We start from the raw sequence: 57,671 nt of genomic DNA on the forward strand, positions 1-57,671 counted from the left end.
AGCGTCTTCCTCACAGGCTCCATGACCCACGATATTCTGTCCGCCGACTACCATTGCCACGCGTTGCCCGGCGCGGGGTTCTCCGTGATTTCCGGGGCCAATCTTGGCGATCCACTGCTCGGGGCCGACGAGCTCTGCCCGGGCGATGTCTACCGGCTGGATCATTCCGTACAGGCGTTGCAACTCGGCGTGAGCGACCGCGCCAGCAGTGGCGGGCGCGTGCTCTCGGCGGATGGCGACCGTCAGACGCTTTCCGGCGATACCGAACTCGGCCAACCCGGCGCCGCGTTGCATCTCGCGGCACGGCTGACCTTCCTTGCACCGGAAGGCCAGAAGGTCGAGCTGCTATTGCTGGAGCTGACCTCGGAGTCCGGCACCGACTATGCTGTCGTGCCAATGGAGCCCATGGAACCGGGTCGCGGGCACACCCTGATCGGCGTCGACACCGCGCCAGGCCCGGTGCGCCTCGCCGACATCACCTCGCTCGCCTTCGGACGCGGCACGCATATCACCCTGGCCGATGGTCGCCAGATCACGGTCGAGACGCTCACGCCCGGCGATCGCATCCTGACTCGCGATCACGGCCCGCAGGCACTGCGCCATGTGTTTCACCGAACGATCCGCACCGTCGGCCCCTACGCCCCCGTTATCATCCCGCGCGACACGCTCGGCAATGCGGGCGATCTTGTCCTGTCCCAACAACAGCGCCTCTTCATCTACCAGCGCGGTGTGGACCGGCTGACGGAGACCGCGGAGATGCTGGTGAAGGCCGGCTACCTGGTTGACAATGAACGCATCTTCCTGCGCCCCGGCGGTTACGCGGATTTCTACACGCTGGTCTTCGACCATCACGAAGTGATCTATGCCGAATGCATCCCGGTCGAGAGCCTGGAAGTCAATGCCGCCACCCTGCCCTCCCTGCCTGAAGAGATCGCCAGCGAGTTGCCCAATCTCGAGCACCGTCCGCATTTCGGTACCGAGGCCAATCGCAAGGCCGCGCGCGCCGCCCGCGAGAAACTCCTCAAGGATCGCAAGCCGCTCGGGTAGCCGCCGACGCGCCCGCACCGTCCGGACGATCCGCCTCCGCAGGTCGGCAGCCCTGTCACGATGGGCTTAGGCCCAAAGTCAAACCAATGTCTTGATGATCGGCGTCCACTGCTCTCGCATCGGCCGGAACAGCGCCTGCGGACGGTCGAAAATCGTCAGGCCCTCATCCGCCAGATCGCCATAGGCCGTGCGCTCGGAGATCCGCGCCGCAGGCGCCTGACCGATCTTGTCGAAAAACGTCTCCAACCGCTCACATGCCTTGCCGCGGGTCTTCACCCGGTTCGCCAGCAGCTCGATCCGGACCTTGCCCTTCCGGATGCGCTTGATCTCCTGCAGGTCCCTCAGGAACCGCTTGGTCGAATCCGCATCGAAGAAGGACGGCATGACCGGACAGATCACGGCCTTGGCCTCGGCCACGAGTTTCTGGGAATCGTTGTCATAGAGCGCGCCCGGCGCGTCGATGATCACCCAGTCGATGCCGTTGGGAGCCTCGCCCAGCGACTTGTGTGACGACCAGTCGAGATGCGCGATCCGGGTCACGGTTTTCGGGCGTCGCTTGAGCCAGCGCGTGGTGGATTTCTGCAGATCCGCATCAGCCAGCGCCACTTTCCAGCCGCCATCGGCCAGCGCCGCGGCAAGGGTGATCGCCGTTGTCGTCTTGCCGCAGCCGCCCTTGCGATTGGCGATCAAAACGGTCTTCATCTGCTCTCCTCCTCAGGTTTTTCTTGTTTTTCAATGAACTGCCGGATGAATCGCCGGATCTCCCGCGCCGCGCTCGTATCCATCTCCTCGCAAAGACGGATAAAGCGGTCCCGATCCTCTCACGCAATCCGGATCAACAGTTGCGCATCTTTTGTCTTTTTCCCGGCCATCCCGTTCCACGCATATCAACTGTATATCTCGTGTATATACTTCCTTGGACAGGTCGCAAGACGTCGCCGCGTTCTGCCATCCGAAAGGAAACATCCCGGCCCCGGTGATACCGATTGCGGTTCGCCCCCGATCGCCCGGCAGAATGTCCCAAGAGGCCAAAAGCAAAAGGCAGCCATGTCTGGCTGCCTTTCAGGTCGGATCGGATTGTCTGTCCGGCGCGCGCCTGGCGCCGTCTTGCTGCGGGCCCGGCATCAGGCGCCGTAAACGGCCTTGCGGGCGATGCTGGACGCGTTTTCGATATCCATATCGAGGTCCATCGCGGTTTCGAGCGGCATGGAACGCAGCTCGCGCAGAGTGCGGGCATAAGCGGCGCGTTTTTCTGCGGTCCGGCGGAGGGAAGCAATAAGTTTCATGATCTTGTCTCCTTTTCTTAACTTTGGATCTTCACTGTTTGCACCCCCTATATGGGATCAATGTTAGCGCTAAACCAGCGCAAGAACGGAACATCAGACATGCATTCCCTGCATTTCGGGCCGAACCGGAGAAAGCTCAGCACATTGCCCTTCGCGCCAACGTCCATATCCGCCCGGTCTTGGCGCGATTATGGAGCGGCGCCGGGATTTGTGCTTGAAGCCAGAACCGGCGAGCCATTAGGTGTCGCCCGGACCAACCGCGAAAGGCCGCCCCATGACCCTCTCCCCGCAATCGACCGATGAGACCCGGCTCTGGACCGAGACCCTGTCCGAGATGATTGCGTCAGGCGAAACGGAGCGCGGCCAGAAGGTCTCGCGGCTGGGGTTCTTCTGCGAGCCCTATCGCCCGCCTTCCGGGATATTTGCCGACACGGTGATCAAGGTCTACCGGACTGCGGCCGGGGCGGATCTGGAGCGCCTCGTCCGGGCGCATGACGCCTATATCGCCTTCCTGCTCGACAGTGGCGTGCAGGTCCCCGAGACCCGGATCCTGCTGGTCCCGGTGAAGGGACGCCAGATCCCGGTGATCGTGCAGGAAGCCCTGCCGGCCGAGACAATGATGCGCGCCAGCATGATTGGCACACCGCTTGCAGAGGCGATGTCCGCAATGCAGGCGGCCGGCGACGTGATCGCCCGTTTCTGGGACTATGCCGCGGGCCGCGAGGAGCGTGTCGGGTTTCACCCCTCGATCCGCAACCTCGCCATCATCGACGGGGTCGGTGTCTTCTTTGACAGTTTCCCGCCGCTGATCGACTATTCCCACGCGGAGATGGGTCAGGCGCTGGCCAGTTTTTCGTCCAATCGCTGGCTGCGCGCGGTAGCGCCCTTCATGCGCAAACGCATCGAGGGGATTCAGGACGAGTGGTATGATCCGATGGACAATCTCGTCGGCCTTGTCGGCAGCGCCTGCCGGCTGCGGCCGGATGACAGCGCGCAGTTCCTCGACTGGGGACGTAGCTTCGCGGCCGAGCGGATGGGAATGTCGCCGGAAATCATCGCCGCCGAGCTTGCCGAAGCGCCCAAGCTGCCGGGCTACTGGCGCGCCGTGCGCACCCTGATCGGCAAGACCGGCACACCCGATCAGCGCTGAGGCGGGACATCCCTCCGGACGCAGCGCCCCTGTGTGTCTCTCAGGCGAGTCAGACCGGGCCGCAAACCTTCTCGGCCGCGGTCCGGATCCGCTGACGCTGTTGGATCCAGCCCTTGCTGCTGCGGGCACTGTTGGTGGTGATGCCCTTGACCTCGGCAAGGGTCGATGTCGGAAGCTGCGCAATGCAGCTATCAGGCACACCGGCAGATCGTAGCCGAGGCGTCATGGACAAGCGGAGTTGCTCCGTGCCGGCATTCGTGCCCGGCGCAGCCGGGGTCGTCGGTTCGCATCCCGCGAGCGCGATCACGCTTGCAATGCCAAGTGCAAGGAGCTGTGCTGTCTTCATCGGGCTGTCCTTTCCTGCGACCAATCCACGAGCTTCAACCTAGGGCTGTCCCCTGCCCCTGTCGAGCCAACCGGAGGCCGGGCGCTCCGCAAAGCCGTGTCAGATCATCATTTCCTTGGTCGCACTCAGCTTCAGATCCGGGAAATCGCGCTCGACGCGGTCGATGTCCCATTGCAGCCGGGTGAGATAGACGAGGTCCCCGTCATTATCCTGCGCCATGTGGCCCTTGTTGGTATCGGCAAAACGCTCGACCTTGTCCTTCGGGCCGGTCAGCCAGCGGGCGGAGGTGAATTGCGTCGGCTCAAAGCGCACCGGCAGCCCGTATTCCAGCTCGATCCGGCTGGCCAGCACCTCGAACTGGAGCTGTCCGACCACCCCGACGATGAAACCAGAGCTGATGATCGGCTTGAAGACCTTGGCAGCCCCTTCTTCGGCGAATTGCATCAGTGCCTTTTCGAGATGCTTGGCCTTCATCGGATCGCCCGCGCGGCAGGTCTGCAGCAATTCCGGCGCAAAGCTCGGAATGCCGGTGACCTTCAGCGCCTCACCCTCGGTCAGGGTGTCGCCGATGCGCAGCTGGCCGTGGTTCGGGATGCCGATGATATCGCCGGCCCAGGCCTCTTCCGCCAACTCGCGGTCGGAGGCGAGGAACAAGACCGGGTTCGAGATCGCCATCGGCTTCTTCGTGCGGACATGGGTCAGCTTCATGCCGCGCTTGAAATGGCCCGACGCCATGCGCAGGAAGGCGACGCGGTCGCGGTGCTTGGGGTCCATATTGGCCTGGACCTTGAAGACGAAGCCCGAGACCTTCTTCTCTTCCGGCGCGATCTCGCGCGGGGACGCTTTCTGGATCTGCGGCTCGGGGCCGAAATCGCTGATTCCGTCCATCAACTCGCGCACGCCGAAGGAATTGATCGCGGAGCCGAACCAGATCGGCGTCATATGCCCTTCGAGCACCGCCTGCGGGTCCAGCTTCGGGAGCAGCTCCTTTGCCATCTCCACCTCTTCAAGAAAGGTCTCGAGCAGTTCGGCGGGCACATGTTCAGCCAGCTTGGGATCGTCCAGCCCCTCGATATGCACGCTCTCGGCGACCTTGTTGCGGTCGGCGCGGTCCATCAGCTCCAGCCGGTCGCGCAGGAGATCATAGCAGCCGATGAAATCGGCGCCCTTGCCGATGGGCCAGGCCGCCGGGGTCACGTCGATGGCCAGGTTTTCCTGGATCTCGTCGATGATCTCGAACGTGTCGCGGCTCTCGCGGTCCATCTTGTTGCAGAAGGTCAGGATCGGCAGGTCGCGCAGGCGGCAGACCTCGAACAGCTTCTGCGTCTGGCTCTCCACGCCCTTGGCCCCGTCGATCACCATCACCGCCGCATCCACCGCCGTCAGCGTCCGATAGGTGTCCTCGGAGAAATCCGAGTGGCCCGGCGTGTCCACGAGATTGAATCGGAAGTCGCCGAAGTCAAAGGACATGGCCGAGGCCGAGACCGAGATCCCGCGATCCTTCTCCATCTGCATGAAATCCGACCGCGTCCTCCGCGCCTCCCCCTTGGCGCGCACCTGTCCGGCCATCTGGATGGCGCCCCCGTAGAGGAGGAATTTCTCCGTCAGCGTGGTCTTGCCGGCATCCGGGTGCGAAATGATCGCGAAGGTCCGGCGACGGGCAATTTCGGGCGGGAGTGCGGGGCGGTTCGTGGCGGTGTCCAACATGGGCGCCGTATAGCGGCGGGCGGGAGCTTGCGCAATTGGCGCGGATGCACGGCGCTCAGAAACGCGGATCTTCCGGGATCGAAGGTTTTGACGCCGGGGGCGTCCCGGTGGACGGCGCGACCCTTCGCGGCGATTGCAACGCGAGATATGCCAGCGCCAGCTTGCATGGTCCGTCAAGCCCGCCCATCACCTTCCAGCTGGCCAAGGTCCCGGTCACCGGCCCGATGCTCAGGGCCAGTCGCGCCGCCAAACGCCGATTGCGAGCGCCACCGTCCTGCGGGTGACTCCGAAGCTGGCCAAACAGACCGAAAGCGGCAGCGCAGATCTGTCCAGCACACTGGAACCGGAGATACAGGCGCAAGGATGACCTGGTTGCGCGGTTTCCCCGCCCAACTCCGGGCGCTTGCGCGATCGCAGCAGTCAACCGGGGCGAGAATCGTGTGGCTTCAAGCTCCCTCAGGCTGATCATGCGACCAGACGCCAGAACAGTCGAGGAATGTCAGCTGAGACAGCTGAAATGCTTGGCTTTACTCACAATGCTTCAAGAAGTCAGAAATTGTTTCCGCCAGGCACACAATCGAACCACCTTCGCGCGATGATTGTGGCGTTAATATGTTTGGTGGATTGCCAAACAGCCTCAAACACTTCACGGATAAATGACAAATTAGAGTTAAGGGGAACATATGAGACACTTCATCTTCGTTTTGGCGGCCGTTTTCATGGCAGCCTTTACCACCACAGCGACGGCCACGGTCGTCAATCCTGGCGGTGATACCGGCGTCTTCTCTTGGGATGATGGTGTGGGCGACAGCGTCACGTTCGCCGGCCACGATACGCTGCAACTGACTGTTTCCGGGACATCGGCGGTCACGTTCAGCGTCCTTGATTGCTGCGTTATCGGCGATTCCTTCGATCTCGTGGTCGATGGTGCCAGCGTGGCGTGGGATAGCGTCACCAATCCCGGTGGCGTCGGCGGACTCTTTGCCGCGACCGCAGATCTGGTGTTGGCTGGTGGCGTGCACACGTTTGACCTGATATTGGCGACGGCGGCTGCCGGTTTTGACTCCGGTGGCGCTTATTGGACGACGAGCGCCGTGTCAGCCGTTCCCGTTCCCGCAGCGGGCCTCCTGCTGCTCGGCGGTCTTGGCGGTCTGGTCGCAATGCGCCGCCGCAAGACGTCGTAAGGTACACCTGACTGACCAGCTTTCTGATTGGCCCCGGTTCACGCCGGGGCCTTTCGTTTGAGCGACCCTCAAACCATTTCGATATCCCCGTCGACGCGCGCGGCATGAAAGCCCGCCTCCCACGCCGGAAAGGACGCGTGGGCGATCGCCCGCGCCTGCGCCATCACGTCGAGGAAATACCGCAAGGTGTGCCAGGTCAGGAACATGCCCGCGATCATTTGCCTGGCGCGATACACTTGGTGCACATAGCGCTATATCGACTTGCAAGGCGGTACGGACGGCGCCAGCCCCTCCCTCGGCCGTCACGACCTGCCGATCTTGCGGCACAGGAGACGGAGACCGCATGACCCGACAGAACCGCGTCCTGCCCACGGGCGAGTTCACCGCCCACCCCGCGCGGGGCCTGTTCATGGGCAATCGCGGCATCCTGCATGGCGCAACCGGCCAACTCGGCCCTGCCCGCTGGCGGCATCGGAACTGGATCTGCTGCCGGCTCGCCTTCAAGGGTCGCAAACGCACATTGATGCACCCCGGCCGCTATACGGAGCTTTTCTTTCTGGACGAGGCTGTTGCGCTTGCCGCCGGACACCGCCCCTGTGCGGAATGTCGGCGCGCCGACTACCTCTCCTTCCGCGCCGCCTGGCAGGCCAGCCTCGGCCCGCCCGGCTGCGCCGCAGACCTCGACCGCGCGCTGCACGCCGCCCGCGTGACCCGCAACCGACGACAAGTCCGCCACGAAGCCGCGGCACGGGCATTGCCGGATGGTGCGATTTTCCTCTGGAAGGAGCGGCCCATGCTCGCCCTCGGTGACGCAGCCCTCCCCTTCACACCCGATGGATATGAATCAGCGCGCGAACGCCCGGGCGGGTCCGTCACTGTCCTGACCCCGGCGCCCACCCTCGCCGTGCTCTGCGCCGGCTTCCGTCCGGTTCTTCACCCCAGTGCGGCGCCGTGACCCTCCCATGTCCGCGGCCATCGCGATAGCGTTCCCTCAGAAACCCCCTGCCCCGGAATCGCATGGACCGACCCGACACGGAACCACCCCTGGAAAGCATGTTGCAGGCGCTGGTCGAGACAATCGGCACGCGCCAGAAAGTGTTCCTTGGGGAGCTGACGGATTCGCTGGGCACCCGCGGATTCGGACCTGTCATCCTGCTTGCCTCAGCCATGACCATGTTGCCGACGGGAATCATTCCCGGCGTGCCGGCCTTCATGGGGCTGATCATGATCCTGGCGGGCGGGCAGATGCTGACCGGGCATCGCGAGCTCTGGCTGCCGCCGCGCATCTACGCCATCCAGCTTCCCGGCCCGGCGCTGCTGCGCGGCATCGCGCGCGCCGAGCCGATCGCCATCAAGCTGGAGCGGTATATCAAGGCCCGTTGGCAATTTCTCGTCACCTGGCAGGTCTTTCTCTGGCTGATCGCACTGGTGATGATCTTCTCGGCGCTGTTGATCATCACCATCGGCGCCATTCCCGGCCTGCCTTTCCTGCTGGCCATGCATATCCTCGCCTTCGGCCTCGGCCTGACCACCAGCGACGGACGCTTCATTCTGGCCGGATTCGTGATCTTCCTGCCCTCCGCCTGGCTCGCAGCCTGGCTTTCGGGGCTGCTCTGAGCTCTTTTCGGCCCGCTTCTGCGCGGTTTCGAGGGCTTGCGTTGACCCCGGAGCGGCTCTGCGTTAAACCGCCCCTGCCCGCGATGCGCGCGAGGCAATCCGCCGGGGCGTCAAGGTGTTACGTCCCAACCCCACTGCGGCAACAAAGGCGCCGCCAAGATTGGACGTCCATGACGAAATTCTCCGACCTGAGCCTGGACCCGAAAGTCCTCAAAGCCATCGAGGACACCGGCTACGAAACGCCGACGCCGATTCAGGCGGGCGCCATTCCGCCCGCGCTTGAAGGCAAGGACGTGCTCGGCATCGCCCAGACAGGCACCGGCAAGACCGCCTCCTTCGTGCTGCCCATGATCACCATGCTCGGTCGTGGACGTGCCCGCGCGCGCATGCCGAGATCTCTGGTGCTGGCGCCGACGCGCGAGCTCGCCGCCCAGGTGGCCGAGAATTTCGAGACCTATGCCAAGCATACCAGGCTCACCAAGGCGCTGCTGATCGGCGGCGTGTCCTTCGGCGAGCAGGACAAGCTGATCGACAAGGGTGTCGATGTTCTCATCGCCACGCCCGGCCGCCTGCTCGACCATTTCGAGCGCGGCAAGCTGCTGCTGACCGGTGTGCAGGTCATGGTCGTGGACGAGGCGGACCGGATGCTCGACATGGGCTTCATCCCCGATATCGAGCGCATCTTCCAGCTCACACCCTTCACCCGTCAGACGCTCTTCTTCTCGGCCACCATGCCGCCGGAGATCGAGCGCATCACCAACACCTTCCTCCACGCCCCGGCGAAGATCGAGGTGGCGCGCCAGTCGACCACCTCCGAGACGATCACCCAGGGTCTGGTCGAGTTCAAACCCTCCCGCCGCGACCGCGCGGCCAGCGAGAAGCGCACCATGCTGCGCGAAATCATCAAGAGCGAAGGCGAGGCCTGCCGCAACGCGATCATCTTCTGCAACCGCAAGGTTGATGTCGATATCGTTGCCAAGTCACTGAAAAAGCACGGGCTGAACGCCGAACCGATCCATGGCGATCTCGATCAGGCGCACCGGACGCGCACGCTGGACGGCTTCCGCGACGGCTCCATCGCCTTCCTCGTGGCCTCCGATGTGGCCGCGCGCGGGCTCGACATCCCGAATGTGTCCCATGTCTTTAACTATGACGTGCCAAACCATTCCGAGGATTACGTCCACCGCATCGGCCGCACCGGTCGCGCCGGCCGCAAAGGCACCGCGATCACCCTCGCCACGCCGGCGGATGACAAACAGCTCGCCGGGGTCGAAAACCTTCTGAAGCAGGAAATCCCGCGTCTCGACGCGCCCGACCTTCCCAAGCGCGAACGCCGGCCCCGCCGGGGCGAAGCGCCCGCTGAAGAAGCTCCCGCGCCGAAGGAAGAGCAGCAGCAGCCCCGGCGCACCGAGGAGCAGAGCTCCGGCAAACCGCGCCGCGGTCGTGGCGGGCGTCGCAACGAGCCGCGCGACAATGGCCCGGTTGTCGGCATGGGCGATCACGTTCCCGATTTCATCCTGCGCTCGTTCTCCTGATCCAATTGGCCGCCTGATCCGGTTGGGTCGCTTCGGCGACCCTCCGCCAACGCGTCCCTGCCACGACTGGCCATAGACAGGCAGTTATGGCAGGGTTTTCTAGCGAGGACGTGAACAGGAGCCAGGGAATGGAGTGGCTGATCTATGTCAGCAAGGCTGTTGTCTCCCCCGCGTCGCAGGACGCCGCCAGCATCTACCTGACAGCGCGACAGCGGAACAAGACACTCGGCCTGACCGGGTATCTGCACCGCGAAGACGGCGTATTCATGCAATATCTCGAGGGCCCGTCCGAGGGGATCGACACGCTGCTCCTGAGACTTCGCCGGGACTGGCGCCACCGCGACATGCGCATCCTGCATCGCGCGCCGCTCGAACAGCGACGGTTTCCCGGCTGGAACATGGAGTTCACCGAGAGCCCCAAGGGGAGCTTCGCCCATTGGGCCGCCGCGGCCGACGACCGCAAACCGCTTTCCGATGTGCAACTGGATCAGGTCGGTGCTGAAGACCTGTTGGCCTTTATCGAAAGCATCCGCGATGCGGCGCCGGATTAGACCGACCCGCAACGGACACGCGACAAGCCGGAGCTTTCAGTTTTCGACTGTTCAAAGCGGGCGAGAGCGGTTCCCGCTCTCGCGCGATGGGCTCTAACCGAGCCGGGAGATCACCACGACGACTTCCGGCTTCTTGCCGATTTCCTCGACGCAGACCTGCCGGACAACCCGCCGCAACGCCGTGTCGAGCTTGTCATCATCGACGAGCAACTTGTCATTCGCCCGCGCCAGGAACTGTCCGGACTCGTTCTCGATCAGGTCAACCAAAGGCGCGCGCGAACGCCCCTTCTCCGTCAGCCCCATCAGCTCGGCCCAGGGCTCGCCCATCGGCTCGTCATCCTCGTCGATGATCACGTTGAGCAATACCAGCCCGTTCAGCGCCATCCGGATCCGGTTCCGAACAACCCCGTCCAGCGCGCCGATCTTCTGCGTGCCGTCGAGATAGATCCGCCCCGTGTCGACATGTTCGCAAACCACCGGGCGCTCGCCCGTCAGGTCCAGCATCGTGCCATTGGTGGCGATGATCGACGGATAGCCCTTCCCGGCCGCCACTTCCGCGTGGCGCCGCAGCATCCGGTGCTCACCATGCATCGGAACGATCATCTGCGGGTGCATCAGCTCATGCACCGCTTCAAGATCCGGCCGGTTGGCATGGCCCGAGACGTGATAGAGTGTGGAGCTGTCATCGACCACATTCACGCCCTTCTCCGAGAAGGCATTCAGGATCCGCAACACGCCGCTCTCATTTCCGGGGATGGTCTTGGAGGAAAAGAGGAAAGTGTCGCCCTCCGCCAGCTCCATCCCGAGGTATTTCCCGCGTGCAAGCTGCGCACTGGCCGCGCGCCGCTCGCCTTGAGAGCCGGTGACGATCAGCATCAGGTTCTCGCGCGGGAGATCCTCGGCTTCCTCATGGCTGATGACGGGCGGAAAATCGGTCAGAACGCCGGTCTCGACCGCCGCCTGCACCATGCGCAACATCGCCCGCCCCATAAGGCAGACGGAGCGCCCGGCCTCGTGCCCCGCTTCCGCCAACGTCTTCACGCGGGCCACGTTGGAGGCAAAGGTCGTGGTCACGAACATGCCCGAACTTTGCAGCACGAGGTCGCGGATATTGTTCACCAGCGTCGATTCCGACCGCCCCGGCGTCTCGACATGCACATTCGTCGAGTCGCAGACCAGCGCCTTGACGCCGTCGGCAGCAATGTCATGCCAGAGCTGCGGATCGAAGGCTTCGCCCACGACCGGCGCCCCGTCGAGCTTGAAATCGCCGGTATGGACAACGCGGCCCGCAGGCGTGTCGAGGATCAGTGCCGAGCTTTCCGGGATCGAATGCGAGACCGGCAGGAAGGAGAGCTGGAACGGCCCCGCCTCGACTGTCTCCGGGAAGGGCTCGACAATATGGATCTGGCTTGCGTCGGCCCCGCGCTCCTCCATCTTGCGATGCAGGAGGTGGCCGGTGAAGCGGCGGCAATAGACCGGCGCGCGCAGTTCGGACCAGAAATGTCCGACGCCGCCGATATGGTCTTCATGGCCATGGGTGACGACAATCGCTTCCAGCCGGTCGGCCCGCTCGATGAGCCAGGACATGTCGGGGAAGATCAGGTCCACCCCCGGCGTGCCGTCCATGTCCGGGAAGGTCACGCCCAGGTCGACCAGTATGAACCGCTCCTTGCCGGGCGCTCCCCAGCCATAGACATAGGCGTTCATCCCGACTTCGCCCGCACCGCCCAGGGGCAGGTAGATCAACCGTTCCGCACCGCTCATTTACTGGTTTTCCTTGTTGTAGCGATGGATGACCGTCAGGCCGTGCATCGTCAGGTCGTCTTCAATCACGTCGAACAAAACTTCCCCCTGGCTGAAGAGCGGCGCAAGCCCTCCGGTGCCGATGATCTTCATGGGCCGCTCGCGCTCCGCGAGAATCCTGTCGCAAACGCCGCGCACCAGCCCGTGATAGCCCCAATAGACCCCCGACTGCATGCAGTCGACCGTATTCGTGCCGATCACCTGCCCGGGGCGGGTAATGTCGACATGCGGCAGCGCGGCGGCGGCAAGGTGCAGCGCCTCCAGCGAAAGATTGACGCCGGGCGCGATCACGCCGCCAATATAGGCGCCATCCTTGGAAACCACGTCGAAAGTTGTCGCCGTGCCGAAATCGACCACCACGAGATCGCCGCCATGGCGGTCGAAAGCGCCGGCTGTGTTGACCAGCCTGTCCGGGCCGACCTGCGCGCCGCGATCGACCCGCGGCGGGTGCGGAAGCAGGCAATCGGGCTTGCCGACAACCAGCGGGCGGCAATTGAAATAGCGATCCGCAAGCACGCGCAGGTTGAAGACCACGCGTGGCACGGTCGAAGAGATGATTACCTCGTCGATCTCCACGTCGAGCCCGTCATGCTCCATCAGCGTCGAGAACCAGACGAAATACTGGTCCGCCGTGCGCTGATGTTCGGTGGCCGTGCGCACTGTCGTGAGGAATTTCTCGCCATCCCAGACGGAAAAAACGGTGTTGGTATTGCCGGTGTCGATGCAGAGAAGCATGGCGGGCCTCGGGGGTCGGAGGGGGTGTTTGGGGCGTTTTGCGGCAGGCCCGTGTCTCAGGTCAAGCATTTCCAATGCGTTACGGGCGTCGATCCGGGAGGTGATCGGAGTTTCGACACGCTGTCCGGTCGCCGTTTTGGCATGAGGGCCCCGCTCAGAAGAAGATATCGGCTGCGGGGATGGTGCGCTGCCCCTTGGCGTCGCGCAAGACGATATTGCCGTGATCGTCGATCGTCTCGAAGGTGCCGCTGATCTCTTCGGTTGCGGTGCGCGCGGTCACGACCTCGCCGAGCCGGGCGGCGCGGGCGAGCCAGGCTTCGCGGATCGGGGCAAATCCGTAGGTGGAGAGCTGGATTTCGTAGCGGGCAAAAGCCGGGGCCAGGGCATCGAGAAAGGCCTCGGGCGGGATCGAGACGCCGGTCTCCGCGCGCAGCGAGACAGGGCGGAGCGCTTGTGCCTCGACCTCGGCGGGCTGTGGCGCGCTGGCGAGGTTCACGCCGATGCCGATGGACAGGAAAGACACATCGCCCCCCTGCCCGGCCGATTCCAGCAGGATGCCCGCCACCTTGCCGCCATTGAGCAGCACGTCATTGGGCCATTTCAGCGTGAAAGGCGCGCTGCGGCCGGTCGTGGCGACGAAGGCGTCGTAGAGGGCGAGCGAGGCCGTGAAGCTGCGCAAGGCGGCCAGGCCAGCGCCAAGCGCGGGGCGCATGACGAGCGTGGCGGCGAAATTGCCCTGCGGGTTGACCCATTCGCGGCCCCGACGCCCCCGGGCGGCGGTCTGGTTGAGGGCGAGGATCCAGGTCGGGCCGGAAATGCTGGCGACGCGGCGCTGCGCCTCGGCCATGGTGCTGTCGGTTTGCGGCAGCACCACGCGATCATAGGTGGCGGGCCAGTCGGTTGGGAGGGTCGCGGTCATGGCTGGGCTTTCCGTCAACGTCTGTTCACGGCGTTTTAGCTTCAAACTTGCGGCAACGGAAATGCGGCGAATGCGGTCGGGTACACGAGCTCAAGGAGCCGTTCCAGCGCCGGATCGTGGGCTGGCGCTGGAACGGTTGATGTCTGCACTTTATCCCTGCCACGTCCGCAAGACATATTGGCGTTGGTTGCGGGTAGCAAGGCGCCGGGCCGCCAGGACGGTCCGACGCTGGCACGGCGGCCTTCGGCCTTGAGACCGTGCCAGGGTGCGCACAGCACCACTCGCGCAATCAGGATCACTCCGGATCAGGCAGCGGTGGCAATTGCCGCAGGTAGAGCAGGATCGCGTCGAGATCCTCCGGCGTCATCCGCGCATAATAGGCATAGCCCATTGGCGGCAGCATCGGACTGCCATCGGGGCGCGTACCTGTCGTGATCATCGCCTTCACCTCCGCGTCACTATACTCGACCAACCCGTTCGCATGGGTCGTCAGGTTGGAGGAGACAGAGGTTCCCCAGGGGCCGTGGAATGGGAAGCCGCCAGCGCCGAGATGGGTGTCGAGCATCGGCCCCATCGGTCCCGGGGTCGAGTGACATTCCACGCAATGCGCCACCGGACCGGCGAGATATTCGCCATATTCCACCGTGACCCCGCGCTCCGGCGCGGTCACGCTGTCAATGGGCGGGCCATAGGCCGGCGGCAACGGGATGTTGTAGGTCGAGGCCGGCGTGGTCATATCGCTCGCAGCGACTGTCCGCATATAGAGCACGATGGAGGCAAGGTCGTCATCGGAGAGGCCGCGATAGAGCAGCATCGGCATGGGTGGGCCGATCACCGAGCCATCGGGGCGGATGCCCTCCCGGACCGCGCGGCCAAACTCGGCATCGCTCCACTCAGCCACCCGCCCCCCGGGCGTGATATTCGGCGCCCAGGCTTCGAACATCTCGTTTTTCTCGACCATGAATCCACCGAACTCGTTGGACATGTCCGGCCCGTTCGGCCCCTGCGGGGTATGACAATTGCCACAGGCCACGGGCCCCTGGACCAGATATTCCCCGCGCTCGACACTCGGCGCTGCAACCGCTGCAGCAGGGATGGAAAGGGTCGCAAAAAGAAGAAGATGTCTCATGAAAGGATGCTCCGCGCTAAAGATTGAAGTCAGGCGCGCTCGATAAAAAATGGCGAATGGAAAAAGCCTGATCGAAACAGTCTAGCAGAAAACCTTCCCAAAGGTCATCCGGAACTCTCCCGGCCTGTCCGACGGATGCAAAGGGACCAGCGCAACAGCGCTGGTCCCGGGTGTCGCGATGCCGGAGCCCGACGATTACTGGCGGTTTCTCCGCGTGCTCGCGGCGATGACGATGGCGATGATGATGGTCCCGGTCAGGACATTGCGCACGCCGGCGCCGGTGCCGTAGCTGTTGAGCATCGAGACGACGAGGAACATGAAAAGCGCCGCGCCCCAGACGCCGGGCACGTTGGAATCGCCCCCCGCCACCGAGCAACCGCCGATCACCACCACGGCAATGGACATCAGCAGGTATTCCGTGCCCATGTTGAGCGCGGCCCCGCCCGAGAAGCTCGCCAGGAGATACCCGGCCAGCGAGGCGAAGAGCGCGACGGTGACATAGGTCGCGGCGCGCACGGCCTCGACCGGCACCCCGGCAAGTCGCGCCGCGCGCTGGTTCTGGCCCGTGGCCAGCAGCCAACGCCCCCAGGTCAGCCGCTCCAGCAACACCCAGACGAGAATGGCCAGAAGCAGCCCGATCCAGGCGATGTTCGGCACGCCGAGGAAACGGCCCGTGGCGAACTCGGCCAGCCCCTCGGGCGGCTTGATCCGCAGCCCCCGGTTCGACCAGATGGCAATGGACTGGTAGATCAGCGAGGCCGCCAGCGTGGCGATGATCGGCGGCAGGCGCAGCAGGAAAATCAGCGCGAAATTGGCGATGCCGACGCAAAATCCGACTGCCAGCGCGATGGCCAGCCCATAGAAGGCGGTGCCCGGCTCCGAGCCCATAGCGCGCAGCGCCAATGTGGCGGCAAGGGTCATGGTGGCGGGCACGGAGAGATCGATATTGCCGGGACCAAGCGTGATGACGAGCATCTGTCCCATGCCAACAATGGCGGCGAAGGCACCAAAGCTGAGCGCGGCATAGGCCAGCTCGCCCCCGCCACGCCCGGAGGTCAGCCCCAGCGTGGCCGCAAAGGCCAGCGCAGCGGCAGCCCAGGACCAGATCCAGGGGCGGGAAATCAGCACCGCGAGGGGGCTGCGGGACGCGGAAGACGAGCTCATGCGGCGTCTCCTTTCCGACTGAAGACCAGGCGCGCGGTCAGCACGAGGATCAGGATCGCCCCTTGCGAGCCGATCTGCCAATCGGGCGAAAGGCGCAGGAAGCTGAGGAAGGAGGCGGCCAGCGTCAGCGTCAGCGCGCCGATCACGGCGCCCGTGGGCGAGACCTTGCCGCCTGTGAACTCGCCGCCGCCGAGGATGACACCGGCGATGGAAAGGAGCGTGTAGCGCAGCGCGATATTGGCATCCGCCGCGGTGGTCAGCCCGACCAGCGCCATCCCGGCCAACACCCCGAACAGCCCGGCCAGCCCATAGGCCCAGGCCTTGAGCCGCGTCACCGAGAGACCGGCGCGGGAGATGGCGCGCGCATTGCCGCCAACCCCGCGCAGCACGGTGCCGAAGCCGGAGCGGATGATCAGCATATGCGTGACGAAAGCGATCAGGATCGCGGCGACGACCGCCATAGGCATGAAGGGTGGCTTCACCGTCATCAGCGTGCGCAACCAGCCCGGCGCGGCCCCGCCCGGCGAAGGCAGGATAAAGAGTGCAAGCCCGCCCCAGACAAAGGACATGCCCAGCGTGACCACGATGGCCGGCAGATCCAGCGCGTCGATCACCGCCCCCATCGCCGCATAAGCGAGGATCAGCGCGGCAAGGATCAGAAGCCCGAGCAGCGGCGCGTCATTGAGGAAGGTCGCCGTGACACAGGCAACGAGGCTGACAAAAGCACCAATGGAGAGGTCGATATCGTTGACCATGAGGATCATCATCTGCGCGATCGTGGCCAGCGCGATCGGAACCGCGAGGTTGAAGAGCAGGTTCAGGCCGAAATAGCTCATCGCGCGCGGCTGCATGTAGAAGGTCGCGGCGAGCAGGACGGCCAGCGAGATCACCGGCAGAAGGATGCGATAGCGGGAAAAGAAGCTCATGACGCCTCCTGCATGTGGAAGGACGCCTCAAGAATGCGCTCCTCGGTGATGTTCGGTGGCGTCAGCTCCGCACTGATCTCGCCATTGCGGAAGACGAAGACCCTGTCGCATTGGCAGACCTCCTCGGTCTCGGTCGAATACCACAGGAAGGTGCGGCCCCGCGTGGCCTCGTCGCGGATCATCGCATAGACATCCTGCTTGGTGCCGACATCGACGCCGCGCATCGGGTCGTCCATGATCACCACCGGCGCGGTCGAGGCCAGGGCGCGGGCAAAGAGCACTTTCTGCTGGTTGCCGCCCGAAAGCGAGAGCACGGGGTTGGTCACATCATCGGTGCGAATGCCGATCCGCTTTTTCCATTCCTCGGTCATGGCGCGCTCGGCGGCACGGTCGACAACGCCCCAGCGTTCGATCTGGCGCAGGAAGGATATCGACATGTTCTTCAGGATCGACCAGAGCGGCAGGATACCGTCGCGCGGCCGGTCGCCGGCCACGAAGACGGATTTGGGATCATGCCCGGCGCGCCAGTTCGAGCTCTGCGAGAGAAAGAGCTTGGCCAGCGCCTGCGCCTGACCGTGCCCGGCCAGGCCGGAGAGACCGACAATCTCGCCGGCGCGGGCGGTCAGCCCTTGCTCGGTCCGGATCACGATCTCGCCGGTGTGGCGCACGGCCTCCGCCGCCTGCCCGGTGCCTTCGGCGGCGACATGGCCCATCGCCTCGACCAGCCCCTGACGGGAGAACTCCGCTGTCGGGCGCTCGGCGACGATCCGGCCATCCTTGAGAACGATGATGCGCGACGCGACCTGGAAAACCTCGCCCAGCATGTGGGAGATAAAGATCACCGCGCCGCCTGAGGCGCAGAAGCTCTTGATATGCGTGAGAAGTTGCTCGGCGATGCCGGCATCGAGCGAGGAGGTCGGCTCGTCGAGGATGACCAGACGCGCCTCTGTCCCGCGCGGGGCGAAGCCGATGGCGATCTCGACCATCTGCCTCTCGGCGATGGGCAGCGTGTCGACCTCGGCATCCGGGTCGATGCCGTGGCCGGGGAAGATCCGGTCAAGACTTTCGGTGATCACCTTGCGGGCCGGGCGGCGCCAGCCGATCCCGGTCAATCCGCGATTGGAGATCCGCAGGTTCTCCGCCACCGTGAGATTGGGACAGAGCGACAACTCCTGAAAGACAGAGCGCACCCCGGCCTCGGCGGCATTGGCCGCGCCGGGAAAGGCGATTTCGCCCGCGCTCGGAGCGAAGCCACCATTGACAAGATAGACCAGCGTCGATTTTCCGGCCCCGTTATGTCCGACAAGCCCGAGGCAATCCCCGGGCCGGACAGACAGGCTCACCCCGTCAAGCGCACGCACCGGGCCAAAATGTTTGGCAGCGTCGGTCAGTGTCACGATGGGGGCGCTTTCATGCTCGCTCATGCGCGCCTCGTCTTTCGTTGAAAGTGGCGCAGGCCGGTCGCCCGGCCCGCGCCTGGGGGAGAACTCATTTCGCCGAGGCGATGACCTCCTTGGCGTCTTCCATGCCATAGGCCACGTTGGCCACGGAGCCTTCAGGCGTTGTTGCCAGCGACTCTTCCAGAGTGTCCTGGGTGATGGTCAGGAAGGGCACAGTCAGGTCTTTCGGGACCTCTTCGCCCGAGAGGATCTGCTGCGCGACCCAGAAGGCCAGCGACGCAACGCCCGGCGCGATCGAGAGCGACATTGTCTCGTAGCCGGAGTCGGCATGGGATTCGGACCACCATTTCAACTCGTCCTGCCGGTTGCCCAGCACGATCAGCGGCATGTCGCGGCCAGCCGCCTTGAAGGCTTGCGCGGCACCATAGCCGTCGCCGCCTTGCGTCACGACACCGACGATCTCGGGCAACGACGGCAGGATACCGGCCACAGCTTTTTGCGAGACGTCCTGCGCCCAGTCGCCATGCACGGAGCCGGCGATTTCGAACTGGCCGTGCTTGGCCACGCCTTCATGGATCCCGGCGCTGATCTCGTCATCGACGAAAACCCCGGCCAGACCACGGATCTCCAGAAGCTTGCCGCCATCGGGGATACGGGTGGCCAGATAGTCGACCTGCTCGCGGCCCATCTGCTTGAAGTCCACCGCGATGCGCCAGGCGCAGGGCTCGGTGACGACGCCGTCGAAGCTGACCACGGTGATGCCCGCGTCGCAGGCTTCCTTGACCGCGCCGTTGAGGGCGGTCGGAGAGGCCGAGTTCATGACGATGGCGTCATAGCCCTGCAGGATCATGTTCTGGATCTGCGCGGCCTGCTCGGTGGCCTGGTTCTCCGAGGTGGTATAGGCATCCGCCGCGGCGACAACACCATCGGCCACCGCCTTGGTGGCGACACCCTCGAAGCTCTGCAGCATGGCCTGGCGCCAGGAATTCCCGGCATAGTTGTTCGACAGCGCGATGCGCTTGTCGGAGGTATCTTCGGCCTGAACGGCCCCGGCCATCAACGCAATCGCGGCGGCCCCAAGAAGAAACTTGGTCATCGGTTACTTCCTCCCTGCACGCCTTCGGCATGCAACTTTCCTTGGGCACGCCTCCCGCGCACCACTCTGACGTCCGGCGCTCCTCAACGCCGCCCCGCCGGCGGAAGCGCCGATCAGGTAGGCGCGATGGTAGATGGAGCAATGTGGGTGTAAAGGACGCGCCCCGCAGATCATTTGCGGGTTCCCGCAAGCGGACTGCGGCTTGAGGTATTCCTTTCGGAAGTTCCCCGTGCGATCTTGCGGTTACACGCAAGAGTGCACGGATCGAGTCCCGAAAGGAGAGGATGGGGAGAATGCAGAAAGCGCAAACAGCGCCGATCGCGGAAGACCCTTTCCTGAGGATTGCGGCCCATCTCGCCGAAGGCATCGACATCGCCTCCGCCCTCGATGCCGTGGCCGACGAGATCGCAGAGCTTGTCCCCTTCACCCATGCCGATATCTGCCTCTATGACCGCCCCGGCTGGGTTGCCAGCTACGAGGTGGGCATCCGCACCCGCTGGTCACGCGAGCATACGCGGGTCAATTACTCGCCGGTCCGGGACCTGCTCCTGAGCCAATGCGATTTCATGCTGACCGACGATGCGACGCAGGATCCGCGCTACATCTTTCCCGGCGCCACCGCCGCGCCGATCTTCAACCATACCTTGCGCAGCCGGGTGAATGTGCCGCTGAAGGTCATGGGGCAGCAGATCGGGGCGCTCAACATCTCCCATTCCACGGCCGGCCTCTATGACCACGACACCGTCGTCATTGCCCAGCACGCGGCCAATGTACTCGCACCCTCCTTTCACGCCATGCACAGCGCCGTCACGGCGCAGCGCGCGGCCCGGGCGGGCGAAGCGGCGCAGGCGCGGGAGGAAGGCCTGCGGCGCGACGCGTTGGAGCTGACCCGCGCGCTGGAGCAGGAACGGCAGCGCATCGGCATGGACCTGCACGACCAGGCGCTGGCCGACCTGACACGGCTTCTGCGCGAGATCGACGGCGGAAACCGCGCAACACCCCCGGGGGATGTGCTCGCGACGCGCATCGGCGAAATCATCGGCGACCTGCGCCGCGTCATCGACACCGCCGTGCCGACGCTTCTGGAGCTGTTCGGTTTCGCCCATGCCGTGCGGGTCCATCTTGAACGCGCCGTCGGCGCGGCGCCGGTGGAGCTTGCGGTCGAGGATCACACCGATGGCGCGGTGGACCGGCTCGACCACACGGTGCGCATTGCCCTGTTCCGCATCGCCCAGGAAGCGATCAACAACGCGGCGGCGCATTCCGGCGCGGGCAAGATCATCGTCAGCATCGAGCGCGAGCCCCCGGGGCAGCTGACCATCTCAATCCGCGACACTGGCTGCGGCATCCCCACCGATCCCGATCGCCAGTCCGGGCTGGTCCATATCCGCACGCGGGCGCGCCTCATCGCGGCCGAGCTCACCATCACGGGCGGCGCGGGCACAACGGTCCGGGTCTCGCTGGAGGAAACGGCATGAAGGTCTTGATCGTCGAGGATGACCAGTTCCACGCCTCCTATCTCGAGGATGCGCTGGTCGAAGCCGTGCCGGAAGTGACCCAGATCTTCCACGCGACCAATGGCGAGGAAGGTGAGAAGACGGCGCGCACCGCCCAGATCGGCGCGGTGGTGATGGACCTTCAAATGGAGAAGCGTAACGGCATCGAAGCGGCGCGGACGATCTGGTCCGAACGCCCGCAGACGCGCATCCTCTTCTGGTCGAACTACGCCGACGAAGCCTATCTGCGCGGCATCGCCTCGACGGTGCCGGCGGACAGCGCCTATGGCTACCTGCTCAAGACGGCCTCGCGCGACCGGCTCAAACTGGCGCTCCGGGCGGTGCTGTTCGAAGAACAGATCGTCGTGGACCGGGAAGTACGGCGGCTCCAGAACCGGGCCCAGGCGCCGCGCACAGCCCTTGATGACAGCGAATACGAGGTGCTGCTGGACCTCGCCATCGGCTTGCAGGACAAGCTGATCGCCGAGCGGCGCGGCATGTCGCTGCGCACGGTGCAGAATCGGCTTCTGTCGCTCTATGACAAGCTCGGGATCGAGGGTGAGGCCGAGGAAGTCCTGCCTCTGAACAAGCGCGTGCGGGCGCTGAACCGCGCGCTGGTGACCCGCACGCTCAATATCGAGACGCTCGAATCCGCGCAGCGGGACTTCGAACGTTGGCTCATACACCGCAGGTGAGCGTCTCCGAATTGCCGGGCGCGACGCCTCCCGGTGCCGGATTCCAAGACTCGGACATGCTCGGGCCTGCGGCTCAGGTCGGTGCGCGGGACACGCCTGCCGGTTCGGGATGTGGGGCCAGGACGAACCCTGCGAGCAGCGTCAGCATGGCGGCGACCGCAAGCGCGGATACTGCGTTCGCCCCGATATGCGGCCCGGCCATCAGGGCGAGTCGGGACATGGCGAGCGCGATCCCAAGGAGCAGGACCCCGCCCCGCCGCGCGCCCATCCGCGCGACAAGGTCCGGCGCGAAAGCCAGGGGCGCGATGTAATAATAGCACCAGGCCAAGGGCGACAGCATTGCAACAATGATCAGGGCAACCGGCCAGAGCGTGTCGCAGACGCGGGCCTCTGGCAGCCGCGCCGCGACAAGGGGAAGCGCCAGCACCACCAGCAGGATCCCCCCCCGTCCGGCCAGCAACCATCCGTCCGGCTTGGCCATCACGAACCAGTTGCTGCCAGCGCTCTGCGGAAACGAAACGGCTTGAACCGCCTGCATGCTGCCCGGCGGCAGGAGGCTGGTGACAAGGGCATCCACGCCGAAATTGGCCGGGATCCTGATCGCTGTTGCCGAAATCGCGGCCACGCCTTCGAGGAACTCCGCGTGCAGGGGCCAGCCGGCCAGCGCGACAGAGCCGAGCCCGAGCGCCCCTCCGATCAGCAGGAGGCTCACGACACCACGATATTGCCCGCGCGCCAGCAGGATCGGCACGAAGAGGAGCGGATAGAGCTTGATCGCCGCGGCAAGCGCCAGCACCGCTCCCGCCGTAATCTGCGCGCCGGAGCGCCCGCGTTCGACGGCGAGCACGGTGAGGCACGCAACGAGGATCTGCGGCTGGTTCTGCAGGATCGCGATCCCGCCGACAAGGGTCGCATAAAAGAGCCCCTGCCCGATGAGCAGAAAGACCACGCAAGGCAGCCGGCTGCGCGTGGCGCGCCATGCCAGCCAGCTCGTGGCCAGCAGAAGGAGCGGATTGATCAGGCTCGCCGCGATCTCCAGCGTGGCAAAGGAGACCATGCCCGTCAGCGGTGCGAACAAAGCGGCCCAGAGCGGCGGGTAGAGATAGGGGAAGATGTTCCCCTCGTGACCCAGCCCTTCCGCGAGCGGAATCCAGGCCTCCGGAGGCTGCATGGTGAAGGGCACCGCGCCGCTGGAATAAACGAGCTCGGGAGTCCCCTGAGACAGAGACATCGCGGCGAGCCAGAGCGCAAGAAGATCCTCGGACGCCTTCTCGGCCGTCAGGAACGGCACAACGAGAGCAAGGACGATCACCGCGAGCAGAAGAATATGATTGCGCCGCACCCGTACCTCCGCAGCCGTTCCGCGAAGCCTAGGGGAAATCGCGGCGGAGCTGAATCCCTTTCTTCCGGTGGACAGTGAAAACCCGGACAATTGCAATTGTTAAGAGAGTCCTTATCTCGACAAGGTATCGCAAGGCATGGACATGCATCATCCGCTCAACCTGACTTTGGACCTCTATCTCAAGCGCAAGGCCGAGGCAGGCGAGTTCGACCATCTCGAAGGAGAAGGCAAGCCGCTGGACTTGGATCCGGGGCGGCCCGGGATCATCGAGAAACTGTTGCAGGAAGCCGATGTGAAACCGCTCGTCGTGATGCTTCACCAGAAGTCAACGCTGCTGCAGGGACATCTCAAGGACGAGCGCGATCCGGACTGCCGGCGGCGGATCCAGCATCAGCTGGCCGATGTCCAGACCCGGATCGGAATCGAGATCGAAACCTGGCGTTCGCTCCGCTGACGGGGGGCGCAAACGGTCCGCGCGGGTCCATCCGCTATCCCAAATCCATGCGATGAACCGGGGTGTTCCCGGAGGCGGCTCACAGGTCCGCTCATCTGGTTCCTGGTCCTTCCGAGCGCGGCTCGAAAAAGACCGGCCTGGTCCCCGCGTTGGTCTTGTCTGCGACGGTCGTCGCTGCGCCCGCTGGACCGGCTGGGTCGCCTGGCTGGCATCATGAGGTGGCTTCATGGGAAGGTGGTTATTGCCGGTCTGACCGGTCCGTCGAACCGCCCCGAAACGAAGCGTTTCACACTCCGGCGGCGGGCGTTTACATCTCCGGCCAAGCCCCTATGCTGTCGCGATCCGAGCCCGGGCACCGGCCAGACAGGTCGCCCCGAATAACCCATCCCATCAAGACAGATTGGAAAGCTCCCATGAGCACCGTCAAGACGGGCGATACCGTCACCATTCACTATACCGGCACCCTGAAAGATGGCTCGGTTTTCGATTCCTCTCGTGAGCGCGATCCGCTGGAATTCACCGTTGGCTCCGGCCAGATCATCACCGGCCTCGACGCAGCCCTGCCCGGAATGGCCGTGGGCGACGAGAAAACCGTCCAGGTGCCTTGCGCCGACGCCTATGGCGCGGCCGATCCCGAACGCGTTCAGGACGTCCCGCGCGAAGAGATCCCCGCCCATATCGAGCTGCAGCCCGGTGGCCAGCTTCAGGCCCAGACGCCTGACGGACAGGTCTTGCAATTCACGGTTCGGGAGGTCTCCGAGGAGAGCGTCAAGCTCGACGCCAACCACCCGCTGGCCGACCAGGACCTGGTCTTCGATATCGAGCTGGTCTCGCTGCGTTCGGCTGATTGACCCGGCCTCTTTCCCGGGCTTTTCTGAAAGCCCGGGAAAGACAGCCCGACAGGACTCCGACGGGACGGAACACGCCATGAAGATCGCATCATTCAACATCAACGGCATCAAGGCCCGGCATCCTGCGCTCTGCGACTGGCTGGACGAGGCACAGCCCGATGTGGCGCTGCTGCAGGAGATCAAGTCGGTCGACGAGAACTTCCCGCGCGAGCTCTTCGAAGAGCGTGGCTACAATGTCGAGACCCATGGCCAGAAGAGCTTCAATGGCGTGGCGATCCTGTCCAAACTGCCGCTGGAGGATGTCACGCGCGGCCTGCCCGGCGACGACGCGGATGAACAGGCGCGCTGGATCGAGGCGACCGTGGTTGGCGAGACGGGCGCGATCCGGCTCTGCGGGCTCTACCTGCCCAATGGCAACCCCTGCCCCGGGCCGAAATACGACTACAAGCTCGCCTGGATGGAACGCCTGAAGGCGCGCGCGCAGTTGCTGTTGGAACAGGAAGAACCGGCGCTGATGGCCGGCGATTACAATGTCATCCCGCTCGACGAGGACGCCGCGCGGCCCGAGGTCTGGCAGGAAGATGCGCTGGCACGCCCCGAGAGCCGCCGCGCCTTTCGCGAGATCGTCAATCTTGGCTTTACCGAAGCCTTCCGCGCCCGCAGCCACGGTCCCGGACATTACACGTTCTGGGACTACCAGGCCGCCGCCTGGGACCGGAATGACGGCATACGGATCGACCATTTCCTGTTGACCCCGCAGGCCGCCGACCGGCTCGTCGACTGTCGGATCGACAAGGAGATCCGCAACCGGCCCAAGCCCTCCGATCACGTCCCGATCTGGGTCGAGCTCGACATCTGACACCGCGACACTGCCGCTCGCCCGCCCGGATCGCCCGGCATCGATATGGGTATTCTGACCCAGATACCCGCGAGTTGTCGCGAGAATGGCGGATGTCGTCCCGCCCGGCGCGGGCTCGCCAAGATGTTACCGGGCGCCCGCCAGCAACCGAAAGACGCGTCGCGCCACCGCAGAGCGCGAGCGGCCCCCGATCTGCGGCTCGACAGGCGGATAAACGCGGCAAAACCGGTCAATCCTGACGCGCGCAAGCGAGCGGCGGCATGAGACCGTCGCGCCACCCAGGCCATCACTTCCGCCTCCCTGCCGCTTGACCCGAGGGCGCGCGCGTGATGTGTGCGGACAAGATCAAACGGGATGAAGACCATTGATACGTCGACTTTATGACTGGACGATTTCTCTTGCCGCCGGAAAATACGCCCTCTGGGCGCTTGCGGCCGTTGCCTTCATCGAGAGCTCCTTCTTCCCCATCCCGCCGGATGTGCTGATGATCCCGATGATCCTGGCCACACCGCGCCGCGCTTTCCTGATCGCCGGAGTCGCGATGGTGGCCTCGGTTCTGGGCGGCATATTGGGGTACGCGATCGGCATGTTCGCCTTCGAACAGATCGGTCAGCCGATCCTCGAAAGCCTCGGCAAGGCCGACAAGATCGAAGCCTTCAACGAGCGCTTCAACGATTACGGGTTCTGGGCGGTGCTGGTCGCCGGTCTGACCCCCTTCCCCTACAAGGTCATCACCATCATGTCGGGCTGGACCGGCATGCCGTTCTGGACGTTCATGGTGACCTCGATCATCGCCCGTGGCGGCCGCTTCTTCCTCGTCGCGACATTGCTGTGGAAATATGGCGAACCGATCCGCTACTTTATCGAGAAGCGCCTCGGAACACTGACAATCATCTTTTGCGTGCTGCTCTTTGGCAGCTTCTATCTGGTGAAATTCCTATGAACCGTGTGTTCCTGATCCGGCTGGCCGTGGCGGCCTCCGCGCTGGCGCTCGCCGGTGCCTACCTGTCTCAGCATGTCTTCGGGATCGAGCCCTGCCACCTGTGCCTGCTGCAACGCTACCCGCATTGGGTGCTGATCGCGGTTGGGCTGCTGGCGCTTTATGTCCCGGGGCGCCTCCTGCCGGCGCTTGGCGGGCTGATCTCCTTTGGCGCCATGCTCCTCTCCGTCTATCACAGCGGTGTGGAGCGCAAGCTCTGGGATGGACCGTCCGATTGCACCGGCGGTGCCGGCGACCTCACGGGCCTGTCTGGCGCCGATCTGCTCAGCACCGATTTCGACGGCGGGCTGGTCCTGTGCGACGAGATCGCCTTTTCTTTCCTCGGCCTGACCTTCGCCAATATGAATGTGCTGCTCTGCGCCGGCCTTGTGATTGTCTGGGCTATGGCCGCGCGGCGGAGCTGACGAGACACGTTTCCATCGCGGAGAGCTTTTACTTTGAGCTTTGTGCAACACGCTGAAATATACGGGCTCATGGTGCCGGCGTGGCACGCGCGGCCAAAGGCCTCCCGACCCGAAGACAACACCAGGCAGTCCGGGCATCACCCGGGGCTGGCTCAGCTTCCCAGGATCTTCTTCACGTAATTCTTGGTTTCCCGATAGGGTGGCACCCCGCCATATTTCTCGACCGCGGCAGGACCCGCGTTATAGGCCGCAAGCGCAAGCCGCCAGTTGCCGAACTTGTTGTACATCTGCTTGAGATAACGCGCCCCGCCTTCGAGATTTTCGCTGGGCTTGTTGGGGTCCACCCCGAGAGTGGCCGCGGTGCCAGGCATGAGCTGCGCCAGTCCGATCGCCCCCTTGTGGGACTTCGCCTTGACCTTCCAGTTGCTCTCCTGCTGCACCAGCCGCAGGAACAGGTCTTCCGGCACGCCATGACGCCGCGCGGCATCCTTGGCGACCTTCAGATACGGCCCCCTGTAGCGCCCGCCATAAGACGGGATCGAGGCCGCCGACACAGCAGCCTTGGCCGAGGGCGGCTGCAGACGTGTGGAATGGGAATATTGCTTGGATGCGCGCTGGTCGAGCAGGCGTGTCTGGGAGGCGAAGAGCTTCGTGCGCGCCTTGGACGAGACGGAGGTCTCCGAAAGCGCCGCGCCCGAAGTGGCAACGCTCACCGCCAGAATGGCGGCAACCAGCCTTGTCCCGTCGCGCCCGCACATAAAAATCGCCCCAGCACCGTTTATCATTGCCGCGCAGTATAGGGAAATTCGCCGGCGAAGCCAGCCTCGAGCGCGGCCCTGCGGGAAATAGGCGGTTTTGCCCCGAGACAAGCTGGTGTAGCGTCTGGCTCCAACCGGAATCGGCGCCGCATCCGGGCGCCCGAAAGAAAAAGGAGAGCCGCATGGCGGGATCGGTGAACAAGGTGATCCTGGTGGGCAATCTGGGTCGAGACCCGGAAGTGCGCACCTTCCAGAATGGCGGCAAGGTCTGCAACCTTCGGATTGCAACCTCCGAGAACTGGAAGGACCGCAATACCGGCGAGCGCCGGGAAAAGACGGAATGGCACTCAGTGGCCATCTTCTCCGAGCCGCTGGCCCGCATTGCCGAGCAATATCTGCGCAAGGGCTCCAAGGTCTATCTTGAAGGCCAGCTCGAGACCCGCAAATGGCAGGACCAGTCCGGGCAGGATCGCTACTCGACCGAGGTCGTCCTGCGTCCCTACAAGGGCGAACTGACCCTCCTCGACGCCCGTGGCGGCGGTGAAGGCGGCTATGGCGGTGGCCAGGGCGGCGGCGGTGGCGGTGGCGGCGGCTATGAAGACCGTGGTGGTTATGGCGGCGGCGGGGGTGGCCAGTCGGGCGGCGGCTTCGGTGGCGGGCAAGGCGCGCCCTCCGGCGGCGGCGGCGATATCGATGACGAGATCCCGTTCTGATCCGCACCAGGCGGCGCATGACATGAGCAGGATGCCCGGCGTTTCGCCGGGCTTCTTTCCCTTCGGAGACCGGAGGGCACGGAATTTGTTTGACCTGACAGACGGATAGAGATGACTCCCGAGATTTCCGCCCGCATCAATCGCACCATCGCAACCGAGATCGGCGCCCGCCCCCAACAGGTCACCGCCGCGGTTGGCCTGCTGGACGAAGGAGCAACCGTCCCCTTCATCGCGCGTTACCGCAAGGAAGTGACGGGCGGGCTGGACGACACCCAACTGCGCGATCTCTCGGAGCGGCTGTCCTATCTCACCGAGATGGAGGGTCGGCGGAAGACCATCCTCGACACGATCCGCGAACAGGGCAAGCTGACCGACGATCTTGAGGCGAAAATCGTCAAGGCGGACACGAAATCGACCCTCGAAGACCTCTATCTCCCCTACAAGACCAAGCGGCGCACCCGCGCCATGATCGCCCGCGAGCGCGGTCTCGGCGCGCTGGTCGAGGCCATCCGGGCCGACCGCGCCGCACAGCCCGAAACGCTGGCGGAGGGCTATCTCGGCGAGGAACTCCCCGACACCAGGACAGCATTGAACGGCGCCCGTGACATCGTTGTCGAGGAACTGGCGGAGAATGCGGAATTGATTGGCCTTCTGCGCAGCTTCCTGCAGGAACGCGCCTATCTCACATCGCGTGTCAATGAGGGCGAGGAGGCCAAGGGGGCCAAGTTCTCCGACTATTTCGACCATCGCGAGCTTTGGGCCGACGTGCCGAGCCACCGGGCGCTGGCCATGCTGCGCGGCTCCAACGAGGGCATCCTGCGGCTGGAAATCGGCCCGGATCCGGAAACGGATCTGCCGAAGGTCGAGGCCATGGTCTGTGCCGCGCTGGAGACGCATGGCGAAGGCGCGGGCGACATATGGTTGCGCAAGGTCGCTGGCTGGGCCTGGCGGACAAAGCTCTCTCTGAGCCTTCTGCTGGACCTGATGGGCGAGATGCGCAGCCAGGCCCAGGACGAGGCCATCCGCGTTTTCGCGCGCAATCTCAAGGACCTGCTGCTCGCAGCTCCGGCAGGACCTCGGGCCACGCTGGGGCTCGATCCCGGCATCCGCACCGGCGTCAAGGTGGCCGTGGTGGATGCGACCGGCAAGGTGCTGGACACGGACACGATCTATCCCTTCCAGCCGAAGAATGACCTGCGCGGATCGCAGGCAACGCTGGCGCGGCTGATCCGGGCGCATGGGGTCGATCTGATCGCCATCGGCAATGGCACGGCGAGCCGCGAGACCGAACGGATGGTGGCAGAACTGCTGGGCGACCTGCCGGCCCCCAAGCCGACCAAGGTCGTGGTCTCCGAGGCCGGCGCCTCGGTCTATTCCGCCTCCGAATTGGCCGCGAAGGAATTCCCCGGGCTGGACGTGTCCCTGCGGGGCGCCGTCTCGATCGCGCGCCGCCTGCAGGACCCGCTGGCCGAGCTGGTCAAGATCGAGCCCAAGGCGATCGGCGTCGGGCAGTACCAGCATGATGTGGACCAGTTCCGGCTGGCGCGCGCGCTGGACGGCGTGGTCGAGGATGCGGTGAACGCGGTCGGGGTCGATCTCAACATGGCCTCGGCGCCGCTTCTGGCGCGGGTCTCGGGGCTCGGGCCGGTGCTGGCGGAGAATATCGTGTCGCACCGGGACGCGAATGGTGCCTTTGCCTCGCGCAAGGCGCTGCTGAAAGTGGCCCGTCTCGGCCCCCGCGCCTTTGAGCAATGCGCGGGCTTCCTGCGCATTCGCGACGGCAAGGAACCGCTGGACGCGTCCTCCGTGCACCCCGAAGCCTATGATGTTGCGCGCAGCATCGTGGCGGCCTGCGGGCGGGATCTGCGCTCGGTGATGGGCGATGAGGCACGGCTGAACACGCTCCGGGCGGAAGATTTCGTTACCGGCGATTTCGGCTTACCGACGGTGCAGGACATCCTGTCGGAGCTTGGCAAGCCGGGTCGCGATCCGCGCCCCGAGTTCAAGACGGCCAGCTTTGCCGATGGGGTCGAGCAGATCACCGATCTCAAGCCGGGCATGTCGCTCGAAGGCACCGTGACCAATGTCGCCGCCTTCGGCGCTTTCGTCGATATCGGCGTGCACCAGGACGGGCTCGTTCATGTCTCGCAGCTTGCGGACCGCTTCGTGAAGGATCCGCATGAGGTCGTGAAGGCCGGTGACGTGGTCCGGGTTCGGGTGATGGAGGTCGATGTCCCGCGCAAGCGGATCGGGCTGTCGATGCGCAAGGATGCGAAACCAGGCAATGCGCGTGGCGGCGAGCGGCCGCAACCGGGCAAACACCCTCGCGGAAAGCCTCAGGGCGGGCCGAAAACCAAGCCCGCACCGCGTCAGGGCGGCGGCGACGACGGCGCGTTTGGCGCAGCCTTGCGGGATGCTATGCGCAAGAAATGAGGCGGTACGGGTCGTTTCGAGCTGGCCAGGGACGTTGGAGCAAAGCGCCCGAGGCCCGGAACCAAGTCCGAAGGCCGCCGGGCCAGCGCCTGCCCGTCCCGGCGGGCTGGCGCTTTGGTGAGGCAAGCGCAACGTATTGAGCTTTTTCGGATCTGGTCGGGATAAAGTGGTGAGCACAACCGCAGCAGCGCCAGCCCACGGGCAGGCGCTGGCCCGGCTTTCGGTGCACCATTTGCCTCGCGCATCAAACGGCGGCTCTGACCGCAAAGAACGACCCGAGTGCTGCCGTTCCTCCCGAATTCGCAGCCCCCTCCTCCCCACGGGCCGAACACATGAAACAGGTTCACCCCAGCAGAAAAGACATCTGCGCCTTGCCGCGCGTGCCCGCGATCTCTTCGAACCCTAGCCCGAGGCGCGTCTCCGCCTTCAGCACCACCTCCGCTGCTGCCCGGGCATCTTCGCCCGCGTCATGATGGTCGAACTCCAGCCCGAGCGCGGTCTTGAGATGCCCCAACCCGTGCCCGCCATTGCCGCGGAATTCCGGCCAGGCCCGTCGCGCGATCTTCACGCTGTCGGACCAGCTCAGATCCGGCGCTGACAGCCGATAGGCCTTGCACGCCGCCTCGATGGCCCGGCGGTCGAAATTGCTGTGCTGGACAAGATGGTGGACCCGAAGCAGTGGCAGCAGCGCCTCCCAGGCCTCCGGAAACCGGGGCGCCTCGGCCACCGCCCGCGCATCGATCCCGTGCAGCTCGGAGTTGAACCGGTCAAAGCGAGTCTCCGGATCGATCAGGCAGGACCACCCCGCAATCCGCCCCTCCGGTGCGACGCAGGCCAGGCCGATCTGGCAGAGGCTGGCACTGTCCGAGCAGGCTGTCTCCACATCGAGCGCGATGAAGCGAAACGGGCCATCGGGCAGCGCGGGAACGGGGCGAATATCCAACTTTTCTCTCCAGGGGCCGGCAGGCGCATGGGGCGATCATGCCGACTCCGCCAGCAAGGTCAATCGCAACCGCCCGGTTGACCAATCCGGCATTTCCGGCCTTTCTGATCCGACGCCTGCCTAGCTTCAACAACATCCCGAGCCTCCCCTGTGCCCCAAACCAACGCCCCTGCCCTGCGTCTCGACAACCGCACCGCCCGGTCGCTCTGGCTGAGAACGCAGGGGCTGGTCCGCGCCCCCGGTCCGGCGCCGGAGGTGATGGAGATCATCCGTCAGCTCGGCTTCGTCCAGCTCGACACGATCCAGACGGTTTCCCGCGCTCATCACCATATCCTGTGGAGCCGCAACCAGAGCTATCGCGAACCGATGCTCGACCGGCTGCTGCGCGCACGGCAGGTCTTCGAGCATTTCACCCATGATGCCTCCGTGCTGCCGATGGAATTCCTGCCGATGTGGCGGCGCCAGTTCCGCCGCAAACAGGAACAGCTCGACCGCGCCGGCTGGTTCAAAGGGCTGCCCGACGCCGATGCCCGCGCCGCCATCAAGGCCCGTATCGCCTCGGAAGGCGCGCTCTCGACCAAGGCCTTTGACAGCAAGTCCGCCAATCCCGGCCAGATGTGGGCGCGGCCGCCGCACAAGCTGGCTTTGGATTACATGTGGTATTGCGGCGAGCTGGCGACCTGTCATCGGAAGAACTTCACCAAGCATTACGACCTCGCAGAGCGTGTCTTCCCGGCCGACTTGCGCGCAACCCGCCTCGACGAGTCCCGCCAGATCGACTGGCTCTGCGGCGCCGCCCTGGACCGGCTCGGCTTCGCCACCTCTGGCGAGATTCAGCGCTTCTGGGACGCGGTGGGCCGGGTCGAGGTGCTGGGCTGGGTCGATGGGCAGGACGGCTTGCGGGCAGTCGAGATCGAAACCGCGCAGGGCGACTGGCTGCCCGCGCTTGCACCAGCCGATATCGAGGACCGAGTGGCCGCTCTGCCCTCGCCCGGCAGCCGAGCGCGCATTCTCAACCCGTTCGACCCGGTGATCCGCGACCGCGCCCGGCTGCAGCGCCTTTTCGGCTTCGATTATCGCAACGAGATGTTCACCCCAGCGGCAAAGCGGCACTGGGGCTATTATGTCTACCCGATCCTCGAGGGGCTGCGGTTCACCGGTCGGATCGAAATCAAGGCAGATCGCCGCGCGGCACGGCTAGACGTGCTGAAATTCTGGCCCGAGCCCGGCATTCGCTGGACAGCGGCGCGGGAGGAGAGGCTGGAAGCCGAGCTCCGGCGTCTTGCACGCCTTGTTGGCGCCGAGGACATACGACGCGCGTCGTAAGCTGCGTGGCCCCGGGACGATGTTGTCGCCGGTTGGGCATATCCTGACAGCGCCCGCTTCACTGACCCATGTGGTGAGCCGTCCGCGTCAAGCGGCGATCAGTTGCTGCCTTTCCATCCTGCGGCAGCGTGGAGAGGCCGTTTCGTCGCGCTGGCAATGTTGTCTGTATTTGCTCTTTCTTTCCGCGGGAATTGATATATCAATATGCCCAATCAGGTATATCAACTGATCCAGTGCGGTTTGTTCCGCCCCTATAGTTCAGCAGCGGAGAGGTCATGCAGGCGCAATCCAAGCACATTTCCGAAGATCTTTCCGGGTCTGCCTCGGTGACGCAGCTCCTGTCCGACGCAACCCTTGATCTTGAAAAGAATATCACTTTCCAGATTTTCGACATCCTGCGAGAGCTTATCGTCTCGGTCCGGCTACGCCCCGGCCAACGGCTCTCGGAAAAGGAAATCGCGGCCGCGCTGAAGGCCAGCAAGACCCCTGTGCGGGAGGCCATGATTCGACTCGACGAGATCCGACTTGTAAAAATTGTTCCGCAAAGCGGCACCTATGTGACCAAGATCTCGATCAACCGCTACAGGACCGCCTGCTTTATCCGGCTGCATCTCGAGATCGGAGCGGTGCGCAACGCGGCGTCCGGCATCGCGCTGCAAGTCGGCCTGCAGGAGCTTGAAACCCTCCTGTCGCGCCAGACAGAGGCGCTCGCATCCGAGGATTACGAGAGGTTCTTCGATCTCGACGAGGCGTTCCATCGGCAGCTTTTCGTGATGGCGGGGTATGTTGATGCCTGGACGACCGCACGACGCACGCAGTTTGACGTCAACCGCGCCCGGCATATCCGGCGGCTCAACCGGATCCTGCGGGTACCGACTGTGCTGGAAGAACACCGAGCCATCGCCGAAGCGATCCGCGCCGGTGATCCCGAACGTGCCGAAGCGGCGCTGCGGACCCATATTGGCGATCTCGATCACCAGATCAGCCTGCTGGTCCGGGACGAGCGCATGCTTGGCTTCATAGAAATGCCCGAGCCGACCTGACGTCGGCTTTGCAACGAAATCATCCCCGCACGGAGGAGTGCGGGAATGACCCCCGACATCGCAGACCAAAACTGGGAGGTAACCATGCGATTTACGAGATTTACGGCCCTTGCGCTCGCCACGTCGGCGCTGACCACGGTGGCCCCGGCCTGGGCCGAAGACGATTACAAGATTGTCGACAAGCCGCTTGAGCTCACGATCCACATGCATTGGGACCGCGCCCGCGGCTATGATGAGGATTACCCGGTCGAGCAGGCCGCGCGCGAACTGACCAATATCCACCTGATCGACAAGACGGTCGGCAAGAACACCACGGAATCCGGCGAGGCGATGAACCTGCTGCTCGCCAGCGGCAACCTCCCGGATATCGTCGGCGCCCAGCGGTTCAAGCAGGCCGTGAACGAGTTCGGCCCTCAGGGCGCCTTCGTGCCGCTGAACGATCTGATCGAGGAACATGCGCCGAACATCAAGGCTTTCTTCGACGAGCGCCCCGAGCTGCAGGCGTCGATCTCGGCCTATGACGGCAACATGTACTACATCCCCTATCTGCCGGACGGAAAATACGGCCGCGCCTTTTTCATTCGCCAGGACTGGCTGGACAAGCTGGGGCTGGACCGGCCGCAGAATGTGGACGAGCTCTACGAGGTGCTCGTGGCCTTCCGCGACCAGGATCCCAACGGCAACGGCACCAAGGACGAGGTTCCCTTCTTCGCCCGCGACTGGGAAGAGATGATCCGGATGGTCACGCTCTGGGACGGCCGGTCTTCCGGTTCGGACACGGCGCATGACTTCATGGTGGCGGATAATCAAATCGTGCATCCCTACACACAGGAAGGCTATCGCACCGGGCTGGCCAATCTTGCAAAATGGTATGCCGAAGGGCTGGTCGACGCGGAAATCTTCACCCGTGGCACCTCGGCGCGCGAATACCTGCTGTCGGAAGATCTCGGCGGGCTGACCCATGACTGGTTCGCCTCCACCTCCGGCTACAATGCCGCGCTTTCCGACGAGATCGACGGCTTCAACTTCGTTCCCTTCCTGCCGCCCGCATCCGTCAGTGGTGTCCGGATGGAAGAGCATCGCCGCATCCCGGTCAAACCCGATGGCTGGGCGATCAGCACGTCCAACAAGCACCAGGTCGAAACGATCAAGTATTTCGATTTCTGGTTCACCGAGAAGGGCCGTCTGCTGTCCAATTTCGGTGTCGAAGGCGAGACCTGGGACATGGTCGATGGCGAACCGGTCTTCAAGCCCGAGGTTCTGAACAGCGACCGCCCCGTCAACAGTCAGCTCTGGGAACTCGGCGCGCAGATCAAGAAGGGCTATTGGCAGGACTATCGCTATGAATGGCAGTGGACGGCGCAGGCCGCCCGCGACGGGATAGAGCTGTACGACACCCACGATCTTCTGGTCGACCAGTTCCTCGGCGTTGCTTTCAACAAGGACGAGCAGGCCGTCTATGACAAGTACTGGCCGTCGATCGAGCAGTACATGCTGGAGCGGCAACAGGCCTGGGTGCTCGGCACCGGCGATATCGAAGCCGACTGGGACGCCTATATCGCGACCGTGAACAAGATGGGCTACGATCAGGTGATCGAGGTCATGAACGCGGCCTATACGCGCCAATATGGCGGCTGACACAAGGCTGTCGCCCCCGCCCGCACAGGGCGGGGGCTCTCCACAGACTCCACTCGAACCGCAAGGAAACCCCTCGATGCCGACCACCCCCTCCCAAGATGCCGCCCCTGTCCCGGGGGAGCGCAAGCCGACCGTCCTGATCGCCGGGACAGGATTTGCCGGTGAGGGGCATACCGATGCCTTTCGCGGCGCCGGCGCAGAGGTCGTGGGCATGGTCGGACGCACACCGCATGTCGTCGCGGAGGTGGCCGAGAGGCTCTCCATCCCCTATTCCGGCACCGACTGGCAGGCGGCTCTGGACGCCTGTCGCCCCGATATCGTCTCCATCGCGACACCGGGGGGCGCGCATTACCTGCCGATCAAGCAGGCTCTGGAGGCCGGCTGCCATGTCTTCGTCGACAAGCCGATGACCGAGAGCGGCGAAACGGCCGTCGAGCTTTATGAGTTGGCCCGGGCGAAAGGCGTGAAGACCGCCTATGCCGCCAGCTTCCGCTACACGCCCAGCATCCTGCATGCGAAACAGCTCGTCGCGGCGGGCGCGATTGGCGAACCGACCGAGGTCGAATGCATCTCGCATTTCAACCTGGAGCGGAACATCCCCTTCGGATGGTCGCATCGCAAGGAAGATGGCGGCGGGCGGCTGAACAACAACTTCACCCACACGCTCTCCATCGTCTCCTCCGTGATCGGCGACAGGCTGCTGTCGATCATCGGCGAGGTGCGGGACGATCTCGGCCGCGCGCCGATCGTCGAGGGCGTGCACAATTTCATGACCCGGCGGAACTTCATCCCCGAGGATCTCGACGATCCCGCGCTCGAATGGGGCGAGAGCAATGTCGAATGGTCCTACACGGTGATGGCACAGATCGAGAGTCCGCTGGCCGCAAAGCCGGTCTCTGTCCTGTTCAAGCATGGCGGGTTGGTGCCGCGCTTCAACGAAGACCATATCGTCTTCTATGGCAGCAAGGGCGCGATCTATATCAAGGGTCATTACGGCAGCGGCCAGCTCTATCTCTACGGCGAGAGCAAGGAATGGGAAGCGCTGACAGTACCGGCCGAGATTGCCGCGTCCATCGCCGATGTCGAGGGCGAGACCGAGAAATGCTGGCACTACCTTGCGGAGAAATTCGTCATTGATATCAAGGGAAAAGCCGTCGAAGCTTATCCAACCTTCCGGGAAGGCAGCCAATATCAGCAGCTCATCGACCTGATCCGCAAGAATGACAACTGGACAGATATTGCCGGCCTTGTGCAGGCCACGGACTGACTGAAGAGGACCGGCCAGCCGGCGCGCCCTGCACGACCAACCCTGCCCTTCGAGACGGAGACCCGCCCCATGAAGATTACCGATGCCAAAGTGTTTGTCGGCGGCCCCGGCAAGAATTACGTCACCTTGAAGATCATGACCGATCAGGGAATCTACGGGCTCGGCGACGCCACCATCAACGGCCGCGAGACCCTGACGGCCGCCTATCTGCGCGACTATATCGTCCCCAACCTGATCGGGAAGGATCCGCGCAATAGCGAGGATATCTGGCAGTTCTTCTATCGTGGCGCCTATTTCCGCCGTGGCCCGCTGGCGATGCTGGCCTTCGGCGCGGTCGATGTCGCGCTCTGGGACATCAAGGCCAAGCTGGCGAATATGCCGCTTTATCAGCTCCTTGGTGGCAAGAGCCGCGAGGGTGCGCTGGTCTATGCCCATGCCACCGGCTCCGATCTGAAGGACCTGATGGACTCCATCTCCTTCTATATCGAGCAAGGCTACAAGGCCGTGCGCGTGCAATGCGGTATCCCCGGAATGCCCTCGGCGAGCTATGGCGTGGCCGAAGGCAAGGGCAAGAACCGCAATTACATCACCGATTTCAGCGGCATCATTCCGAATGAGGAGATCTGGGACACCGATCTCTACATGCGCTACATGCCCGGCGCGCTGGCAGAGATCCGCGCCCGCTTCGGGCCGGACCTGAAGATCCTGCATGATGTGCATCACCGCCTTCTTCCCCGCGAGGCGGCGGAGTTCGCCAAGGAGGTCGAGCCGGTCCGCCTCTACTGGCTAGAGGACCCGACGCCCGCAGATGATCAGGATGCGTTGCGGCTGGTCCGACAGCATTCGACGGTGCCGATTGCGATTGGCGAGGTGTTTAACTCGATCTGGGACTGCAACAAGCTGATCGAGAACGAGTTGATCGACTTCATCCGCGTCGCCGTCTCCCATGCCGGTGGCATCACACATGCCCGCCGCATCACCGATCTCGCCGGGATGCACAATGTCCGCACGGGGTTCCACGGCGCGCCGAGCCATTCGCCGCTCTGCATGGCCGCGCAGGGCCATCTCAATGTCTGGGCACCGAATTTCGGCATCCAGGAGTATCTCGTCCTCGGCACCCCCGAATGCGACGCGCTCTTCCCCTCCGAACACCGGCTGGAGGACGGCCTGTTCCATGTCAGCGACGCTCCCGGACTTGGTGTCGATTTCAACGAGGAAGAGGCGCAGCGCTACAGTTACGAACCCGGCAGCCTGCCGGTCGCGCGGCTGCAGGACGGAACACTCTGGAACTATTGAGCAGCGTGGTCGGCAAGCGTGGACGATCCCGCATTTCTGTGCGGTCAATCCGGCCCGACGACCCGCGTTGACTTAATACACTTCCAGAGTACATTTTTAGGTCACGACACTTATGAGAGAAACTGTCAATTCACTGGACAGAATCATCTTAAAATATATCCTTAGATGGAATTCTTCAGAGATTGGGCGGCCGCCCCGACCGGTTTGCCAATTGTGTATTTTCAGTGCATATAACCGACAATCCGCCTAGATTGTCGGCGCCGCGCTCTATTCGGAGAGATGCGCCTTCGGCCCCTTTTCATTCCGCCCAGATGCGGATCAAGGGTTAGGCGCAAAACCGACAGGACCTGACCAGAGGAGCGCCACCCCCATGACCCAGCATTCCAGAAACGGACTTTCCCGGCGATCTTTCATCGCCGCGGCAGGCGCCTTCGGAGCCGCAACCATGGCCGCGCCGCGCATGGCGATCTCGCAGGACGGCAAGGTGCTGACGGTGCGCAGCTATTCCGACCTGCAGATCCTCGACCCCGCCTATCGCCTCGCCCAACCGGAGCTCGACATTTGCCTTGCGATCTTCGCGCCGCTCACCGCGCCGAAGCCGGGCGATGTCTGGGACTGGAAGCCGATCGCGGTCGACATGATCGAGCAGCTCGACGACCTGACCGTCGCTTTCAAGCTCAAGGACAATATCGGCTTCACGGATGGTTATGGCCAGATGACCGCCGAAGACGTGAAATTCTCCATCGAGCGCATTGCCGATCCGGCCAATGAGAGCCCGTATGCCGGCGACTGGGGCGCGCTCAAGGAGGTCGAGGTCAAGGATAAACTCTCCGGCCTGATCCACCTCAAGAACAAGTTCGTGCCGCTCTGGGCCACCACTCTGCCGACGCCGGCCTCCTGCATCCTCTCCAGGAAAGCGATGGAGGAGCTGGGCGAGAAGATCACCACCAAGCCGGTGGCGCAATCCGGCCAGTACCTGCTGACCGACTGGCAGCCCAAGCAGAAGACGATCCTGACCCGCAACCCCGACTGGGCGCATGAGCCCGGTGGGTTTGAGGAGATCCACATCATCCCGATCGAGGACCCGGCCACCGCCGAGCGCGGCTTTGAGGCGGGCGATCTGGACTACACCTGGACCTCCGTCTCCTCGCTGCCGCGCCTCAAGGAAAGCGCACCGGCAGGCTCCGTCGTGCTGGAGAAGCCCTCGCTGGCCTATGTCTGGATGGGCATCAACAAGGATGCCGAGCCTTTCACCAACCCCAATATCCGCCGCGCCATTCAGCACGCTGTCGACCGGGAGCTGGTGGTGGATGCCGCCTATTACGGCGCCGCGAGTGTGGGCAACGGGATCATCGGGCCGGGCATGCCGGGCAACCGCGATGCCGTGACCTATGATTACGACCCCGACAAGGCCCGTGCGCTGCTGGAGCAGGAAGGTGCGAGCAACCTCACCGTGACGCTGGACATCCTCAACCAGTCCGAACGCCTCACGGCAGCACAGGTCATCCAGGCCAATCTCGCTGATATCGGCATCAACTGTGAAATCAAGCAGAACGATTCCGGCACCTTCTGGAGCCTTGGCTCCAAGGATGACGACTACTGGAACAAGCTGCAGCTCATCCTCGGGCGCTTCTCCATGCAGCCCGACCCGTCCTGGGCCACCGTCTGGTTCACACCGGAACAGGTCGGCGTCTGGAACTGGGAGCGGTTCGACAGCCCGGAATTCAAGGCGCTGCACGAGCAGGGCCTTGTCGAGGGCGACTTCGCCAAGCGCGACGAGATCTACAAGAAGATGCAGGCGCTGATGGATGAGAGCGGGCAATATGTCTTCCTCACCCATGAGGTCGTCGGCGCGATCCATCGCGAGGACATCCAGCCGGGGCTGAAGCCAAATGGGGAATCCCTGTTTACCGAATTCAAACCTGCCTGACCCGAGACGGGCGGCCTGAAAAGGCCGCTCGATACCCATGCTCAGTTACTCCCTAAAACGCCTCGGGCTCGCCGTGGTCATCGTCTCGGTGGCCATGTTGATGCTCTTCTGCATGATCTACCTGATCCCCGGCGATCCGGCCGCTGTCGCCCTCGGGCCGCGCGCCACCGAGGAGATGCGCGAGGCGCTCAAGATCAAGATGGGGCTGGACCAGCCGGTCTGGATCCAGTTCTGGAACTTCTTCACCAGCGCCTGGCAGGGCGATCTGGGCCGCGAGGTCCTGTCCGACCGCCCGGTTTCCACCGTCGTGATGGAACAGCTCCCCTACACGCTGGCGCTGATCGCCGGCGGGTTGAGCTGGTCCGTTGCCATCGGCATCCCGCTGGGCTGCTGGGCAGCGGTCAAGCGCGGCAGCCTCGCCGACCGGATCGTCGGCGTGATCTCGGTGGCGGTGATCGCCGTGCCCTCCTTCGTCGTGGCGATCTACGCGCTGCTGATCTTCGCGGTCACGCTGCACTGGCTTCCGGCCATCGGCGCCGGCGAGCCCGGCGATCTTGGCGACCAGCTTTTGCACCTTATCCTGCCCTCGCTCGCGGTCGGGATCGGCTGGGTCGGCTATCTCGCCCGGATGGTGCGCGCCTCGATGCTCGAAGTGCTGGAGGCCCAGCATATTCGGACAGCGCGCGCCTTCGGCCTGCCCGAACGCATGATCACCTATCGCTACGCGCTGACCATCGCCATCCTGCCCACCGTGACGCTGCTCGGGATCGGCATCGGACAGATGGTCTCCTCGGCCGTCTTCGCCGAGATCGTCTTTGCCCGCCCGGGTGTCGGCAAGCTCGTCTATGACGCCATCCTGACCCGCAACTACCCGCTGGTGACCGGCGCCGTGCTGGTCACGACCGTGCTGTTCGTCCTCTTCAACCTCGTCGCAGACCTGATCGTAGGAGCCCTGGATCCCCGTGTTCGCAGCCGATTCTGAGACCAGGCGCAGCTGGATGCGCTCCCTCCGGCGGATCCTGAGCGAGCCGCTCGGGGCCTTCGGCATCGCGCTTGTGGTGCTGATGGTGGGGGGCGCGATCTTCGCCGACCAGCTCTCCGCTTTCGATCCCACCCGCATTTCACCGCGCGACCGTTTCCTGCCGCCCTCCGCCGAGCATCTCCTCGGCACCGACCAGCTCGGGCGCGACCTCTTCTCCCGCGTGCTGCATGGAGGGCGGATCGCGCTCTCGGTGGCGCAGTTCTCTACCGCCGTTTCGCTTGTCGTCGGCATCATGCTCGGCCTGATCGCCGGCTATGGGCCACGTTGGCTGGACAATTTGATGTTGCTCCTGTTCGACTCCATCAAGAGCTTTCCGACGGTCATGCTGGCGCTGGCTCTGGTGACGCTCTTCGGCCCCTCGCTGACCTCCGTCGTCATCGTCGTCGTTCTGGTCAACATCCCCGGCTATGCCCGCATCATCCGCACCCAGACGCTGACGCTGAAGGCCGCCGAGTTTGTCACCGCCGCGCAGAGCATGGGCGCCAGCACCGCCCGCATCCTGCGCTTTCATATCATGCCGAACGTGATCGGCCCCTTGCTGATCCTAGCCTCGATGGACATTCCCGTGGTGATCGCCATCGAGGCGGGGATGAGCTTTCTCGGCCTCGGCGTTCGCCCGCCGACACCGTCCTGGGGCGCGATCCTGAATGACGGTTTCACCGCCATTCGCGACACGCCCTGGATCGCCGTCGCCGGGGGGCTGCCGATCATCCTGACCACGCTCGGCTTCACCTTCCTCGGCGAGACGCTGCGCGATGTCTTCGACCCACGGCTGAAGAGGCGCGGATGACCGTACTTGTGATCCAGGACCTGAATGTCAGCTTCTCGACCGAAGATGGCGAATTGCTTGCGCTCAAGGATGTCTCCTTTGAGGTGCCCGAGCAGCGCATTGTCGGCATTGTCGGGGAATCCGGCTGTGGAAAGTCCACGCTGATCAACGCCATCCTCGGGCTGTTGGCCGATAATGGCCGGATCTGCTCCGGCAGCATCGGCTTCGAGGAGGCCGAACTGACGACGCTCTCTGCCACCGAGATGCAAGCCCTGCGCGGCCAGCGTATTTCGACCGTGTTTCAGGACCCGATGGGAGCGCTGAACCCGGTCCTCTCGGTTGGCCGACAGATGCGCAATATCCAGTATCGCAGCAAGCTCACTCGCGCCGAAAAGGATGCCCATTCCGTCGAGATGCTGCGCCTTGTCCGCATCCCGGACGCGGAGGCGGCGCTCAAGCGCTACCCGCACCAGTTCTCCGGCGGCATGAAACAGCGCATCGCCATCGCCATGGCGCTGATGATGAAGCCGGCACTGCTGATCGCCGACGAGCCCACCACGGCGCTGGACGCGACGCTGGAAGTGGCCACGATCGAGCTTCTGCGCGACCTGCAGCAGCAGATCGGCTGTTCGGTGCTGTTCATCTCGCACCATCTCGGGGTGATCGCGGAGCTCTGCGACGATGTCGTGGTGATGTATGCCGGCGAGGTCGTCGAACGCGGCACCACGCGGCAGGTCTTCAACGCCCCGACCCATCCCTACACGGCCCGGCTGCTCGAGTGCGACCCGGCGCGCCAGACCGAACGCAAGCGCGAACTGCCGACCATCCCGGGCGAGATCCCGGACCTACGCCAGCGCCCCGCCGGCTGTATCTTTGCCAGCCGCTGCGATCAGCGCGCGGAAGCCTGCGCCGCCCCGCCGCCCGATTTTGCCCTTGGCGACGGGCATTTTGTCCGATGTGTTCTTGCGGAGGCGACATGAGCGCGATCCTCGACGTCCGCGACCTTGAGGTCGCCTTTCGCACCGGCGGTTTTCTAAACCGCCGCGACGTGCTTGGCGTCGCCGGTGTAAGCCTCGAGATCCATCCCGGCGAGACTTTCGCCCTGGTCGGCGAAAGCGGGTCGGGCAAGACCACGCTGGCGCGCGCGGTCAACCACCTTCAGGAGACCTCCGCAGGGACGGTGAGTTTCGAGGGCGTCCGGATCGACAGGCTCGACAGGGCGGCGATGAAACAGGTACGTCGACGCATGGCGATGATGTTCCAGGACCCGATCGGCTCGCTCTCGCCGCGCATGACGGTGGGAGATCTTGTGACCGAGCCGTTCCGCATCCATGGCGAAAAGGTCGACTACAAGGCCGAGACCGAGCGGCTGCTGGCGCTTGTCGGGCTGACGGCGGATTTCGCCGCCCGCTTCCCGCACCAGCTCTCGGGCGGTCAGGCGCGCCGCGTCGGCGTGGCGCGGACCATCGCGCTGAACCCCGCGCTGATCATCGCCGACGAGCCCACCGCCGGGCTCGATGTCTCGGTGCAGGGCGAGGTGCTGAACCTGCTCAATGACCTGCGCGAACGGCTCGGCGTGGCGATGCTGATCATCACCCATAACCTGCATGTCGTGCATCACGTGGCCGACCGGATGGCGGTGATGTATCTCGGCCGCTTCGTGGAGAGCGGGCCGACGGAGGAGATCTTCCGCGCCCCCGCCCATCCCTACACAGCCGCCCTGCTCTCGGCCAATCCGGAACCCGACCCGGACAAGGCGCAGGACCGCATTGCCCTGCCCGCCGAGGTGCCCTCGCTGCTGGCCCGCCCGTCGGGCTGCGAGTTCCACACAAGATGCCCCTGGGCACAGCCACGCTGCCAGAGCGACGCGCCCGAGATCGTAGACCAGGGCAGCCGACGGGTTGCCTGCCATTTCCCGCTCGCGCCCGGCGCGACGCCGCCCGCGAAAGAAAGGACCGCCTGATGGAGGTGATCGAGACCGTCTGGATTCCGATGCCGGATGGCACCCGGCTGGCCGCCCGACTCTGGCTTCCCGAGGGTGCACGCTCTGCGCCAGTGCCCTGCATCCTGGAATATATCCCCTATCGCCGCCGTGACCGGACCCGGATGCGCGACGAGAGCATGCATCCGCATTTCGCCGCCCATGGCTACGGCGCGATCCGCGTGGACCAGCGCGGCGCCGGCGACAGCGACGGCGTGATGCTGGACGAATATGCGGAGATCGAGACCCAGGACGGCGTCGACGTCATTGCCTGGATCGCCGAGCAGCCCTGGTGCGACGGCAATGTCGGCATGTTCGGCAAATCCTGGGGCGCCTATAACTCCTTTCAGGTCGCCGCCAAGCGGCCGCCTGCGCTGAAAGCCATCGCGCCGGTCATGGGCACCGATGACCGCTGGCTGGAAGATATCCACTTCTATGGTGGCGCGCTGGCCAGCGACAATTTCTGGTGGGGCAGCATCATGCAGCTCTTCAACGCCGCCCCGCCGGACCCGGCCATTGTCGGGGAGCGCTGGCGCGAGATGTGGAAGGAGCGGCTGGACTCGATGAGCTTCTGGCCCGCGCAATGGCTCGACCACCAGACCAAGGACGAGATGTGGCGGCGCGGCTCGATCTCGCAGAATTACGACGATGTCGAGATCCCGGTCTATTATTTCGGCGGTTGGTCCGATCTCTATCGCGACACGCCCTTCCGGATCGCCCGAAACCTCAAGGGGCCGGTCAAGGTCATGATGGGCCCCTGGGCGCATCTCTATCCGCATGAAGGCGCGCCCGGGCCGCGCGCGGATTTCCTCGGCGAGGTGACGCGCTTCTGGGACCACTGGCTCAAGGGGATCGATACCGGGCTGATGGAGGAGCCGCCGCTGCGCTTCTACCTCATGGACTCCGCCCCGCCCGTTAGCGATCAGGCCATGCGCGCGGGCGACTGGGTCGGCGAGCCGGGCTGGCCCTCGCCGAACGTTTCCGAGCAGGCCTTCTGGCTCAATGACGGCACGATGGATGCCGCGCCCCAACCCGGCCCGGTGCTGTCGATCTGCTCTCCGCAAGGCTTCGGCGCCTCCGGCGGTGACATGTGCTCCTTCGCCATCCCCGGCGACATGCCCGGCGATTGCCGGATCGATGCCGGCGGCGCGCTTTGTTTCCGGACCGCGCCTGCCGCCGAGCGGCTCGACATTCTCGGCCAGCCCGCACTCACCCTGCGGCTGGCCGCGGATCGCCCGCAAGGCATCGTTGCGGCTCTGCTGGTCGACGAGGCGCCGGACGGCGCGCAGACCCTGATCACCCGCGGCTTCGCCAACCTGATGCATCGCAATGGCCCCGGCTCCGCAGACCCGGTTTGCCCGGGCGAGGAGATGGAGATCACCGTTCCGCTGCATGCCATCGGCTACCGTCTCGCACCGGGACACCGGCTGATGGTGCAGCTTGCCTCCACCTACTGGCCGATCCTCTGGCCTGCCCCGGAACCGGTGACGCTGACGCTCGCCGCCGGCACGTGCCGCCTCGCCCTGCCCGTGCGCGAGACGGGCAATGAAGTGCCCTGCCCGCCCGCAGAACCCGCACCGTCGGACCGGAAGCCAGCCTCGATTCAGACCCATGAAGGCAGCATGGAACGGACGGTGTCGCGCGACCTTGTGAGTGGCGAGATCGTCTCGCGCGTCTTTATCGATGGCGGCGTTTTCGGCCCCGTCGGTCGCTCGCGGCTGCTGGAGACCGGCACGGAGATGGGCGATATCTCGGACCGGATCTACAGCATTCACCCCGAGGACCCGCTCTCCGCCCGCGCCAGTATGGTACAGGACTCCCGCTTTCGCCGCGAGGATTGGGACGTCACCATCCGGACCAGTGCCGAGATGACCGCCAGCGCCACCGAGTTTCACCTGCGCGCCTCGGTCACTTGCCGTGATGGCGAAGAAGAGTTTCACCATGTCGACTGGGATCACGTGATCCCGCGCAACGGGATGTAAAGCCAATGTCCGAGATCCATGTCCGAACCGATTTTCCCCGCAAGACACGGGAGATCGAGAATTGCTGGATCCCGATGCCGGACGGCACAAAGCTCGCCGCGCGGATCTGGCTGCCCGAGGATGCCGAGGCGGACCCGGTGCCCGCCATCCTCGAATACCTGCCCTATCGCAAGCGCGACGGAACGGTCGCGCGCGACCAGCTCACCCATCCTTATTTCGCAGGCCACGGCTATGCCGGGGTGCGTGTGGACATGCGCGGGACCGGCGATAGCGAGGGCGTCTGCCTTGGCGAATATCTCCTGCAGGAGCAGGTGGATTGTCTCGCCGTGATCGACTGGCTCGCCGCGCAGCCCTGGTGCTCGGGCAAGGTCGGCATGATCGGGATCAGCTGGGGCGGGTTCAACGGGTTGCAGCTCGCCGCGCGTCGCCCGCCGGCGCTGGCGGCCGTGATCACGCTTTGCTCGACCGATGACCGTTATGCCGACGACATCCATTTCATGGGCGGCTGCCTGCTGACGGACAAGCTCGCCTGGGGCGGCACGGCCTTCAACATCGCCAACACTCCGCCCGATCCGGCCATTGTCGGCCCGCGCTGGCGCGAGATGTGGTTGGAACGGATCGAGCAGAACGGGCTCTGGATGCTGGACTGGTTCCGACACCAACGGCGCGACGATTTCTATGCGCATGGATCGGTCTGCGAGGATTATTCCGATATCGAGATCCCGATCTATGCGGTGGGCGGCTGGGAGGACGGCTATCCCAACGCCATTTTCCGCCTGCTGGAGAACCTGCCCGGCCCGCGCAAGGGGCTGGTTGGTCCATGGGGGCATAAATATCCGCATTTCGCCAGGCCCGCGCCGCGGATCGGCTTCCTGCAGGAATGCTTGCGCTGGTGGGACCAGCATCTGAAAGGGATCGAGACCGGCATCATGGACGAGCCGATGCTGCGCGCCTGGATCAACGAGCCCTTTGCGCCGGATGGCGACTATTCCGACCGGCAGGGCCGCTGGGTGGCCGAACCCGGCTGGAGCGGTGCGGCGCGGGACAGCCGCATGCTTTACCTCTCCGAGGGGGCCCTAGCGGACACCCCCGGCACCGACCCCATTCCCGTCGCTTCACCGGAAACGGCAGGCTGGACCGCCGGCACATGGTGCGGCTATGGCGCCGTGCCCGACCGCGCGCTGGACCAGACCGGCGAGGCCGGGCTGATGACCGCGTTTGAAACCCCGCCTATGAAAGAGGAAATGGAGCTGCTCGGCTTCCCCGTCTTCGAGGCAGAGATCACCAGCGCCACGCCACAGGCCAATCTCGCCGTGACCCTTTCGCTCGTCGCGCCGGACGGACGGGCCACGCTTCTGAGCTACGGCGTGCTCAACCTGAACCACCGAAAGAGCCATGCCGCACCGGAACCGATGCCCGCCGGCAACGCCGAGCCCGTGGCGGTCCACCTCAATGTCTGTGGACAGCACATCCCGCGCGGACACAGGATCCGCCTCGCCCTCTCCAGCGCCTACTGGCCGGTCATCTGGCCGTCCCGGCAGCCCGCGGATCTGGTGATCCACCCCGGAAGCGCCCGGATCGTGCTGCCTCTCCGTCCGCCCCGCGCCATGGATGCCGATCTCCTCCCCTTCCAGCCGTCTGAAAGCGCCGAGCCGCTGGTCAGCACAACACATGGCGACGGTTTCTATCGGCGCGACCGGCATATCGACATGCTTACCGGAATCGAGACCAATGAGCGGGAGAGCGATACCGGACTGGAAACCCATCCGCATACGGGCCTCACGCTGCAATCGACCAATACCGACAGTTTCCGCATTCACCCGGACGACCCCAATTCCGCCACCGGCACCAGCCGCTGGCGACAGAGCTACGCCCGTGGCGACTGGTTGGCCGAGCTGGAAACGACAGTCACCGTGACGGCCTCTCGGGACGTCTGGCGTATCGAGGCGAACCTGGTGGCACGGGATGCGGAGGGGCTTGTTGCAGAGCGGAACTGGGCCGAGGACATCCCGCGCGACATGGTCTGAGGCGAAGCGGCATCGCGAGCGGTGTTCGCGCGAGCCGCGCATCTGTCAGCCACCGGTCCAGGAGTCGCATGAATTCGGGTCGGTTCTTCGAGCGATGAGGGGCGAGACAGGCCGGTTCCGGACGCCCAACCGCTCCTGAGGGATGCTTCAACCGTGACCGAACTCTCCCTTTTTGCGTCGGAGGCGCTTTTGAAGCAATGTCCAGTTCCGGGATTGCCTTTGGTCTGATCCGACCCTGTCCGAAGGCGCTTCAGAATATCATGGCGCCCCAACTGCTTGATTGCCCAAGGCGTACATTCGGGCTTTCGCGCGTGATTTGCACGCTATGGACATGGCAATGCTTTCGCCATAAATTACTAAAATTATTTAACAATCCGAATTTCCTGCGTAAGCTTGCTTCAGTGATTCTGCAAAACGGTGCGCAATACTCGTTGTATGCCCTCACTGTGCTACTTTGCCATTCTATCGCGCGGAGGAAACCAACCGCCCGCCCCCTTTTACGAGCATAAACAGCATCTCCCCCAGGAGAACCGAAAGCATGAGAAACACTCTGTTTTGCACTCTTGCCTGCTTCCTCGCAACTCCTGCAGCCGCACAAGAACCGTCTCTTTCAGACGCGTTCACTGAAGCAACGATCTTGCCGGCGCATGGCAAAACAAAAATCTCCTACGACGTGGATGATTGCGAATTTCAAAAAGTGGTCACCAACGTTGGATATTGTGCCGCACGGGATCAGGGCGAAGGCGACCGAGTCATTCGCACATCCATCGACCTGTCAGAGGTCGAACGGCTCGAAGTCGACGAGGTCGACGGCGACATGATGTTCGCGTTCTGGCTGGACTACGACGCCCCGGGAACATGGTTTTTTCTTAAGACCTTCGGTCGCCAGAACAAGTTCGAGCGGTTCGTGGCCGAGAATGGCGCCGCGCTTGAAGCCGCGGAATTCAGGAGTTTCAGGTCCTTTTCCACCTGCACTGGCGGCCAAAACCATGAAGCAAACACACAGTCCATTAGGCTCTTCACGAGCCGAGAGCCCGAAAACTGGCGCAGCCTCATCGAGCGAGTAGCGGATTGCCGGGACGGCCAGACCTTTGAATTTGAAGACAACCGAAAAGCAGGGATATCAGACAACTGACATCCCCACGCAATCCATCAACCCTGCGTGAAGAAGGCCGTTGCAACCGACTTTCTCCACAAAAAGGATATGCATGTCGCGAGGGTGGAACGACCACACCCATCAACCCATTCACCCCAAACGATAATTCGGGCTCTCGCGGGTAACTTGGACATCATGGACATGGCTGTCTTTGATACTGATGCGCCATGTTTTATTGAAGAATGCTGGAAGCATGCATCTGCCCACATCAGTGACTTCACTTCAAACCGGGGTCGAACGAGGTTTTTCTGGATCTGGCGCCACCATTCCTCCTCCAGACTGTCACCGCTCCGGCGGACTGGAGCCAGTTTTCTCTTCTTGTATGTCTCAGTTGTCGGAGAGCCATCTTCGAACAGTCGGCGGCGGGTTCTGCCGTTGATCTCGAAGTGCCCCATGACTGCGGAGATGTCGCCGTCAGATGCATACTCGTCGGGGAAATCCCCGAACGTTCGTCGGATGCCATACCGGTTCACGGCACCGTCTTTTGTTCTCTCCAAGGCTCTTCGCTTTGCCTGATCCTTTGGCCTGACCTCCACCCCACGCGCACAACCAGGCGCTGGACATTCTGTGTCCAGTTCCGAGCCGACTCCGCAAGCGGCTCGCCTGTGGCTCTGATTGGAGATCCTTTCGGGTTGCCTGAGCTGAGACGTTTCAGGACTGACCCCTTGGGCCCAGTGATGCACTAACACTCAAACCGCACCCGTCCGATCGGGTTCCCCAAACTGGCCCGAAATCTCGCCACCACCTCTCCTCCCTTCCGTAGGAATTGATTACTCCATCAATTCGAAATACCGTTCATTCTGTCTGAGACGCCTGACATCAGCGCGAAGTCGGTAGGACGAAGGGCTTGCGCCAATGAAACGCTTGAACATTCGAGAAAAGTAATACGGATCTCTATAGCCAAGGTCCGCTGCGGTCTCCTGAACGGTCCGTCCCAAGGCAAGGTAGTGGATCGCGCGCTCCATCTTCTTCAACTCGACGAATTTCTGCGGAGTGAATCCGAACCGCTCCCGGAAGGCACGGCGGAAGTACTCGGGATTGTAGGGCACCCGGGCATTGGCCTCCTGAATTGCCTGGGCGTTCATCGGGTCTGCCGAAATTCGTGCCGCCAGGAGCATGATGTGCAACGAGAGAGCGTCCCGGTTCTCCACAGATGCCATGGCGCTCTGGCGCCAACCCAGGAAGGCATCCCCGATGAAGGATGTGAGAATGACCATAAAGGCATGGTGCTGTGCGAGAGTGGTCGAGGTCGCGGGGGCGGTGTCATTGTAATGCTGCACGAGCGGCTCAAGATAGTGCCAATCTGACAGGCGCGCCGTGTGGCGGAGATCCATTTGCGAGATCAGGTCGGCGCTGCCGAACAGCTTCAGGGTGAAGTGTTGGGCAATTCCCGTGTAGCGACTGTCGGATATGCGGCGTCCCCTGAACCGGGCCTCGGCCGGAATGAGCATTGCCTCGCCCGGGCCGATCTCGACCGAATCGTCGTCGATCTCGTAAGCGGCGTTGCCTGTCAGGCAAACGACGAGGTCATGAACTTCGTTGGATTTGTCGACCCGCCAAGCTGCACCGTGGTGCATCTTGATCGTTGATCGCGTCAGGTGAACGCTCAACGCGTCGGGAGGAATCCCGGATAGAATGCCATGTTCGCTTTTATCCATTCTTTTGTGCAGGTCCGTTCATTCTCACCAATGTTCTTGCCGGACATACTGACATTACAGGACTGGAGTGGGCAATGCCCCTCCTACAGACGCTGTTTTTGGGAGGAAACTGCGCCAATCTCGAGGAACACTCAGGGATTCTGCCGGATGGTTGGTGGCGACGCGGGAAAAACATGCACGTTTCTGGACTTGACAATAAATCGACATCTCCCGCGCCTCGAGCGGATCTCACGATTGCCTATGTCGGTGGCGGCTCTCTGAACTGGGCGCCAACGCTCATGGCGGACCTGGCGGCCCATGGGGGCTTGTCTGGCGAAGTTCGGCTATACGACATCGACATACCGGCCGCAGAGCGCAATGCCCGCCTCGGAAACCGTTTTGCCACCGAGACGGGTGCGACGATGGCCTACCGGGCCGAACCGGATCTTCGCCTGGCGCTCAAAGGCGCCGATGTCGTTGTCATTTCCATCCTGCCCGGACCCTTCGAAGCGATGTCCGCCGACATCGACATCCCGCGGCGTCATGGCATCATTCAGTCGGTCGGTGACACGGTCGGCCCGGGCGGGTTTGTGCGGGCGTTGCGCGCCATTCCCATGGTGGCCGAGATCGCTGCGGCAATTGGCGAGCACGCGCCCGATGCCTTCGTCTGCAATCTGACCAATCCGATGTCGGCGCTGACCGGAACCCTTTACGCCGTGCATCCGGGCATTCGCGCCTGGGGGGAATGCCACGAAGTCACGAAGCTTCGCGCGATTGCCGCTTGGCTTGGAAACCGGCGACATCCGGGCGCTGGCTACACATACCGGGATGTTCAGGTGAACGTACTCGGGATCAACCACTTCACCTTTGTTGACGCAATCAGCCTGCATGGTACGGATCTCCTTCCCGATTACAGGGAGATGGCCACAACTCACATGCTTGCCGGTTGGCGCGACACCCCGATAGACCCTGCCGACGAGAAGCAGCGGCTATTCGAGGATTTCAACCGGGTGAAGTTCGACCTCCTGCGGCACTTTGGAGTTGCTGCGGCCGCTGGGGACAGGCACCTGGCCGAGTTCCTGCCGCAGGAGGTCTACCTTACAACATCAGACCAGTGGGGCTTTGAGCTGACACCGGTCGATTTTCGCATTCGGGAGAAGGCGCAGCGGGAGATCCTTCTGGCCGATTGGGCCAGTGGCAAGGGCACCCTGCCCCAAATCACTCGTTCCAGCGAGGCGCTGATTGATCAGATCGAGGGGCTGATGACCGGGAAACCGCATGTCAGCAATGCCAACCTGCCGAACCACGGTCAACTTGCCGGCCTTCCACTCGGGACGATTGTCGAGACGAATGCGTTGTTCTCCGGTCTCGGAATCCAACCCATCCATTCCGGCCGCCTTCCGGAGGCTCTGACACGCATCACTGCCGATCATGCCCTCCGGCAAACTGCATTGGTCGAGGCGGTTCTTGGCGACCAGACAGATGCGCTGTTCCCGCTTTTTGCCTCCGAACCCGCACTTCGCGCCTTGGGCGAGGACGCGAAACACGCGATGTTCAAGGACATGCTGAGCGCAACCGCGCGTTGGCTTCCCGAAACCCTGAAAGCGGAGGCTGCCTGATATGGGGGGAGAAAGCCGGTTCATGGGTCTGGCCTATGTGATGCCCTACATCGTGGGGCTGCTCATCTTCACGGCCTTCCCGTTTCTCTATTCCTTCTACCTGAGTTTCACCGACTACTCGCTGATGTCCGAACCCACATGGGTCGGCACCAAGAACTACGAAAAGCTCTTCACCCGGGATCGCACCTTCGACAAGTCGCTCAAGGTCACGCTGATCTACGTCTTTTCCACCGTACCTCTGAAGCTCGCCTTCGCACTCTTCATCGCGGTGATCCTCAACTACCGGCTGAAGTTCATCAACTTCTTCCGCACCGCTTACTACGTGCCCTCCATCCTCGGCGGTTCTATCGCCATCGCGGTGCTCTGGCGCTACATCTTCGCCGATACCGGCCTCGTCAACATGGCGCTGGCCGTCTTCGGCATCGAAGCGATCAACTGGTTCGGCGATCCGACAAACGCGCTTTTTACCATCACGCTGCTGCGCTGCTGGCAGTTCGGCTCAGCGATGGTGATCTTCCTTGCCGCGCTCCAGAGCATCGACAAATCCCTCTACGAGGCAGCTTGGATCGACGGGGCGGGCCAGTGGCAGGTCTTCCGCCACATCACCCTGCCGCTGATCACGCCGGTGATCTTCTTCAATCTGATCATGCAGACCGTGCAGGCGTTTCAGGAGTTCAACGGACCCTACATCATAACCGAGGGCGGGCCGCTCAAATCAACTTACCTGCTACCGCTCTATATCTACGACAAGGCGTTCCGAAACTTCGACATGGGCTATGCCTCGGCCATTGCCTGGGTGCTCTTTGCCATCGTCATGGTGCTGACACTCATCGCCTTCTGGTCGTCGAAGAAGTGGGTCTACTACGCCGGCGACAAGAGGAGCTGAACGATGACCGTGACAACTCCCGAAACCACCTCCGCCGCCGCCTCCGGCCTCACCGAGCACCAGCTTCGACAGCTGCGCCGAGCGAAGATCTCGGCCGTGATCCGTTATGTGATCCTCGCCGGCGTCGGCCTGATCATGCTCTATCCGCTGATCTGGCTGATCGGGGCCTCCTTCAAGACCAATTCGGAGATCTTTGCCAATCCCGGCTTCATCCCCCGAGAGCCAACACTCAACGGCTATATCGAAGGCTGGAAGACCTCGACGCCCTATACGTTCGCGCGGTTCTTCTGGAACACGTTGATGATCGTCGTTCCGAAGGTTCTCTTCACCGCGATTTCGGCAACCATGGTGGCTTATGGCTTCGCCCGCTTCGAATTTCCTGGCAAGAAGATCCTCTTCGCCTCCCTGATCGCGATCCTGCTGCTGCCGAACGTCGTAACGCGCATTCCGCAATACCTGCTCTTCCGCGATATCGGCTGGCTCGACAGCTTCCTGCCGCTCTGGGTGCCTTCGGCGCTGGCGGGTGACGCCTTCTTCGTCTTCATGCTGGTCCAGTTCCTGCGCGCCATCCCGCGCGACATGGAAGAGGCCGCGCGCGTGGACGGCGCGAACACGTTGCAGACCCTGATCTTCATCGTCGTCCCACTCCTGAAACCGGCGATCATCTCGGTTTGCCTGTTCCAGTTCATGTGGACGATGAACGACTTCCTCGGGCCGCTGATCTACATCTCCTCGGTCGAAAAATATCCGATCAGCCTTGCGCTGAAACTCTCGATCGACACCACGGAAGCCTTCGAGTGGAACCGCATCCTCGCGATGTCCGTCCTGGCGATCACGCCGGCGCTCATGGTCTTCTTCATCGCACAGAAACACTTCATCGAAGGCATCTCGTCAGGAGGGGTCAAGGGCTGATGGCTGGTTTGCAACTCAGAAGCGTCGACAAGACATATCCCAACGGTTTCAAGGCCGTGCATGGAATAGACCTCGACATCGAAGACGGTGAATTCATGGTGCTGGTCGGACCCTCGGGCTGTGCGAAATCCACCACGCTCAGGATGATCGCGGGGCTGGAGACCATCACCGGCGGCGAGGTGAAGATCGGCGACACAATCGTCAACGATCTCGCCCCGGGCAAGCGTGGCATCGCCATGGTTTTCCAGAACTACGCTCTCTATCCACATATGAAGGTCACGCGGAACCTCGATTTTGGCCTGCGCCTGAAGCGCCGCCCCAAAGACGAGATCGCCCGGGCCACGTCGGAGGTGTCCCACACGTTGGAGATCGAGGAACTGCTCGACCGCCTTCCCAAGGAGCTTTCGGGCGGCCAGGCCCAGCGGGTCGCCGTCGGCCGTGCGCTCATCAAGTCGCCGGAGGTCTTTCTCTTCGACGAACCGCTCTCCAATCTCGACGCCAAGCTGCGCGCCTCGATGCGTGTTCGGATCACCGATCTGCACAAGCGCCTGAAGGAGGAAGGTCGCTCCGCCACGGTGGTCTATGTCACGCACGATCAGGTCGAAGCCATGACCATGGGCGACCGGATCTGCGTAATGAAAGACGGCAACATCATGCAGGTGGCCGACCCGGTGACGCTTTACCAGAAACCGGCCAACGCCTTTGTCGGCGGCTTCATCGGCATGCCAGAAATGAATCTCGCGGCGGCCACGCTGTCGCTCGAAGACGACGGCAAGATCCGGATGGGCGATCAGGTGATCGCCGTCGAGCCGGAGCTGGCGCGTCGACTGACCCATGCCGGCGGCGCCATCACCTTCGGCATTCGGCCCCAGCATCTCGAACTGGTTGAACCCGGCACGCCAAACGCCTTCGAGGGGGTCGTGAAGATCGTGGAGTTCATGGGGCACGAGGTGAACCTGCATGTCGACATTGAAGGGAATTCCTTCATCTGCGTCGTGACATCCGACCATTTCGACCGCGCGACCAAAGCCGGCGACAGGCTATCGTTCCACCCGATCGCGCGCTCCATCCATGTATTCGACCGGAAAACCGGGCTCAATGCCTCGCTCGGTGAGTGAGCTTCACCAACGTCTGCATCTTATGGGAGGAAATAGATGAAACGTTCGACAACAGCACTTGCAACCGTACTTGCCTTGATTGGCTTCAGCGTCGACGCAGCCGAACTCCGGATGAGTTGGTGGGGCGGAGACAGCCGCCACACGGCCACCCAGGACGGCCTCAAGGCCTGCGGCGAAAAGCATGGCCACGTGATCAAGCCGGAATTCACCGGCTGGTCGGGCCACCTCGAAAAGCTCACCACCCGGATGGCCGGCGGCACCGAGGCCGACATCATGCAGGTGAACTGGCCCTGGCTACCGCTTTTTTCCGCCGATGGCACCGGCTTTGCCGACCTGAACGAACTGAGTGAGATCATCGACCTGTCGAGCTGGTCCGACGCTGCAAAAGACAGCTCCACCCTCGGCGGAAAACTCAACGGGTTGCCGGCCTCTCAGACTGGCCTGATCTACTGGTTCAACAAGGACACTTTCGAAGCTGCCGGCCTCGCCTTGCCGACAACGCTGGACGAACTTGTAGCGTCGGCCGCGGTGATGAAGAAGAAGCTGGGTGACGACCACTTCCCACTCTATCTCGTCGGTGAGGACGTCTCCAAGTGGATGCAGAACATTGTCGCGCAGAACACCGGCAAGGGGCTGGTCGACAACGCTTCGATGACCGTGGCTCCCACCGCGGAAGAACTGGTCGCTGCCATCGAGACCTATGGGATGATGGTCGAGAAGGGCGTGACCCCGTCCTGGCAGGATGCCGCCGCCGCGGGGAACATCAAGCTGCACGAAAACCCGAACTGGGCCGCAGGCAAGATCGCCGGTACCTATGTATGGGACTCGACTTACTTCAAATACTCCGACCCGATCACCGCGGGCGAGTTGGTGCCGGCCGGGCTGCTGGGCATAGATGGTGCCGACAATGACGGCGTCTATCGCAAGGCGTCGATGGTCTTCTCGATCTCGGCGAACTCCGACAACACGGAAGCGGCGGCAACGGTCCTGAACTGCCTGCTCAACGAGCCAGAAGGCATCGCCGCCATGGCGACGGCGCGCGGCTTGCCAGCGTCTTCGGTGGCACACAAGCAACTGGCCGATAACGGCAAGATCGTCCCGATTCAGACCGAAGCCAACACCATGGTCCTGGACGCGTCCGGCCCCGAAATCTCGGCCTTCGCCGAGCATCCCGAGGTACGTTCGATTCTGAAGGACACCATGGAGCTATATGCCTATGGCGAGATCTCGGCCGAAGACGCCGCGGGTGACATCATCATGAATGTCAACGAAGTCCTTGAGAAGTACTGAGCCGGCACTTCTTCCCCACGGCTCATAACCCGGACGTGGCGCAAGGCGCCACGTCCCCCAGACGGCAATGAAGTGATGTCAGAAAACCCTGATCTTCGCGTGGGTGCTCTCACGCCTCGTACTGCCGTTGTGCTTCTGGCAGGTCACGACATCCGTTTCAGGTTGCCGGACCCGGTTGGATGGCGCCTTGCAGGTCCGTCTGGCGATGTCTCCGGAACGGCCAACACGGTCGCAGTCTTCCTTGACGACCTCTCCCCACAAACCGAGTATTCCTTGCACGCGAACGGATCCGAGATCCGCTTTCGCACTCCGGCCTGCGCAGGGCTGGTGGATGCGGCCGATTTCGGCCTGAAGGCCGATAGTCTCGACAATTCCGCGGCCTTCGCGTGCGCCATTTCCCAGGTTCCCGATCGTGGGACCTTGCTGATCCCGGACGGATGCTGGCAAACCGGTCCGCTGTTCCTGAAACCGCGAATGACGCTCCATCTGAGCGCCGGCACACGCTTGCTCGGCAGCCCGGACCGAAACCGCTATCCGATCCTGCCGAAATGCGATCACAAGGGGCGGATGACGGGCACCTGGGAGGGTTTGCCCGCAAGCTGCTATTCTTCTCTCATTACGCTGATCGACAGCCCGGATGTCGCAATCACCGGAAGCGGTATTCTCGACGGAGGTGCCGATGCCGCGGATTGGTGGCATGACCACAAGGTGATGCGCGGCGCATGGCGTCCGAGAACAGTCTTTGCACTTCGCTCCGACCGCATGTCGTTGAGTGGCCTCTCCATACGCAATTCACCGAGCTGGACAATCCACCCCGTGAACTGTGATCACACCCGAGTGGCCGGGATCTCGGTCTGGAACCCCTCTGACAGCCCCAACACGGACGGCCTCAATCCAGAGATGTGCCGCGACGTGGTGATCGAAGGCACGTTTTTCTCTGTGGGCGACGATTGTATCGCCATCAAGGCAGGCAAACGCACCGACGAGGGTGGCGCCGACCACCTGGCGCCGAGTCGCCGGATCCTGGTGCGGAACTGCCGGATGGAACGCGGCCATGGCGGCGTGGTCATCGGTTCGGAAATGTCCGGTTCCATCACCCGCGTCCGGGTTGAGAATTGCGAGTTCGATCGGACTGACCGCGGGTTGCGCATCAAGACCCGCCGGGGGCGTGGCGGGCAGGTTTCGAATATCGCGCTTGCCGATTGCACC

52 protein-coding genes (1 of these 52 running past the window's edge) are annotated in these 57,671 nt (G+C 63.6%); 35 read left to right on the plus strand and 17 right to left on the minus strand.

The window, feature by feature from the left end:
• A partial coding sequence (locus R3X27_RS19110; protein ID WP_317710485.1) for a Hint domain-containing protein occupies positions 1–1,047 on the plus strand: 1,047 nt, incomplete at its 5' end.
• A 78-nt stretch (positions 1,048–1,125) separates the two neighbouring features.
• Here the strand turns inward: R3X27_RS19110 and R3X27_RS19115 are convergent.
• Together R3X27_RS19115 and R3X27_RS19120 are read right to left on the minus strand one after the other, a co-directional pair.
• Positions 1,126–1,749, minus strand: coding sequence for a ParA family protein (locus R3X27_RS19115; protein ID WP_317710486.1), 624 nt, complete (start codon positions 1,747–1,749; stop codon positions 1,126–1,128).
• Positions 1,750–2,171: 422 nt separating this feature from the next.
• Positions 2,172–2,333, minus strand: coding sequence for a hypothetical protein (locus tag R3X27_RS19120; RefSeq protein ID WP_317710487.1), 162 nt, complete (start codon positions 2,331–2,333; stop codon positions 2,172–2,174).
• Between the two features lie 274 nt (positions 2,334–2,607).
• On the opposite strand from R3X27_RS19120, the gene R3X27_RS19125 reads away from it, so the two are divergent.
• A complete protein-coding gene (locus R3X27_RS19125) occupies positions 2,608–3,483 on the plus strand; it encodes a DUF6206 family protein (RefSeq protein WP_317710488.1) in 876 nt (291 codons plus the stop codon).
• A 49-nt stretch (positions 3,484–3,532) separates the two neighbouring features.
• Here R3X27_RS19125 and R3X27_RS19130 read toward each other — a convergent pair whose 3' ends face one another.
• Together R3X27_RS19130 and R3X27_RS19135 are read right to left on the minus strand one after the other, a co-directional pair.
• Positions 3,533–3,829 (minus strand): hypothetical protein, encoded by a 297-nt coding sequence (locus R3X27_RS19130; RefSeq protein WP_317710489.1) that lies wholly within the window; start codon positions 3,827–3,829, stop codon positions 3,533–3,535.
• Between the two features lie 99 nt (positions 3,830–3,928).
• Positions 3,929–5,536, minus strand: coding sequence for a peptide chain release factor 3 (locus tag R3X27_RS19135; protein ID WP_317710490.1), 1,608 nt, complete (start codon positions 5,534–5,536; stop codon positions 3,929–3,931).
• Between the two features lie 683 nt (positions 5,537–6,219).
• Between R3X27_RS19135 and R3X27_RS19140 the strand changes: the two genes are divergently transcribed.
• Positions 6,220–6,720 (plus strand): VPLPA-CTERM sorting domain-containing protein, encoded by a 501-nt coding sequence (locus R3X27_RS19140; RefSeq protein WP_317710491.1) that lies wholly within the window; start codon positions 6,220–6,222, stop codon positions 6,718–6,720.
• 68 nt (positions 6,721–6,788) lie between these two features.
• On the opposite strand, the gene R3X27_RS19145 is transcribed toward R3X27_RS19140, so the two are convergent.
• Complete coding sequence (locus R3X27_RS19145) at positions 6,789–6,926, minus strand: hypothetical protein (RefSeq protein ID WP_317710492.1); 138 nt, start codon at positions 6,924–6,926, stop codon at positions 6,789–6,791.
• A gap of 137 nt (positions 6,927–7,063) precedes the next feature.
• Here R3X27_RS19145 and R3X27_RS19150 point away from each other — a divergent pair, with 137 nt between their 5' ends.
• From R3X27_RS19150 to R3X27_RS19165, 4 genes are all read left to right on the plus strand, one after another.
• Positions 7,064–7,675, plus strand: a complete 612-nt coding sequence (locus tag R3X27_RS19150) for a hypothetical protein (protein ID WP_317710493.1) — start codon at positions 7,064–7,066, stop codon at positions 7,673–7,675.
• A gap of 62 nt (positions 7,676–7,737) precedes the next feature.
• Positions 7,738–8,337, plus strand: a complete 600-nt coding sequence (locus R3X27_RS19155; protein ID WP_317710494.1) for an exopolysaccharide biosynthesis protein — start codon at positions 7,738–7,740, stop codon at positions 8,335–8,337.
• Positions 8,338–8,507: 170 nt separating this feature from the next.
• Complete coding sequence (locus tag R3X27_RS19160; protein WP_317710495.1) at positions 8,508–9,872, plus strand: DEAD/DEAH box helicase; 1,365 nt, start codon at positions 8,508–8,510, stop codon at positions 9,870–9,872.
• A gap of 128 nt (positions 9,873–10,000) precedes the next feature.
• Positions 10,001–10,423 carry a BLUF domain-containing protein gene (locus R3X27_RS19165; RefSeq protein WP_317710496.1) on the plus strand — a complete coding sequence of 141 codons (423 nt, stop codon included), beginning with the start codon at positions 10,001–10,003 and terminating at the stop codon, positions 10,421–10,423.
• A 93-nt stretch (positions 10,424–10,516) separates the two neighbouring features.
• Here R3X27_RS19165 and R3X27_RS19170 read toward each other — a convergent pair whose 3' ends face one another.
• The 8 genes from R3X27_RS19170 to R3X27_RS19205 form a co-directional block, all read right to left on the minus strand.
• Positions 10,517–12,187 (minus strand): ribonuclease J, encoded by a 1,671-nt coding sequence (locus tag R3X27_RS19170; protein WP_317710497.1) that lies wholly within the window; start codon positions 12,185–12,187, stop codon positions 10,517–10,519.
• The gene (locus R3X27_RS19175) at positions 12,188–12,961 is read right to left on the minus strand and encodes a type III pantothenate kinase (protein ID WP_317710498.1); all 774 of its coding nucleotides are present in this window, start codon (positions 12,959–12,961) and stop codon (positions 12,188–12,190) included.
• A 154-nt stretch (positions 12,962–13,115) separates the two neighbouring features.
• Positions 13,116–13,880 (minus strand): biotin--[acetyl-CoA-carboxylase] ligase, encoded by a 765-nt coding sequence (locus R3X27_RS19180; protein WP_317710499.1) that lies wholly within the window; start codon positions 13,878–13,880, stop codon positions 13,116–13,118.
• A gap of 295 nt (positions 13,881–14,175) precedes the next feature.
• Entirely contained in the window at positions 14,176–15,009 is an 834-nt protein-coding gene (locus R3X27_RS19185) for a cytochrome C (protein WP_317710500.1), read from the minus strand.
• A 195-nt stretch (positions 15,010–15,204) separates the two neighbouring features.
• Positions 15,205–16,173 (minus strand): ABC transporter permease, encoded by a 969-nt coding sequence (locus R3X27_RS19190; RefSeq protein ID WP_317710501.1) that lies wholly within the window; start codon positions 16,171–16,173, stop codon positions 15,205–15,207.
• Positions 16,170–17,099 carry an ABC transporter permease gene (locus R3X27_RS19195; protein WP_317710502.1) on the minus strand — a complete coding sequence of 310 codons (930 nt, stop codon included), beginning with the start codon at positions 17,097–17,099 and terminating at the stop codon, positions 16,170–16,172. The genes R3X27_RS19190 and R3X27_RS19195 overlap by 4 nt, the downstream gene beginning before the upstream one ends.
• On the minus strand, positions 17,096–18,523 hold the full coding sequence (locus R3X27_RS19200) for a sugar ABC transporter ATP-binding protein (RefSeq protein WP_317710503.1): 1,428 nt from the start codon (positions 18,521–18,523) through the stop codon (positions 17,096–17,098). Before R3X27_RS19200 ends, R3X27_RS19195 begins: the two co-directional genes overlap by 4 nt.
• Before the next feature lie 64 nt (positions 18,524–18,587).
• Positions 18,588–19,595 (minus strand): ABC transporter substrate-binding protein, encoded by a 1,008-nt coding sequence (locus R3X27_RS19205; protein WP_317710504.1) that lies wholly within the window; start codon positions 19,593–19,595, stop codon positions 18,588–18,590.
• A 293-nt stretch (positions 19,596–19,888) separates the two neighbouring features.
• Between R3X27_RS19205 and R3X27_RS19210 the strand changes: the two genes are divergently transcribed.
• Positions 19,889–21,073, plus strand: coding sequence for a GAF domain-containing sensor histidine kinase (locus R3X27_RS19210; RefSeq protein WP_317710505.1), 1,185 nt, complete (start codon positions 19,889–19,891; stop codon positions 21,071–21,073).
• On the plus strand, positions 21,070–21,786 hold the full coding sequence (locus R3X27_RS19215; RefSeq protein ID WP_317710506.1) for a response regulator transcription factor: 717 nt from the start codon (positions 21,070–21,072) through the stop codon (positions 21,784–21,786). The genes R3X27_RS19210 and R3X27_RS19215 overlap by 4 nt, the downstream gene beginning before the upstream one ends.
• A gap of 73 nt (positions 21,787–21,859) precedes the next feature.
• Here the strand turns inward: R3X27_RS19215 and R3X27_RS19220 are convergent, their stop codons facing one another.
• The gene (locus tag R3X27_RS19220) at positions 21,860–23,128 is read right to left on the minus strand and encodes a glycosyltransferase family 87 protein (RefSeq protein WP_317710507.1); all 1,269 of its coding nucleotides are present in this window, start codon (positions 23,126–23,128) and stop codon (positions 21,860–21,862) included.
• 136 nt (positions 23,129–23,264) lie between these two features.
• Here R3X27_RS19220 and R3X27_RS19225 point away from each other — a divergent pair, with 136 nt between their 5' ends.
• The 5 genes from R3X27_RS19225 (at position 23,265) to R3X27_RS19245 (ending at position 26,696) form a co-directional block, all read left to right on the plus strand.
• Positions 23,265–23,582, plus strand: coding sequence for a hypothetical protein (locus tag R3X27_RS19225; RefSeq protein ID WP_317710508.1), 318 nt, complete (start codon positions 23,265–23,267; stop codon positions 23,580–23,582).
• 413 nt (positions 23,583–23,995) lie between these two features.
• Positions 23,996–24,433, plus strand: coding sequence for a peptidylprolyl isomerase (locus tag R3X27_RS19230; protein ID WP_317710509.1), 438 nt, complete (start codon positions 23,996–23,998; stop codon positions 24,431–24,433).
• A 76-nt stretch (positions 24,434–24,509) separates the two neighbouring features.
• Positions 24,510–25,292: an exodeoxyribonuclease III gene (gene xth / locus R3X27_RS19235; RefSeq protein ID WP_317710510.1), complete on the plus strand. Its 783-nt coding sequence runs from the start codon at positions 24,510–24,512 to the stop codon at positions 25,290–25,292.
• Positions 25,293–25,656: 364 nt separating this feature from the next.
• Positions 25,657–26,235 carry a YqaA family protein gene (locus tag R3X27_RS19240; protein ID WP_317710511.1) on the plus strand — a complete coding sequence of 193 codons (579 nt, stop codon included), beginning with the start codon at positions 25,657–25,659 and terminating at the stop codon, positions 26,233–26,235.
• A complete protein-coding gene (locus R3X27_RS19245; RefSeq protein ID WP_317710512.1) occupies positions 26,232–26,696 on the plus strand; it encodes a disulfide bond formation protein B in 465 nt (154 codons plus the stop codon). Before R3X27_RS19240 ends, R3X27_RS19245 begins: the two co-directional genes overlap by 4 nt.
• 152 nt (positions 26,697–26,848) lie before the next feature.
• Here R3X27_RS19245 and R3X27_RS19250 read toward each other — a convergent pair whose 3' ends face one another.
• Positions 26,849–27,454, minus strand: a complete 606-nt coding sequence (locus tag R3X27_RS19250; RefSeq protein ID WP_317710513.1) for a lytic transglycosylase domain-containing protein — start codon at positions 27,452–27,454, stop codon at positions 26,849–26,851.
• Positions 27,455–27,636: 182 nt separating this feature from the next.
• Here R3X27_RS19250 and ssb point away from each other — a divergent pair, with 182 nt between their 5' ends.
• On the plus strand, positions 27,637–28,167 hold the full coding sequence (gene ssb, locus R3X27_RS19255) for a single-stranded DNA-binding protein (protein WP_317710514.1): 531 nt from the start codon (positions 27,637–27,639) through the stop codon (positions 28,165–28,167).
• 111 nt (positions 28,168–28,278) lie between these two features.
• Positions 28,279–30,600: a Tex family protein gene (locus R3X27_RS19260; RefSeq protein WP_317710515.1), complete on the plus strand. Its 2,322-nt coding sequence runs from the start codon at positions 28,279–28,281 to the stop codon at positions 30,598–30,600.
• A 343-nt stretch (positions 30,601–30,943) separates the two neighbouring features.
• On the opposite strand, the gene R3X27_RS19265 is transcribed toward R3X27_RS19260, so the two are convergent.
• Positions 30,944–31,543, minus strand: a complete 600-nt coding sequence (locus R3X27_RS19265; protein ID WP_317710516.1) for an exonuclease domain-containing protein — start codon at positions 31,541–31,543, stop codon at positions 30,944–30,946.
• Between the two features lie 150 nt (positions 31,544–31,693).
• On the opposite strand from R3X27_RS19265, the gene R3X27_RS19270 reads away from it, so the two are divergent.
• The 13 genes from R3X27_RS19270 (at position 31,694) to R3X27_RS19330 (ending at position 48,979) form a co-directional block, all read left to right on the plus strand.
• Positions 31,694–32,869 (plus strand): winged helix-turn-helix domain-containing protein, encoded by a 1,176-nt coding sequence (locus R3X27_RS19270; protein WP_317710517.1) that lies wholly within the window; start codon positions 31,694–31,696, stop codon positions 32,867–32,869.
• A gap of 275 nt (positions 32,870–33,144) precedes the next feature.
• Complete coding sequence (locus R3X27_RS19275) at positions 33,145–33,912, plus strand: GntR family transcriptional regulator (RefSeq protein WP_317710518.1); 768 nt, start codon at positions 33,145–33,147, stop codon at positions 33,910–33,912.
• A gap of 84 nt (positions 33,913–33,996) precedes the next feature.
• The gene (locus R3X27_RS19280) at positions 33,997–35,550 is read left to right on the plus strand and encodes an extracellular solute-binding protein (RefSeq protein WP_317710519.1); all 1,554 of its coding nucleotides are present in this window, start codon (positions 33,997–33,999) and stop codon (positions 35,548–35,550) included.
• 76 nt (positions 35,551–35,626) lie between these two features.
• Complete coding sequence (locus tag R3X27_RS19285; RefSeq protein WP_317710520.1) at positions 35,627–36,817, plus strand: Gfo/Idh/MocA family oxidoreductase; 1,191 nt, start codon at positions 35,627–35,629, stop codon at positions 36,815–36,817.
• Between the two features lie 69 nt (positions 36,818–36,886).
• Positions 36,887–38,113, plus strand: a complete 1,227-nt coding sequence (gene manD / locus R3X27_RS19290) for a D-mannonate dehydratase ManD (RefSeq protein ID WP_317710521.1) — start codon at positions 36,887–36,889, stop codon at positions 38,111–38,113.
• A 370-nt stretch (positions 38,114–38,483) separates the two neighbouring features.
• On the plus strand, positions 38,484–40,043 hold the full coding sequence (locus R3X27_RS19295) for an ABC transporter substrate-binding protein (RefSeq protein ID WP_317710522.1): 1,560 nt from the start codon (positions 38,484–38,486) through the stop codon (positions 40,041–40,043).
• A 37-nt stretch (positions 40,044–40,080) separates the two neighbouring features.
• Entirely contained in the window at positions 40,081–41,025 is a 945-nt protein-coding gene (locus R3X27_RS19300) for an ABC transporter permease (RefSeq protein WP_317710523.1), read from the plus strand.
• Between the two features lie 16 nt (positions 41,026–41,041).
• Positions 41,042–41,875, plus strand: coding sequence for an ABC transporter permease (locus R3X27_RS19305; RefSeq protein WP_317710524.1), 834 nt, complete (start codon positions 41,042–41,044; stop codon positions 41,873–41,875).
• The gene (locus tag R3X27_RS19310; protein ID WP_317710525.1) at positions 41,872–42,834 is read left to right on the plus strand and encodes an ABC transporter ATP-binding protein; all 963 of its coding nucleotides are present in this window, start codon (positions 41,872–41,874) and stop codon (positions 42,832–42,834) included. Before R3X27_RS19305 ends, R3X27_RS19310 begins: the two co-directional genes overlap by 4 nt.
• Positions 42,831–43,817, plus strand: a complete 987-nt coding sequence (locus R3X27_RS19315; protein WP_317710526.1) for an ABC transporter ATP-binding protein — start codon at positions 42,831–42,833, stop codon at positions 43,815–43,817. The genes R3X27_RS19310 and R3X27_RS19315 overlap by 4 nt, the downstream gene beginning before the upstream one ends.
• A complete protein-coding gene (locus R3X27_RS19320; protein ID WP_317710527.1) occupies positions 43,817–45,817 on the plus strand; it encodes a CocE/NonD family hydrolase in 2,001 nt (666 codons plus the stop codon). Before R3X27_RS19315 ends, R3X27_RS19320 begins: the two co-directional genes overlap by 1 nt.
• A gap of 5 nt (positions 45,818–45,822) precedes the next feature.
• Complete coding sequence (locus tag R3X27_RS19325) at positions 45,823–47,844, plus strand: CocE/NonD family hydrolase (protein ID WP_317710528.1); 2,022 nt, start codon at positions 45,823–45,825, stop codon at positions 47,842–47,844.
• Between the two features lie 538 nt (positions 47,845–48,382).
• On the plus strand, positions 48,383–48,979 hold the full coding sequence (locus R3X27_RS19330; RefSeq protein ID WP_317710529.1) for a hypothetical protein: 597 nt from the start codon (positions 48,383–48,385) through the stop codon (positions 48,977–48,979).
• Between the two features lie 791 nt (positions 48,980–49,770).
• Here R3X27_RS19330 and R3X27_RS19335 read toward each other — a convergent pair.
• A complete protein-coding gene (locus R3X27_RS19335) occupies positions 49,771–50,658 on the minus strand; it encodes a helix-turn-helix domain-containing protein (RefSeq protein ID WP_317710530.1) in 888 nt (295 codons plus the stop codon).
• 173 nt (positions 50,659–50,831) lie between these two features.
• Between R3X27_RS19335 and R3X27_RS19340 the strand changes: the two genes are divergently transcribed.
• From R3X27_RS19340 to R3X27_RS19365, 6 genes are all read left to right on the plus strand, one after another.
• Positions 50,832–52,256: an alpha-galactosidase gene (locus R3X27_RS19340; protein ID WP_317710531.1), complete on the plus strand. Its 1,425-nt coding sequence runs from the start codon at positions 50,832–50,834 to the stop codon at positions 52,254–52,256.
• Between the two features lies 1 nt (position 52,257).
• Complete coding sequence (locus tag R3X27_RS19345; RefSeq protein ID WP_317710532.1) at positions 52,258–53,142, plus strand: sugar ABC transporter permease; 885 nt, start codon at positions 52,258–52,260, stop codon at positions 53,140–53,142.
• 3 nt (positions 53,143–53,145) lie between these two features.
• Positions 53,146–54,054: a carbohydrate ABC transporter permease gene (locus R3X27_RS19350; RefSeq protein WP_317710533.1), complete on the plus strand. Its 909-nt coding sequence runs from the start codon at positions 53,146–53,148 to the stop codon at positions 54,052–54,054.
• Positions 54,054–55,172 (plus strand): sn-glycerol-3-phosphate ABC transporter ATP-binding protein UgpC, encoded by a 1,119-nt coding sequence (locus R3X27_RS19355; RefSeq protein WP_317710534.1) that lies wholly within the window; start codon positions 54,054–54,056, stop codon positions 55,170–55,172. The genes R3X27_RS19350 and R3X27_RS19355 overlap by 1 nt, the downstream gene beginning before the upstream one ends.
• A gap of 36 nt (positions 55,173–55,208) precedes the next feature.
• The gene (locus R3X27_RS19360) at positions 55,209–56,462 is read left to right on the plus strand and encodes an ABC transporter substrate-binding protein (RefSeq protein WP_317710535.1); all 1,254 of its coding nucleotides are present in this window, start codon (positions 55,209–55,211) and stop codon (positions 56,460–56,462) included.
• 75 nt (positions 56,463–56,537) lie between these two features.
• A protein-coding gene (locus R3X27_RS19365; RefSeq protein WP_317710536.1) for a glycoside hydrolase family 88 protein crosses the window boundary here: on the plus strand, positions 56,538–57,671 show its 5' end (the start). 1,476 nt of this gene lie beyond the right edge of the window; the window shows 1,134 of its 2,610 coding nt (coding positions 1–1,134); the start codon lies at positions 56,538–56,540; its stop codon lies beyond the right edge, outside the window.

It is taken from the genome of Tropicimonas sp. TH_r6 (assembly GCF_033101155.1).
Taxonomy (GTDB): Bacteria; Pseudomonadota; Alphaproteobacteria; order Rhodobacterales; family Rhodobacteraceae; genus Tropicimonas.

Bases quoted from the DNA above. Each gene is read 5' to 3' on its own strand.
- R3X27_RS19170 (WP_317710497.1), bottom strand. From the start codon at position 12,187: ATGAGCGGTGCGGAACGGTTGATCTACCTGCCCCTGGGCGGTGCGGGC.
- R3X27_RS19320 (WP_317710527.1), top strand. From the start codon at position 43,817: ATGGAGGTGATCGAGACCGTCTGGATTCCGATGCCGGATGGCACCCGG.
- R3X27_RS19335 (WP_317710530.1), bottom strand. From the start codon at position 50,658: ATGGATAAAAGCGAACATGGCATTCTATCCGGGATTCCTCCCGACGCG.
- R3X27_RS19300 (WP_317710523.1), top strand. From the start codon at position 40,081: ATGCTCAGTTACTCCCTAAAACGCCTCGGGCTCGCCGTGGTCATCGTC.
- R3X27_RS19260 (WP_317710515.1), top strand. From the start codon at position 28,279: ATGACTCCCGAGATTTCCGCCCGCATCAATCGCACCATCGCAACCGAG.
- R3X27_RS19135 (WP_317710490.1), bottom strand. From the start codon at position 5,536: ATGTTGGACACCGCCACGAACCGCCCCGCACTCCCGCCCGAAATTGCC.
- R3X27_RS19160 (WP_317710495.1), top strand. From the start codon at position 8,508: ATGACGAAATTCTCCGACCTGAGCCTGGACCCGAAAGTCCTCAAAGCC.
- R3X27_RS19325 (WP_317710528.1), top strand. From the start codon at position 45,823: ATGTCCGAGATCCATGTCCGAACCGATTTTCCCCGCAAGACACGGGAG.
- R3X27_RS19230 (WP_317710509.1), top strand. From the start codon at position 23,996: ATGAGCACCGTCAAGACGGGCGATACCGTCACCATTCACTATACCGGC.
- R3X27_RS19305 (WP_317710524.1), top strand. From the start codon at position 41,042: ATGCGCTCCCTCCGGCGGATCCTGAGCGAGCCGCTCGGGGCCTTCGGC.
- R3X27_RS19120 (WP_317710487.1), bottom strand. From the start codon at position 2,333: ATGAAACTTATTGCTTCCCTCCGCCGGACCGCAGAAAAACGCGCCGCT.
- R3X27_RS19210 (WP_317710505.1), top strand. From the start codon at position 19,889: ATGCAGAAAGCGCAAACAGCGCCGATCGCGGAAGACCCTTTCCTGAGG.
- R3X27_RS19165 (WP_317710496.1), top strand. From the start codon at position 10,001: ATGGAGTGGCTGATCTATGTCAGCAAGGCTGTTGTCTCCCCCGCGTCG.
- ssb (WP_317710514.1), top strand. From the start codon at position 27,637: ATGGCGGGATCGGTGAACAAGGTGATCCTGGTGGGCAATCTGGGTCGA.
- R3X27_RS19140 (WP_317710491.1), top strand. From the start codon at position 6,220: ATGAGACACTTCATCTTCGTTTTGGCGGCCGTTTTCATGGCAGCCTTT.
- R3X27_RS19115 (WP_317710486.1), bottom strand. From the start codon at position 1,749: ATGAAGACCGTTTTGATCGCCAATCGCAAGGGCGGCTGCGGCAAGACG.
- R3X27_RS19285 (WP_317710520.1), top strand. From the start codon at position 35,627: ATGCCGACCACCCCCTCCCAAGATGCCGCCCCTGTCCCGGGGGAGCGC.
- R3X27_RS19330 (WP_317710529.1), top strand. From the start codon at position 48,383: ATGAGAAACACTCTGTTTTGCACTCTTGCCTGCTTCCTCGCAACTCCT.
- R3X27_RS19175 (WP_317710498.1), bottom strand. From the start codon at position 12,961: ATGCTTCTCTGCATCGACACCGGCAATACCAACACCGTTTTTTCCGTC.
- R3X27_RS19180 (WP_317710499.1), bottom strand. From the start codon at position 13,880: ATGACCGCGACCCTCCCAACCGACTGGCCCGCCACCTATGATCGCGTG.
- R3X27_RS19245 (WP_317710512.1), top strand. From the start codon at position 26,232: ATGAACCGTGTGTTCCTGATCCGGCTGGCCGTGGCGGCCTCCGCGCTG.
- R3X27_RS19310 (WP_317710525.1), top strand. From the start codon at position 41,872: ATGACCGTACTTGTGATCCAGGACCTGAATGTCAGCTTCTCGACCGAA.
- R3X27_RS19150 (WP_317710493.1), top strand. From the start codon at position 7,064: ATGACCCGACAGAACCGCGTCCTGCCCACGGGCGAGTTCACCGCCCAC.
- R3X27_RS19195 (WP_317710502.1), bottom strand. From the start codon at position 17,099: ATGAGCTTCTTTTCCCGCTATCGCATCCTTCTGCCGGTGATCTCGCTG.
- R3X27_RS19295 (WP_317710522.1), top strand. From the start codon at position 38,484: ATGACCCAGCATTCCAGAAACGGACTTTCCCGGCGATCTTTCATCGCC.
- R3X27_RS19250 (WP_317710513.1), bottom strand. From the start codon at position 27,454: ATGTGCGGGCGCGACGGGACAAGGCTGGTTGCCGCCATTCTGGCGGTG.
- R3X27_RS19145 (WP_317710492.1), bottom strand. From the start codon at position 6,926: ATGTTCCTGACCTGGCACACCTTGCGGTATTTCCTCGACGTGATGGCG.
- R3X27_RS19315 (WP_317710526.1), top strand. From the start codon at position 42,831: ATGAGCGCGATCCTCGACGTCCGCGACCTTGAGGTCGCCTTTCGCACC.
- R3X27_RS19280 (WP_317710519.1), top strand. From the start codon at position 33,997: ATGCGATTTACGAGATTTACGGCCCTTGCGCTCGCCACGTCGGCGCTG.
- R3X27_RS19130 (WP_317710489.1), bottom strand. From the start codon at position 3,829: ATGAAGACAGCACAGCTCCTTGCACTTGGCATTGCAAGCGTGATCGCG.
- R3X27_RS19340 (WP_317710531.1), top strand. From the start codon at position 50,832: ATGCACGTTTCTGGACTTGACAATAAATCGACATCTCCCGCGCCTCGA.
- R3X27_RS19350 (WP_317710533.1), top strand. From the start codon at position 53,146: ATGACCGTGACAACTCCCGAAACCACCTCCGCCGCCGCCTCCGGCCTC.
- R3X27_RS19155 (WP_317710494.1), top strand. From the start codon at position 7,738: ATGGACCGACCCGACACGGAACCACCCCTGGAAAGCATGTTGCAGGCG.
- R3X27_RS19190 (WP_317710501.1), bottom strand. From the start codon at position 16,173: ATGAGCTCGTCTTCCGCGTCCCGCAGCCCCCTCGCGGTGCTGATTTCC.
- R3X27_RS19215 (WP_317710506.1), top strand. From the start codon at position 21,070: ATGAAGGTCTTGATCGTCGAGGATGACCAGTTCCACGCCTCCTATCTC.
- R3X27_RS19205 (WP_317710504.1), bottom strand. From the start codon at position 19,595: ATGACCAAGTTTCTTCTTGGGGCCGCCGCGATTGCGTTGATGGCCGGG.
- R3X27_RS19185 (WP_317710500.1), bottom strand. From the start codon at position 15,009: ATGAGACATCTTCTTCTTTTTGCGACCCTTTCCATCCCTGCTGCAGCG.
- R3X27_RS19360 (WP_317710535.1), top strand. From the start codon at position 55,209: ATGAAACGTTCGACAACAGCACTTGCAACCGTACTTGCCTTGATTGGC.
- R3X27_RS19125 (WP_317710488.1), top strand. From the start codon at position 2,608: ATGACCCTCTCCCCGCAATCGACCGATGAGACCCGGCTCTGGACCGAG.
- R3X27_RS19355 (WP_317710534.1), top strand. From the start codon at position 54,054: ATGGCTGGTTTGCAACTCAGAAGCGTCGACAAGACATATCCCAACGGT.
- R3X27_RS19225 (WP_317710508.1), top strand. From the start codon at position 23,265: ATGGACATGCATCATCCGCTCAACCTGACTTTGGACCTCTATCTCAAG.
- xth (WP_317710510.1), top strand. From the start codon at position 24,510: ATGAAGATCGCATCATTCAACATCAACGGCATCAAGGCCCGGCATCCT.
- R3X27_RS19345 (WP_317710532.1), top strand. From the start codon at position 52,258: ATGGGGGGAGAAAGCCGGTTCATGGGTCTGGCCTATGTGATGCCCTAC.
- R3X27_RS19275 (WP_317710518.1), top strand. From the start codon at position 33,145: ATGCAGGCGCAATCCAAGCACATTTCCGAAGATCTTTCCGGGTCTGCC.
- manD (WP_317710521.1), top strand. From the start codon at position 36,887: ATGAAGATTACCGATGCCAAAGTGTTTGTCGGCGGCCCCGGCAAGAAT.
- R3X27_RS19200 (WP_317710503.1), bottom strand. From the start codon at position 18,523: ATGAGCGAGCATGAAAGCGCCCCCATCGTGACACTGACCGACGCTGCC.